Raw genomic sequence first — 56,435 nt, forward strand, 5'->3', positions numbered from 1 at the left:
CTCGGGTGCCTTGATGCTTTGGCTGTACTGGACCGTGGTTTTGAAGCCTACCGGGTCGGTGCGGCTGGTGATTTGGCCGTTGCCGTCGTATTCGTACTTCCAGAGGTTGCCCATGACGTCAGTGACCTGGGTCAGTTGGGTGCCCGTCCATTGGTAGCTGACGCTGCGCCCTGCCAGATCTTCGGATAGTCGGTCTGCCAGCCCAGCGATCCCATAATTTTCGTGCGACGCTATAGGTGTTTATATCGACGATGCTTTGGCATGGGCTGATCTTAACCGATCAGGTGTTGCACTTCAATTTTGAATTTTCTCTATTATGTTTTAGTTTTTAGACTGCCAATTCAAAATCAGCGGGATCACAAAATTCATAATAAACCCAATAACCATCGGAATTATGAATAATACGCGATTTTTTTTCAAAAATCTCATCAAAACAATAATTAATATTAAAAAGGATGAAATATAAAACCATCCTCCCACTTTTAAAAATTCAGAAAATAAAAAACTGCATAATGCAATTTGCATTGGCAACGTAATAACGTAAATAATATGATTCATTATTATGCAATTAATTCATGCAACAGGAGGCCTATACCTAGGGTCAGGATACTTCCTCATAAACTCAAAATATTTACAAGTAAAAATCCCAACAAAAGAAAATGGCCTTTCACTCCATGTATTGGTAGAAAAATCAACCATAGTCCATTCACCGCATCGCTCTTCATATTTCCAACAGCCTACTTCCCAAGTTACCGGAAGGCTAATACACATTACCTGGCAGCCATCGGGCTTTTCCTTATACTCGCACCTGGGACATACCCCATTATCAGACAACCCTGAAGAATCAAATCTAGTAATTGGATTTTTATTTGCATAGTTATATAAATTCAATCCACCGCTCAGTCCAACAGGGTCCTGCTGAAGGTATCTACCCACTAAAGATTTGTAGTCCCTATGGAAATTATAATGCCCGCCAGATTCATAGTCGTAATATTGACCAGAAAATCTTAAATTCACCTGTATTGCATTCTCTATAATTTCAGTTGCTCCAAATGCTTCAGCGACTCCTTTCCATACCACAGTACCTTGCTTATCTGTTGCGGTCATTGGTGTTCCCAAATGATCTGTATGTAAGTAATAGTAGCTTGTTGCGTTATTCGTCAGACTGCCCTCTACGACATCAGCCTGCCAGAGCGGATCAGTGCTCCATAGCCCTCGCTGGCCTGCCAAGGGATTGAACTCATAGGCTCTTTGCAGCTTACCACTCTTATCCAATTCCCCCATTAACGCCTTTTCGCTATAAATGAAGTAGGTAACTTGGGTCTCAGTGCCTTGGGTTACAACTTTCCCGATTCTGCGCCCAAAGGGGTCATAGCGATATAGGGCTTGCGTGCCATTGCTGCTTTCGTATTTGCTTAATCGCTCTGCTGCATTGTAACTGTACGTTTTTTCTTCTTGGCTGCTGGCTTCGTACTTGGTATGACCTTGCGAGGTATAATTCACCTGAGTGTCAATGACAGGGCTTTGACTAAATGGCGTCTTCTCTGGATATCGCAACATTCGATTGTCTGCATCATAGATCCAAGTACCAGGTTGATGTACGCTACTGGTACGGTTGCCGACAGCGTCATAGCCATAGCTTTCATTGGGTAAGCCAAGTATTTGCAGATTTTGATCTGGCTCCACCCCCGTGAGGCGATTCAGACTGTCATAACTATAATGAGTAGTACCCAAATCACTGCCAATCTTGGTAATATTGCCTGCCATATCGTATTGATAGGCGCTACTAGCAAGTGGCTGATTACTATTTTTATTAACCTGAATGCTTGTAGGCCGCTCAAGTGCATCCAGTGCAAGGATTTTAGTGGCCCCAGGCGTTTCAATGATCGTGGGCACGTTCCAGTGGTAGCTCTGGTAGCCAATTTCACTGCTATTGGGCAGTATTAATTTCACTAGCTGCCCGTTGGTGTAGGTATAGGTCTGCCTGTTGCCATCAGGATAGACGAGACTTGTCAGTTGTCCATCACTATTAAAGCTTTGGCCGGTGGTCAAACTAACGCTCCCCACTTCGTCCATCTTTCCATAGACGATCTGGTTTTTAATGGTACGTCCTCGTCGATCTTTCGTGTAATTAGCGCTGCTGATCAACTGCCCATTTCCGTCTTTTTGCTCATAGCTCACAAGCTGAGCGTCTTTGTCATGTAGGTGACTTCAAAGACGCGCTGCTCGCGCAGGTAGTGGTTGGCGCCGGTGGCCGAGCATCCGCCTGTTCCTCCCGATCCGCCGTCAAATCGGCCCACACGCCCGCCGCCCCAGATGTTGGCGAGTTTTTGCGTGGTGCCGCTGGTGCCTGCGGGGTCGATGGTGGTGCCTTTTTTGCCCAGGGCCAGCATAGGCTCAGGTGCCTTGATGCTTTGGCTGTACTGGACGGTGGTTTTGAAGCCTACCGGGTCGGTGCGGCTGGTGATTTGGCCGTTGCCGTCGTATTCGTACGTCCAGAGGTTGCCCATGACGTCAGTGACCTGGGTCAGTTGGGTACCCGTCCATTGGTAGCTGACGCTACGCCCTGCCAAGTCATCCACCTTGGTGATCAAGCCATTGGCCATGGTTACCGTGTAGATGGTTTTGCCAAAGTGGTCGAGGATGCGGGCGCTGGTAGCACTGTCGTAGGCAAAGCTGACTTTGACGCCGCTCGCGTTGGCGTAGTTCAGGATGCGGCCGTCTTTGTCATACGTAATGGTGTTGCCAAAGCGGTCGTACCACTGCCAGCCTGTGTGTTGCTGGGCAGGGGGCTGCGCTGGATCGATGAGTTTTTTGATATAGACCGGAGCGTTGCCTTTGCTTTTGGCCATGTACAGGTCGCTTTGGCCACTTTGACCAATACGCTCGTAGATGACGCCTACGCGCTCGATGACTTTGACGTCCGCCCGCAGGGGATCGAGTTCGAAGTTGAGGGGTGCCCAGGCGGGGTTGAGCCACCAGCGGCCCTGGCTCCAGGAGCGGGCTATTGTTAAGGTGCCGCCCAGCACTTTGACGCTGAGGTCTTTGTTGGTTTCTTGGTATTCCCCATTGATCCAGTTGATGCGCGGCTCGCCTGCCGCGGCGACGGGTGCAAAGCCGAGTTCGGTGTTGGGAGCAAAGGCGCCGATGCCAGATATGCCTTGGGCGGAGGCTAGGGCGACATAGGTGAAGGCGGAGATCAGTAGGCTGCAGCGGAGCAGTTTGTGGATGATGCCTCCAAGTATTTTTCTATGCATTTCCCAATTTCATTCAAAATTGCTATTGCAACGAATGTAGTTGGGCTGTGCATATTCACCGGGTTATTTTGCGGAAAGAAGGTGATTGTTTGATAGGGGGCAAAAAACAGGCCCTGGATTGTTAGATTTCTGCATCGCGTGTTGCGTTGAGTTGAAGTGCCAGGACGCGGAGGACGAGTCCATAAACAGTAGAGCGGTACTACAAGACGACACAATGACGTATCAGGGGTGTTGTTGGCTTGACCATAAAAAAACTGCTTGAGCCCTGATGCAGGGCGCAAGCAGCTATCAAACTAGGAGTAACAAAACACTATCGCAATCACATTCTGGTGCCCGAGGCGCATGCAGCACAGGACTGCACAGCGCCCCGCCTCATCAGAACGAATGGCGGATACCGACCTGGTAGCCGGTGCCCGAACCATTTCCGTCGGCCACCGCCAGGCCATCGCCCACCGTATAGGCCTTGCCGCCATCCTTGTTCTTGACGCGGGCCACATTGCCGTACAGCGCAGTGCGCTTGGACAGGTTGTGCACATAGCCCAGTGCGATGTGGTTGGCGTCATTGGCCACATTGGTTGCCTTGACAGCGCCGTAGCTCACACGGAACTGACCAGCCGAGCCCACCGGCACATGTGCGCCCAGCGCCCAGACGCGCGTCTTCTTGTCGTCGCCCGCCTTGTTTTCGCCCAGCAGCAGCATGGGCTTGACCACGCCGAAATCGTAGCTTGCGCCAATGTTGGACTGCTTGAGGTCACCCAGCACGCTGTGCGTTGTCTTGGTCGTCGCCACAGCCAGGCTGAGCGGCCCGCTCGCGTAACCTACGCGGGCACCGATCACGCGGCCATCATTGTTGGCCATGCTCTCGCTGAAGCCATACATGACGGTACCGAAGAAGCCGCCCATCTTGGGCATGTGGTAGGCGATGGAGTTGGACGCACGCACGTGGGTCACGCCCCGCGCACCCGCTGGCGGGTAGAACAGCGCCGCCGACGAGCCCACGCCGTTGGTGCCAAAGGCATGGTAGCCGCCACCCGACACCGCGAGGTTGCTGAAGCCTGGCACGAAATCGCGGCCCAGTCGCACTTCACCGAAATCGCCCGACAGGCTGACGGTGGAGCGGCGGCCAAAGGTCAAGCCCCCGCTCTGGTTCTTCATGTTGTCCACGCTGGTGGAGCCCCCTGCGCCCGTATCGGCCTCGTATGCAGCCTCCAGCCAGAAGCTGGCCTTGAGGCCACCACCCAGGTCTTCCGTGCCGCGAAATCCCAGGCGGCTGGAGGTATTGCCATCGGCGCCCAGTTGGTTGAGCGAGCCGCTGCCGCTGCTCGACAGGTGCGTGATGCCCGAGTCGATCACGCCAAACAGCTGCACCCGGGATTGCGCCTGCGCTGCGCCACCGGCGCACACCAGCGCCAGCCCGAGGGCTGCAGCTGCCGCTTTGTGCCGCACATGCGGGGGCTGAGGCAGGGTCGATGGTTCAAGTTTCATGGTGCTGTCTCCTTCTATGGTTGATGAAAGCCAAGGGCATCATCGAAGGAGAAGCTGTCATTCAGCTGTCATGCGGGCCTTGAATCTTCAGGGAAAACTCGGGATTGCCAGCCGTTGCGCTTTGAACGAGACGCGCCACCCAGCGCAGCCGGGGGCGCTCGCCATCAGAGCAAAATGATGTCGTACTGGTCCGAGCCGTCGCGCCCTTCTGCCTGCAGCGAGATGGGCTTGCCGATGAAATCGGACAGACCTGCAAGGTGCTGGCTCTCCTCGTCCAGCAGCATCTCGATGACAGGGGGCGCCGCCAGCACCCGGAATTCCTTGGGGTTGAACTGCCGCGCCTCGCGCAGGATCTCGCGCAGGATGTCGTAGCACACCGTGCGCACGGTCTTGACCTCGCCCACGCCATTGCACACCGGGCACGGCATGCACAGCATATGGGCCAGCGATTCGCGCGTGCGCTTGCGCGTCATCTCCACCAGGCCCAGCTGCGAGAACTCGCCGCACATGGTCTTGACGCGATCGCGCTGCAACTGCTTGCGCAGCTCCTGCAGCACCTGCTTCTGGTGGTCTTCATGCATCATGTCGATGAAATCGACAATGATGATGCCTCCCAGGTTGCGCAGGCGCAGCTGGCGGGCAATGGCGTGCGCCGCCTCCAGGTTGGTCTTGAAGATGGTGTCGTCGAAATTGCGCGCGCCGACGTAGCCGCCGGTGTTCACATCCACAGTGGTCAGCGCCTCGGTCTGGTCCACGATCAGGTAGCCACCCGATTTCAGATCGACCCGACGGCCCAGCGCACGGGCGATCTCCTCGTCCACCGCGTACAGGTCGAAAATCGGCCGCTCGCCCTTGTACAGCTGCAGCTTGGGCACTGCGGCGGGCATGAATTCCTGACCAAAGGTCTTGAGCAGCGCAAACTGCTCGCGCGAATCGATGCGGATCGACTGCGTGTTCTCCGTCACCATGTCGCGCAGCACGCGCTGCATCAGGTTCAAATCCTGGTGCAGCAAGGTCTTGGGCGGCAGTTTGGTCGATGATTCCTTGATCCGCTTCCACACCTTGCGCAGGTAGGCAATGTCTTCGGCCAGCTCTTCGTCGGTGGAGTCTTCGCCGTTGGTGCGCAGGATGAATCCGCCGCCACCACCCGTTTCGGGCGTGCCCACCAGCGCCTGCAGGCGCGCGCGCAAGGCATCGCGCTCGTTCTGTGGAATCTTCTGCGACACGCCGATGTGGTCGTCCTGCGGCAGAAACACCAGCAGGCGTCCCGCCACACTGATCTGCGTAGACAGGCGCGCACCCTTGGTGCCGATCGGGTCCTTGATGACCTGCACCATGATCGATTGGCCTTCGAACACCTGCTTTTCAATCGGCACCTGCGGCTCGCCCTTGCGGGCAAACATCGGCGCCTCTCCGCCTTCCTGGCGCTGCCACACATCGGCCACATGCAGGAAGGCCGCGCGCTCCAGGCCGATGTCGATGAACGCCGACTGCATGCCCGGCAGCACACGCGAGACCTTGCCCAGGTACACATTGCCGACCAGGCCGCGCTCCAGCGTGCGCTCGTGGTGCAGCTCCTGCACGGCGCCGCCTTCGATGACGGCCACGCGGGTTTCCTGTGGCGACCAGTTGATCAGAATATCGTTTTGCATGGGTAGTCTTCAGAGAACGAGGCCGGCTGCACGCAGCAGGTTGGCAGTTTCAAATACGGGCAGGCCCATGATTCCGGAGTAGCTGCCATTGATGTTGGCAATATACGCCGCCGCATGGCCTTGCACGCCATAGGCGCCAGCCTTGCCCATGGGCTCGCCGCTGGCGACATAGGCAGCAATCTGCGCATCGCTCATGTCTGCAAACCGCACCTGAGACACCGACAGCGTGGTCAGGCGCTTGCGGCCCGTGTGCAGCGCCACGGCGGTGAGGACCCGGTGGGTCTTGCCGCTGAGGGCCTGCAGCATCTCGGCGGCCTCCTCGGCCGATTCGGGCTTGCCCAGAATACGCCGCCCCAGTGACACGGTGGTGTCAGAGCACAGCACGGGCGCGCCTTCGAGCCCTCGACGTTCCAGTCGCGCCAGAGCCGCGTCGAGCTTCAGGCCGGTGACGCGCTGCACATAGTCGCTTGCCGATTCGCGGGGCAGCACGGCCTCCAGCGCCTCCGGGTCTGGCTCATGGTCTTCGCTGTTGGCCAGCAGCAAGGTATAGCGCACCCCGATCTGCTCAAGCAGTTGGCGGCGGCGCGGAGATTGCGACGCCAGGTAGACAAAGGGTTCCATGGTGCGGGGTCCGTATTTTCTAAAAAACAAGCGCCTGCGCCCAACCATCAAGCGCAAGCAGCTATTGTTTTTGCAGCATACCGCATCCCGAGGTGCGCTGGCAAGATCGGCTTGAAGAATACTGCGGATGCACCCCCCGCCTGCCCCCATCATCCGAGCCCGGCAGGCCCGCTACTCGCGGTGGTAGGGGTGGCCGGCATTCACCGACCAGGCACGGTACAGCTGCTCGATCAGCAGCACCCGCACCATGGCGTGCGGCAGGGTCAGGTCGGAGAGGCGAATGCGTTCATGCGCCGCAGCCTTGAAGGCAGGCTCCAGCCCGTCGGGGCCGCCAATGACCAGTGCCACGTCATCGCCTTCGAGCTGCCAGCTCTTGAGGCGCTCCGCCAGCGCCGTGGTGCGCAGGCTGGTGCCGCGCTCGTCCAGCACCACGATGCGGGTGCCACGAGGAATCGCCGCCTCGATGCGCTTGCGCTCGGCGGCGTACAGGGTCTCGACGGTCTTGGAGCCGCGTGGCTCGGTCTTGACGGCCTTGAGCTCCACCTTCAGCTCCGGCGGAAAACGCTTGGCATAGTCGTCGTATGCCGTCTGCGCCCAATCGGGCACATGCTGGCCGACCGCGACGATGAAAATTCTCATATCGAATGGCTCCAACGAAAAACGGCGCCTCCACGCAACCCCTTTGCCTGAGGCTGCAGCCTCTTCACAAGGCTTTTCATTCCGGGCGCTGCGGCAATGAAAAAAGAGCTGGCCTGCCCTGGCAGTACAGCTCTTTGGTCCAGCCCGTGTGGCTTACTTGGCCTTGGCAGGCGCGCGCTTGGCTGCGGGCTTCTTGGCGGCAGGCTTGGCAGTCGACTTGACTGCGGGCTTGGCGGAGGATTTCGCTGCAGGCTTGGGCTTGTTCACCACCACCTTCTTCACCGCTGCGGCAGGCTTTGCCGCCGTCTTGGTGGCGCGCTTGGCAGCAGGTTTGGCGGCAACCGTCCCGGTGATCTTCCGGACGGCAGGCTTTTTCACGGCCTTTTTGGCGGGCGCGGCGTCGTCGTCCACAGCAGCAGCGGATTTGCGTGCTGCTGGCTTTTTCTTGGCCGGCGCTGCTTCATCGGCATCCGCCTTGGGCTTGGCTGCCTTGGGCTTGGCGCCGCCCAGCTTCAGACGCACAGGCATTTCGCCCCACATCTCTTCGAGACGGTAGTACTGGCGAATCATGGGCTGCATGATGTGGGCCACCACGGAGCCGCAGTCCACAATGATCCATTCGCCATTGTCTTCGCCTTCGGTGCGTGGTTTGGGGAAACCCGCTTCCTTGACCGCATCCTTCACGCTGGAGGCCAGCGCCTTGGTCTGGCGGTTGGAGGTACCGGAGGCCACGATCACGCGTTCGAAGAGCGGTGACAGGTGCTCGGTGTTGAACACCTGGATATCCTGTGCTTTCACATCTTCCAGGCCATCAACGACGGCACGCTGGAGCAATTGCACGGATTTTTTCGCAGAGGATTCGGATTTTTTGGCGGTGGTCATCAGTCGTTGATGGATGAAGGTGGTTCTACTATAGCGCGTGTTGCAGTTATTGTTGATCGTGTCAACACGCAGTATCAAGGGATTTGGCGCAGCGCCAAATGTGCATGGTTCACGTTGCCAGGCGGTGCGTGCAGAGTGGACGCATATCGGCAAGCGAAGGGGTCGATTATACGAGAGTGGCTCGAGAGGCGCTGGAAACACATCCCGATGGCACTCCACGGCCGCTGCATGGCAGTTTGCAACAGGGTTCTACAGCCAGTCCCTGCGCACCAGAAACTCGCGCAGCAACGCCGCTTCACGCGTGCCCTCCGGATCCTGGCGCTGGTAGCTCCAGCTTGCCAGCGGCGGCATCGACAGCAATATGGATTCGGTGCGCCCGCCTGACTGCAGGCCAAAGTGGGTACCACGGTCCCACACCAGGTTGAACTCCACATAGCGGCCCCGGCGGTAGAGCTGAAAATCCCGCTCACGCTCGCCATAGGCCACATCCTTGCGCCGCTCCACGATGGGCAAATAGGCTTTCAGGAAGGCATCGCCTACCGATTGCAGCATGGCAAAGCCACCTTCAAAGCCGAGCTCCGAGAAATCGTCGAAGAATATGCCGCCGATGCCGCGCTGCTCGTCACGGTGTTTCAGATAGAAGTACTCGTCGCACCATTTCTTGAAGCGCGGGTACAGATCGGGGCCGTAAGGGGCAACGGCAGCGTGGCAGGTCTGGTGAAAATGCACCGCGTCTTCCTCGAACGGATAGAACGGCGTCAGGTCCATGCCACCGCCGAACCAGAACGCTGCCGGTTTGCCCGCGTGACCCGCCGAGATCATGCGCACATTCATGTGCACCGTGGGCACCCAGGGGTTGCGGGGGTGGAATACCAGCGACACACCCATGGCCGAGAACGGAGCGCCTGCCAGCTCGGGCCGATGCTGCGTGGCCGATGGGGGCAGTTGCGGACCCCGAACCTGCGAGAAGCCCACGCCGGCACGTTCGAACACCGCGCCGCCTTCCATGATCCTGGTGATGCCCTGCCCCTGCAGCTTTTCGCCGGGCGCCTTCTCCCAGGCGTCTGTCAGAAAGCGGGCACTGCCGCCAGCCTGGGCTTCCACGCGCTCCAGCGCCTGCGTGATCGAGGCCTGCAGGCCTTGCAGATAGCCCGAGACCGCCTGCTCGTGGTCGCCATCGAGATTGATTTCAGCCATTGTGATCTGTCCAATACCTTGCCCATGCGCGGAAGCGTTCTGTCGCCCCTTTCTCGCAGCAGCACCAGTAGCTGTTGCACCCCCTTCTCCTGCACGCGGCAGCGGCAGGGGATGCAGCCACGCTGCGCAGGAGCGCTCTACTTGACCGCTCGATAGCCGATGTCACGCCGATACTGCGCGCCGTCGAAATGCACCTGGCTGGCTACCGCATACACCCGCGTCTGCGCCTGCTTGACGTTGTCGGCCAATGCTGTGACGCACAGTACGCGGCCACCGCTGGTGACCGGCTCGCCATTCTGCATGGCGGTGCCTGCGTGGAACACCATGGAGTCCTCCGCATCTTCGGGCAGGCCGGTGATCAGATCGCCCTTGCGCGGGTCTTCCGGATAGCCGGCAGCAGCCATCACCACGCCCAGCGCGGTGCGGCGGTCCCACTGCAGGTCGATCTGGTCGAGCCTGCCTTCAGTGGCCGCCTGCATCACGTCCACAAGATCGCTCTTGAGGCGCATCATGATCGGCTGCGTCTCCGGGTCTCCCATGCGGCAGTTGAACTCCAGCGTCTTGGGATGCCCGGCCTTGTCGATCATCAGGCCCGCGTACAGAAAGCCGGTATAGGGAATACCGTCCTTTTCCATGCCACGGATGGTCGGCAGGATGATCTCGCGCATGGCGCGGGCGTGCACATCTGCCGTCACCACGGGCGCGGGCGAATACGCGCCCATGCCGCCGGTGTTCGGGCCCTGGTCGCCGTCCTTGAGGCGCTTGTGGTCCTGGCTGGTGGCCATGGCAGCCACGTTCTTGCCGTCGCACAGCACGATGAAGCTGGCCTCTTCGCCATCCAGAAACTCTTCGATCACCACGCGGGCGCCGCCGTCGTTGTGGGTGACACCGTACTTGTTGTCCACGAGCATGAAGTCCACGGCATCGTGTGCCTCCTGCGCCGTGGTAGCCACCACCACGCCCTTGCCCGCCGCCAGGCCGTCGGCCTTGACCACGATGGGCGCGCCGAGCTTGTCGATGTAGGCGTGCGCCTTGACGGGGTCGCTGAACGTCTCATATTGCGCCGTGGGGATGCCATGGCGCGCCATGAAATCCTTGGAAAACGCCTTGGAGCTTTCAAGCTGCGCAGCAGCCTTGGTCGGCCCGAAGATCTTGAGGCCATGGGCGCGGAACTCATCGACCACACCGGCGGCCAGGGGCGCCTCCGGCCCCACCACGGTCAGCAGCACATGGTTTTGCTGCGCCCATTCGCGCAGTTGCACCACATCGGTAATCGGCAGGTTTTCCAGGTGCTTGTCGCGCTCGGTACCTGCGTTGCCAGGGGCAACATAGACTTTGGTGACCTTGGGCGATTGCGCCAACTTCCAGGCCATTGCGTGTTCACGGCCGCCGCCACCAATCACAAGAACCTTCATAGCGCAGCGTTGTGGTAAACCTCTTGAACATCGTCCAGATCTTCCAGCACATCCAGGAGCTTTTGCATCCTGGCAGCACTTTCCTCATCCAGATCGATCGTGTTTTCGGGACGCATCGTCACCTCTGCAACCTCGGGCTTGAAGCCGGCTGCCTCCAGGGCGTTGCGCACCGTTTCGAAATTCGCAGGCGGCGTCAGTACCTCGACGGCGCCGTCCTCGTCGGTGATCACGTCGTCGGCGCCCGCTTCAAGCGCCACTTCCATGATCTTTTCCTCGTCAGCGCCAGGTGCAAAAATCAGCTGACCGACGTTTTTGAACTGAAAGGCCACCGAGCCTTCGGTGCCCATGTTGCCGCCGTGCTTGCTGAATGCATGGCGCACATCGGCCACGGTCCGAACGCGATTGTCGGTCATCGTGTCGACAATGACAGCGGCGCCTCCGATACCATAGCCTTCGTAACGGATTTCCTCGTAGGTCACCCCTTCGAGATTGCCAGTGGCCTTGTCGATGTTGCGCTTGATGTTGTCGGCCGGCATGTTGGCGGCCTTGGCCTTGTCCACGGCCAGTCGCAGGCGCGGGTTGGCGGTCAGATCGCCGCCGCCTTGCCGTGCGGCCACCATGATTTCACGGATGATGCGGGTCCAGATCTTGCCGCGTTTTTCGTCCTGCCGGCCCTTGCGGTGTTGAATATTGGCCCATTTGCTGTGTCCTGCCACAGAATTTCCTTTGCTATCGTTTAATCTAGCTAGACTGCGATTTTACTTTTGACTTTGACGCTTTTGAGGAAAACCTATGGCTGAACCCCTATTGGTTGCCAAACATGGATCGGTGGAATGCTTTTTGCTGCCGGGTTTTGCCAATCGGCACGGCCTGATCACCGGCGCAACCGGCACCGGCAAGACTGTAACCCTTCAGACATTAGCCGAGGGTTTCTCTCGCATTGGCGTGCCGGTCTTCATGGCCGACATCAAGGGCGATCTGACCGGCATCAGCCAGACCGGCAAGGTGGGCGAAAAAATGGCCGCCACGCTCAAGGACCGCGGCATCGATGCACCTGAGCCCATCGCATGCCCCACCACCTTGTGGGATGTCTTTGGCGAGCAAGGCCACCCCGTGCGCGCCACGGTCTCCGACATGGGCCCGCTGCTGCTGGGCCGGATGCTGGACCTGAACGACACGCAGATGGGCGTGCTCAACCTGGTGTTCAAGATTGCGGACGACAACGGCCTGCTGCTGCTCGACCTGAAGGACCTGCGCACCATGCTCACTTACGTGGGCGACAACGCCAAGCAGTTCACCACCGAGTACGGCAACGTCAGCTCGGCCAGCATTGGCGCCATCCAGCGCGGCCTGCTGCAAGTCGATCAGCAAGGCGGCGACAAGTTCTTTGGTGAGCCCATGCTCAATATCGACGACATGATGCAGACTGTGGGCAACAAGGGGGTGGTCAATATCCTCGCGGCCGACAAGCTGATGCAATCGCCGCGCCTGTACTCCACCTTCCTGCTGTGGATGCTGTCGGACCTGTACGAAAAGCTGCCCGAAATCGGCGATCCGGAAAAGCCCAAGCTGGTGTTCTTCTTCGACGAGGCCCACCTGCTCTTCAACGAAGCGCCCAAGGTGCTGCTCGAACGCATCGAGCTGGTGGTGCGCCTGGTGCGCTCCAAGGGCGTTGGTGTGTACTTTGCCACGCAGAACCCGCTGGACATTCCAGACAGCGTTCTTGCGCAGCTGGGCAACCGCGTGCAGCATGCGCTGCGGGCCTTCACGCCCCGCGATCAGAAGGCGGTGAAGGCCACGGCCACCACGATGCGCGCCAACCCGTCCATCGACATGGAAGCAGCCATCACCGAACTGGCCGTGGGCGAAGCGCTCGTGAGCTTTCTCGATGAAAGAGGCCGCCCCAGCGTGACCGAGCGCGCATTCATCGTGCCGCCCGGCAGCCAGTTGGGTCCCATCACGCCCGAGCAGCGCAAGGCCCTGCTGCAGGGTTCTTTGGTTGCAGGCGTGTATGACACGGCCGTGGACCGCGAATCCGCCTACGAGATCCTCAAGGCCCGCGCTGGTGAAACCACCACAGCCGAGGGCGGCAAGGCGACGGCCGGCTCGGGCGGTGCAGCAACCGCCAATGCAGGTGACAGCGGCCTGATGGGCAGCCTCAACGACATTCTGTTTGGCACCACCGGCCCGCGCGGCGGCAAAAAGGACGGCATTGTGCAGACCATGGCCAAATCCACCGCCCGCTCGCTGGGCACCAAGCTGGGCAACCAGATTCTGCGCGGCGTGTTGGGCAGCATCATGGGTGGCAAGAAGTAGCGCGCTCATCCCCAGGAAAACAAAATAGGCTGATTTCCTAATACCAGTCAGTTAAGGGTTGACAACCCGGCAAACCATTAATTAGAAAGGAGCGCGAAATGCGCTCCTTTTTGCGTCCACGGCTGTCAGAACTGCCATCACCGAAGGCTTAACTGACTGGTGTTGGCCTTTGGCCGGCTTTTTTGCGAGCATAGGCTCAGCCCTTTCCATTATGCGCAGGCTCTATCACCCATCAGCACATACAGCGCTAACACCCCAAAAATTGCGCTCTGAACAATCGTTGAATCCACTTGTAGCTTTCCACTCACCAAAGCATTAATAATTTATAACTACAACGCCTGTTTTATCGTACCCAGATAAAATTTATACGTTACGTCACCCTCAATAGAGTGCATGCACCAGATATGCACACATCACATAAATTATTATATATTTGGATTAATAATATATTTATTAATATAAATTATCATGAGACTCAAAAAAACCTCATATCTTGCGATTCCCACACTCGCTCTTCTTCTGAGTCTGAGCGGAATGAGTGCAGCGCAGACGGCCCCCCTCATCCCAACGATCAGTTGCAAATCCAACCCCTTGTCTTTCAATACCGGCTATGACCAAGACACGGGCCAACTCCTGGCGAATGGTAGCCAAGATCTCCAATGGTGGGTTTCAAGCACGCAATCGGATCCGTCCGGAAGTATTGGCCCTGGTAGTACCGCGACTTGGAAGCCCACCAGCGTTCCTTATGCGGCCAACATCTCTCCAGCCTGGGTTTCTGCAACTGCACTTGGAAATGAAACCAACTGGGTATCTCCAGACCCCACCGGCGTAACCTATACGCGGCCGCCTTATAGCTACCCCTACACCCCGGCGGTCACCAACTACTATCGAATGCAGTTCAATCTTTCGCCAGAGGTGCCGCCAAGCGCCTTGAAGCTCAACATGGACTACTACAACGATGATGGCATGCTGGGCGTCTTCATCAACAACAGTTTTCAGACATTACCAGCAGCTGGATTCGGAGCGGGCTCTGCCGCGACCGCCCAGCTTAATGGCCCCTGGGTCACCGGTTTGAACACCGTGATTTTCTCTATGACCGATTTCGGCTGGGCCTCCGGGTTGCTCGCCCACATTCGTTCAGCAGCATCGCCCTGTTCAGAATCCCCGCTGGAGATTACAAAATCTGTCAGCAAGCCCATTTTTGTGCCCGGAGAAGTCGCGACATACACCATCACCGTGAGCAACCTGGGAACTCTGGATGTTACGGGTGCGACCCTGGCAGATCCCAGTCCTTCAGGCTTGCTGAATGGGAGTTGGACTTGCTCCACCTCAGGCGGCGCAACATGCCCAGCAGCCCTAGGTAGCGCGCCCATTGGTTTCGACCTTGTCGCGGGAGGACAGTTAATATTCACGCTGTCTGGTACGGTTGCAGAATCAGGAAGTCTCACCAATACCGCAACCATCGCTCCTGGCATGGGAGGCGTTTGCGCGGCATCCACAGGTTGCTCGGCAACCGCAACGGCCTCGATCAATCCAGTCCCTAATCTGGCACCAACCTGGACGATTGCACCGACCAGCCTGGCTATTGGCCAGGCCGCGCAGTACCAGGTTACGGTAACCAACAATGGTGGCCTGGGCAGTACAGATGGGCAACTGACTATTACACTGCCTGCAGGTATGGATTTTACACCAGCACAAACCGCGCCTGCCAACTGCAGCATCAGTGTTGCCTCCATGGTATGCACGCTGAGTGCACTGACTGCCTTGGGCGGAACCACCTCCGTCTCATTCAATGCACAAGCAAATGCGGTATTCAGCGCACAAAACATGACCGCTCAGGTTAGCCAGGTGACGGGTGAATTGGTTCTATCGGACAACGTGGCGAGCACGCCAGTTGCAAGCTTCGCCGCACCTATCAAAACAGCAGAGCCAGTTCCCTCGCTGCAGGAGTGGGGCTTGGTGGCACTATCATTCATATTGGCAATGCTTGGTGTACACCGAAACCGCCGCCAGAGCTAATCCCGAAAGCCACCGCCAGGCTAATGCCGATAAGTTTAGGGTTGACAGCCCGGCAAGCCATTAGAAAGGAGCGCGAAATGCGCTCCTTTTTGCGTTCTTGGCTGCCAGAATGGCATCCACCGAAGGCTTAACTTTAACTGACTGGCATGAGGCCTGTTTCCGGTTTTGCGATTTGCAGAGAACGCGGGGTTTGCTGCACCTCAGATGGTGTGCGCACGTCAGGTTCTGTCGCTGCGTGCCAGGTGGTCTTCCAGCTTGCGCAGCCCCACGGTCAGCAGGAAGGTCATCAGCCAGTACGCCAGCGCCACGGCCAGGTACGGCTCCCAGTAGCGCCCATAGGCGCCTGCCACCGTGCGGGCCGCGTAGGCCATTTCCGCCAGGCCAATGGCCGAGACCAGCGATGTGTCTTTGAGCAGCGAAATCATGTTGTTGCCCAGAGGCGGCAGCATGCGCCGGAAAGCCTGTGGAATCACCACATAGCGCATCATCTGCCCGTGCGTCATGCCCAGCGACAGGCCCGCCATCTTCTGGCCCGCCGAGATCGACTGGATACCGGCGCGGAACACCTCCGAGATGTAAGCCGATGAGTTCAGCGTCAGCGCCACCACGCCCGAGATGAGCGCGCCATGGTCCTGCTTCAGGGTGCGCGCCAAATCACCGCTGATCAGCCAGCCGTTCACCGGGTGGATGAACAGCGGCATCACGGCAAAGTGCATCAAAAGAATCTGCACGAAAAGCGGCGTGCCGCGAAAGAAGCTCACATACACGGTGGACGGCCAGCGCAACAGGTACTTGCACACAGCCTTCCAGGGCTGGTGGCGGGCATCGGCCAGGCGCGCAAGCGCCAGCATCAGCCCAAACGCGCACCCCATCAGGATGCACGCAATCGTCATGCCGACCGTGACTGCGGCACCTTGCCAGAACAGCTGCTTGTATTCCACCAGGATATCGGGGCGGAACCAGCCGAACCATTCGACGGGCGTGTTGTTATCCATACATCATTCTTTCCAGCAAAAAGACGGCCTGGTGGCCGTCCTGCGTGCGGTAATAGCTATCAATATTGTAGTTTTGCATGGCAGGCCTCAAGGCCACTGGCTTGCGCCCCGTGCAGCCTGCCGATACACATCCTGTCTTATTGCGCCTTGTAGTCCTGGTTGAACCACTTCTTGTAGATCACGTTGTAGCTGCCATCGGCGCGGATGGCGGCCAGACCCGCGTTGATCTTGTCCTGCAGGGCCTTGTCGCCCTTGCGCACGACGATGCCGAAATGCTCCTTGGGGAAGCTTGCGTCATCGACGGTCTTGAGCGCCGGGTATTGCGACACGCGGTAGGCAATCACGCCGTTGTCGCCGATGGCGGCATCCACGCCGCCGCTGGCCAGCTCGGAGATGATCAGCGGCGTGCTCTCGAAACGGCGGATGTTGGTGCTGGTCTTGCCAACCTCGCGGCTCATCACGTCGTCACCTGTCGAGCCGCTGACCACGGACACCTTCTTGTCCTTCAGATCCTTGAGCGACGCGACCTTGCTGTCCTTGGGCACGGCGATCAACTGGCGTGCATCGAAGTATGGCTCCGAGAAATCAAAGCTCTGCTTGCGCTTTTCGTTGATCGTCACGCCCGAGATCACGAAATCCACGTCGCCATTGTTGAGCGACGCAAAGATGCTGGTGAACGGCGTATTGACGATACGCAGCTTCATGCCTTGCTGCTTGGCAATGGCGTTGACGATATCGATGTCAAAGCCAACGATCTGCTTGTCCTTGTTCTCAAACGCAAAAGGCGCATAGGTTGCGCTCGAGGCCACGACCAGTTCACGGCTCTGCGCCTGCACGCCCGATGCAGTCAACGCCGAGACAGCCAATGCGCCCGCTACTAGCGCAAACTTCTTGTTCCACATATGCAAACCCTTTGCAGCAAAAACCAGTACAAACGCTGGATTATACGTAAGCACATGTTCGCAATCGCCGCGCAGGCGCTCGCCAGCGGTACCAATTTTCAATACAGCAACACTTTGCGGACGCCCGCATTGGCGGCTTGCGGCATCAACCCGCTCCTGGTTTTCCTCTAATATGGCAAGACCTTTCCCATTCACCCGCCAGACCGATGAACGACTCCATCTCGCCGACCACCCTGCCCACCTTCGCCGATGTGCAAGCCGCCTCGGAGCGGCTCAAAGGTGTCGCCCACCGCACGCCAGTGCTGCATTCGACCACGCTCAACAAGCTGACGGGCGCTGAGTTCTTCTTCAAATGCGAGAACCTCCAGCGCATGGGCGCGTTCAAGTTCCGTGGTGGCTACAACGCGCTCGCACAGTTCAGCCCTGAGCAGGCCAGGCGCGGCGCGCTGGCGTTCTCGTCAGGCAACCACGCACAGGCGATTGCCTTGTCGGCCCGCATCCTGGGCATGCCTGCCGTGATCGTGATGCCGCAGGACGCGCCAGCGGCCAAGCTGGCGGCCACTCGCGGCTACGGGGCCGAGGTCGTCACCTTCGACCGGTTCACCGAAGACCGCGAAGCCATCAGCACCCGCATTGCGCAGGAGCGCGGCATGACGCTGGTGCCGCCCTACAACCACCGCGACGTGATTGCCGGCCAGGGCACCGCCGCGATGGAGCTGCTGCAGGATGTGCCCGATCTTGACTACCTCTTCACGCCACTGGGCGGCGGCGGCCTGCTGTCGGGAACGTTGCTGTCGGCCAAGGCCATGGCGCCTGCCTGCAAGGTTTACGGCGTGGAGCCCGAAGCCGGCAACGACGCGCAGCAGTCGCTGCGCAAGGGCGAAATCGTGAAGATCGCCACGCCCAAGACGCTGGCTGACGGCGCGCAGACGCAGGCGCTGGGCGATCTGACCTTCGCCATCATCCGCCGCGATGTGACCGACATTCTCACCGCCAGCGATGCGCAGCTGGTTGAGAGCATGCGTTTCTATGCGGAGCGCATGAAGATCGTGGTCGAACCCACCGGCGCACTCTCGCTCGCAGGCGCCCGCCATGGCGACCTGGACCTGAAGGGCAAGCGCGTAGGCGTTCTTATCAGCGGCGGCAACGTTGACCTGGCCAGCTACGGGCAGTTGCTCGCCAGTTGAAGGGCGCCACACTCGCTCAGCCCTGCGCCATGGCCGATGCGGGCGCAGGCGCCATCAGGCGCAGAAGCCGCCGCACTGCGGCCGAGATGGGCGCAATGACCGGAACCTGAAATCGCGGCGCCAGCTGTAGCGCAGCCTGCCCCAGCGGCCCGCCGCCAATGATCACGGCCTCGGCCTGGTCCTGCTCGATGCACTGGCGCACCGCCTGCGCCAGTGCAGCATCCAGCGCCTGGGGGTCCGCCGTCAGGGCGCGCGGGTCGCCCGAGGTCAGGCGAATGCCTGTGAACAGCTCCGCAAGCCCCAGCTCGCGGGCCTTGCCATTGATCGCGTCGGCCAGATCGGGCGTCACGGTGGCAATGCCGAACCGCCGACCGCCCTCTGCTGCCTCCAGCATCGACGACTCGCAGATGCCGACCACGGGCAGATCGGTCGTACGCCTGACCAGGTGCACGCCCGGGTCGCCAAATGCACTGATGATGACGCCCGACCAGCCCTCGGCCTGCGCCGAGCGCCATGTGGCCTCCACCTCCAGCGCCGCTGCATCCAACTCCTGCTGGTTCACGATCATCAAAGGCGCACGTTGCGCAGTCAGGCCGCTGACGGCTACACCGGCGGGTGCTTCGTCTGCCGCGATATTGACCATCATTGACGTGGTGGCCCTGGATGAGTTCGGGTTGATGACCAGAATGTTCCGCATTCAAATTCTTCCTGAAATCGTGATGCTCCGCTCAGCGCGTGCGTGCCTGGATCGGTGCTGCTGCCCCGGCTGGCTGTCCTTCGCTGCCGCCATCGATGGGCGTGGCGTCCGGCGAGGTTCCGTAGGTCTCGGGCACGCTCTGGATGCTGATGACGAAGATCGCATACATCGCAGCCACCATCGAGAACACGCCTGCAAGGCCCACTGAATCGAGCAGCTTGCCTGCCACCAGCGGCATGAAGGCGCCACCGGCCGTGCCGGTGGCCAGAATGAAGGCGGTGCCGAAGGCACGCACCCGGGTGGGATAGAGTTCGGGGGCAAAGATCCAGATGGTGGTGTTGAGCAGCAGCACAAAGAATTGAAACACCGCACCTGCCGCCAGCAGCACGACGATGTTCTTGGCCAGAAAGCCGATGGACAGCGCGGCAATGCAGGCACAGACGGCGCCGATGGTCAGGACGCGCTTGCGCGGGAAGTGAAAGCCCAGAGCCGATGCGGCAATGGCGCCCAGCAGGCTGCCGCACTGCATCACCATGGTGAACATGAGGCTCTTGGAGATGGAGTAGCCCAGCGTCACCAGAATCGTCGGCATCAGGGTCAGCACGGAGATCTGCGCGCCATAGGTCATCCATATCGTGATGCACAACGGGATGGTGCGGCGCGCCAGGGCACCTCGGAAGATTTCGGTGACACGGACCTTGATCTTCGATTCCGGCGGAGCTACACCGTCATCGGTGATGAATTCGCGTTGCGGAATGTCCTTGCCCGAGAGGCGGCCTGCTGCCAGCTTGGAGAGCACGGCATTGGTCTCCTTTACCTTGCCTTGCGAGAGCAGAAAGCGTGGCGTCTCGGGAATGTAGCGGCGGTAGAACGCGCCCAGGATGGCCGGCACCATCAGGCATACAAACAACCAGCGCCAGTTGTTGTCGCCCGGAAACAGCCAGAACACCAGAAGGCCGAAGCCCGGCGCCAGAAAGTTGCCCAGGCCGCCAGCTGCAACGTTGACCGTACCGATGGCCACGCCGCGTGCCTTGGTCGAGCAGAACTCGGCCAGCATCGTCACGGCAATGGCGATTTCGCCTCCCAGGCCAAAACCCACCACCGCACGGCCAATCGCCATCACAGTCAGGTTCGGTGCCATGGCGCAGATGCCTGCCCCCAATGTGAAAAGCAACAGGTCGATGCTGAGCATGACCCGGCGCCCATACCGGTCTGCCACGTAGCCGGATACGACACGGCCGATGGCCGCTGCCGCAAAGGTGACGGTATTGAGCATGCCGATGTGCGCAGCGTCCAGGCCCCACTGCTCGCGCAGCATGGGGCCGACGATGCCGACCGCGTTCTGCTCAAACGCATCGAACAGACAGCCGATCAGAATCAGAAAGATGATGGTGTGGTGCGACCGCGTGACCCCGATCTGGTCCAGCGCCTGGTCGAGTTGGGCCACCTTGGGAGAGTTGGGAAGCGATGAGAGTTGAGGTCCGCCTGCCATATGAGACTCCAGTTGCGTGCTACGGTATGGAAAAATTATTTCTAAAATGCATAAATATGAAAATCAATTTTCAATCACGAAAGAAGAATCCGTTCCAAGGACAAACCCTTGATGGAGCGTTTGGCAAACGTTTTTTGAAATCCCGCTGTCAGATGAGCAGCGTCGTCACAACTCGTCCAGGTCTTCGTGCAGGAGCTCGATGGCCGCGAGGCGCTTGCGGCCGGCCGCGCCCGCGCTCTCGACAACCATGGTGGAGATCAGGTCGCACAGCGCCATGACCGCTACATGGTTGTCCAGCGGCCCCGGGCCCATGCACTGGCACTGGATCGACCAGGTCGCCTCGCGGCGGTCGGGCGACATGGCATCGCTGATGAAAAGGATTTTGCAGCCCATCTTGCTGGCCGCCTCCAAAAGGCCCGACATCTGCCGCGTCTGGCGCCGCATACCGAACACCACCAGGCAATCCTGTGGCGCGAGCCCAGCCAGATGCTCGCCCAGTGACTCCCCCGCATCGGGAACCGCCACCACGCAAGGAATCACCTGCAGCAACTGCCAGCGCAGGTAGCGCGCAAAGCCATGGCTGCCCCGCGTGCCAAAAATCAGGAGCCGCGGCGCCTTGACGAGCGCGGTGACGATATCCTGCATCTGCATGTCGTTCAGCTGCGCAAAGGTGCGCGCCAGGTTCGACTGCGATTGTTCGAGGTTGGTGGCAATCCGGCTGGCAAGCGGTGTCTGGCCCGCCGCACTCTTAGCGGCCTGAAACAAGGGCGAGCCCGACTCCTTTTCGCGCCGCACATCGCGCTTTGCCTCTTCGTAGCTCGCGTAGCCCAGGCGCCGGATGAATCGGCTCACGGTTGCGTTGGACACGCCAGCAAGCGTCGCCAGCTCGCTGGCAGCATAGCTAGCGAGCTCGCCCGGAAACTCCAGCATGAAATCGGCCAGCCTGCGCTCTGCAGTGGAAAGCGCGTCAAGCTGGCTGCGAACGCGGCGAACAAAGGAATTGGCGTGAGGTTTGGAATGGTGCATTGACCGGATTTGTCTGATGTCTGCTGAGGGAGAACACCCTATCCTAAAGTAGATGCCTCTGCCCCGCGATTCTCAGCCCATGATGGTATTGCGATCATTGCCATTGCATTGGAGTGCGCAAGCAGGTCATTTCCACCCCGCAGGCAGGGCAGGCATCGGTTTCTGGCAAACTTGGTGCCCAGTTTTCACCCTGAAAAACAAAAACATCCATGACTACCAACATCGCCAAAGTCACCATCATCGACCACCCCCTGGTTCAGCACAAACTGACCTTGATGCGCCGCAAGGAAGCCAGCACCAACAGCTTTCGCCGCATGCTGGGCGAGTTGTCGACGCTGATGGCCTATGAGATCACGCGCGACTTTCCGCTGCAGGATCTGGAAATCGAGACGCCCATGGAGAAGATGGTCGGCAAAGTGATCGACGGCAAGAAGTTGGCCCTGGTGTCCATCCTGCGCGCAGGCAACGGTTTTCTGGACGGCATGCTGAACGTGGTGCCGGGCGCGCGCATCGGCCACATCGGCCTGTACCGCGACCCGCAGACGCTGCAACCGGTCGAGTACTACTTCAAGATGCCCGACAACATGGGCGAGCGCGATGTGATCGTGGTGGACCCGATGCTGGCAACGGGTAATTCGGCCGCTGCAGCCGTGCAGCAACTCAAGGACAAGTGCCAGCCCAAGTCCATCAAGTTCATGTGCCTGCTGGCCGCCCCCGAAGGCATTGCCACCCTGCAGAAGGCGCACCCCGATGTGCCCATCTTCACGGCCGCCGTGGACCGCGAGCTCAACGACCACGGCTACATCCTTCCTGGCCTGGGCGACGCTGGCGACCGCATTTTCGGCACCAAGTAACGAAAAGCTGCCTCGGCAGGCCGCGTCCGCGCTGGAAGCCCGGGCGCTTTTTTTGCATCCACCCGGCCCAAAACCGGCTTGCACGCCTTCGAATGCTACTCGGTTGCTATTTTGCGGCGATTTATTTGCTATTTAATAGATAGCAAATGGCACATACCAGAAAAGCGCTGCAATGCGTTTTTGCCAGTGCACCACTGATCAATCGGTTTCCCGCGCCCGCAGCACCATGGTGTTGCCTGCCATGCTGACATCGAAGTAGCGCAGAAAGTTCTGGCCCAGCAGCGCATCCTTGTCGCTCTCACCCGTGTAGCCGGTGCCAACCCGCAGGTTGTTGACGGCAAACGGGCCGACTTCAATGCGCTCGGCCCTGCGCATGGTGCCTTCGCGCACACCATTGGCCGTCTGGAACTGCATGGGTACGCCTTCGGGCAACTGGGCGCGTTCGGCCACCTTGTCGGTGATGCTGATGATGCTCGCCCCGGTATCGACCATGAACTGCACCGGCACGCCGTTGACGGCACCGCCCACACGGAAGTGCCCGTCCCGGTCACGTGGTATCTCCAGCACACCGTGGGCCAGCACTTTGCCTTCGGCGGGCTTGCGGTACGCATCGGTCGCCAGATAGATCACCAGCGTCACCGCCGCCCAGCCGCCCAGCAGCAGCCAGGTGGTGCGGCGCGTGGGCGCTGGCGGGCCGCCATTCGGTGAAGATTTGCGTGGCGCGCCCGGCGGGGCTGCAGGCGGGTATGCGGGCGGCCACGCTGGTGGTTGTGTTGGGGGCGCAGAAGATTGTGAGGCAGGCGAAGGCGCCTGCCATGGTGCTGGCGGCGGCGAAGCGGTTGCGGGCGGCTCGGCGGACAGGTTGGCATCCGGCGTGGCAGGAGCGGGGTGGGGGTTTTGGGTGCGAAGTCGGCTCATGGATCAGCTTCAGAACCTACCCAAACAGAAATGCAGCAGATGCACCTCCACGGGGCCAGCGCATTCGCCTGCGCCCGGTTTGCGTAAGTCGCGGTTTTTTGCCAACGCACACAGAGGATGCGCCAGCCGGTGACAGAGCTTGAATCATACCGATACCACAGGCATGCGCAGCGCCCTGGTGTGCGGCGGCCCAAACCGGGAGTGTTTGCCCCCTGGCAGACGCCACCACAGGTGACAGCCTCCTTGCACCGGCATGCAGCGCGCTGCGTTAGGATGGCCGCCTTTGCATTCGTCCGTCCATTGCGATCACACGGCCTTGCCGTCAACCGCCCTGCTGCCCCATGACCCCTACCCGCCGCCACCTGCTCCAAGGACTTGCCAGCCTGGCCAGCGCCTGTGCACTGCCCCTGTCCCTGACCCGCGCACATGCTGCCGATACCGTCTGGCCCAGCAGACCGCTGCGCTTTGTGGTGGGCTACCCGGCGGGCTCCTCACCCGACATGCAGGCGCGCATGATCGCCCAGCCGCTGGCGCAGATCCTGGGCCAACCGGTTGTGGTCGACAACAAGCCCGGCGCCAGCGGCAATATCGGAGCAGACCAGGTGGCCCGCGCCACCGATGACCATACCTTCGGCATCATCGGCAACGGCCCGCTGACATCATCACAAGCGCTGTACTCCAGGCTGCCCTACAACCCGGCCAAGGATTTTGCACCGCTGGCGCTGGTTGGCGTATCACCGCTGGCCTGGGTGGTGCCTGCTGCGGCAGGCACTTCTGCCGATAAGGCGCTGGCGAGCTTGCGCAAAAAAGGCAAGGCCGCCAGCTATGGCTCCACCGGCCTGGGGTCAGGCGGCCACCTGGGCATGGAACTGCTCAAGGATGCCCTGCACTTTGAAGCGCTGCATGTGCCCTTTACTGGCGCGCCGGGCGTGGTGTCCGCCCTGCTTGGCGGTCAGCTCGATTGCGCACTACTGCCCATCTCGTCCGTCCTGCCCCTGGTGCAGAACGGCAAGCTCACGGCGCTGGCCGTGACATCGACCCAGCGCACCAGCCTGATGCCGGACACGCCTTCCATGCGCGAGATCGGCGCCAAGGATGTGAACATCGAGGTGTGGAACGCGCTGATGGCCCCCGCAGGCATGCACGCGGCGGTGCAAGGCCCGTTGAGCGACGCGCTGGTCAAGGTGCTGAGCAGCGCGGAAATCAAGGAGCAGCTGTTGCGCCAGGCCTGGACCCTGGACGATCCCTCGCCCGTTCGGCTTTCGCAGCGCATTGCAGCCGACCGCAAGATGTACAACGAGCTGATTGCTCGCAAGAAACTGCAGCTCGAGTGAGTTGCTTGTCCTGGGTCAATACACCCTGTGGTCTGGCAGACATTGGCTGCCGCCTAAAGATTCAGACGCTGGGGTGGTCGATAGTGGCCGCAATGCGTGGCGGCAATACAGCGGCAGCAGTGTCTGTCAGCGCCGCACCTGCAGCGCGCCCGGGTTGACGATATTCGTCGGCCGGCCCTTGATGTAGTTGATCACGTTGTCAAACGCTGCGCCAAAGTACATCTCGTAGCTGTCCAGCTCCACATAGCCGATGTGGGGCGTGCAGATGCAGTTCTCCAGCCGCAGCAGTGCATGACCCTGCAAGGTGGGCTCGCTCTCGAATACGTCCACGGCTGCAATACCCGGGCGGCCCCGGTTGAGCCCCGCGATCAAGGCATCGGGTTGCACCAGTTCGGCCCGCGAGGTGTTCACAAAGGTGGCGGTCGGCTTCATCATCGACAGGTCGTCAAAGCTGATGCAGCCGCGTGTCTGGTCGTTGAGCCGCAGGTGGACCGAGAGCACATCGCTGGCAGCAAAAAAAGCCTGTTTGCTGGGGGCGACCTTGTGCCCGTCAGACAGGGCGCGCGCACGCGAATTGTCACTGCCCCAGACCAACACCTCCATGCCGAAGGCCTTGCCATAACCAGCCACCATCTGGCCGATCTTGCCGTAGCCCCAGATACCCAGGGTGCGGCCGCGCAACACCGTGCCCAGGCCAAAATTGGGCGGCATGTTGGCCGCCTTGAAACCCGACTGCTGCCAGGCACCATGCTTGAGGTTGGCTATGTACTGCGGCAACCTGCGCGCGGCCGACATGATGAGCGCCCAGGTCAATTCCGCAGGAGCAACGGGAGAGCCCACACCTTCAGCCACAGCCACACCGCGCTCGGTGCAGGCTGTCAGGTCAATGTGCGAACCGACCCGGCCAGTCTGCGCAATCATCTTGAGGCGAGGAAGCTTTTCCAGCAGCAGGCGGTTGATGTGGGTGCGCTCGCGGATCAACACGATGATGTCGGCATCACGCAGCCGTACCGACAGCTGGCCCAGGCCCTTGACGGTATTGGTGTAGACCTTGGCTGAATAGTCATCCAGGCGCGATGCGCACTGCAGCTTGCGCACTGCATCCTGATAATCGTCCAAGATCACAATATTCATACGAAGACCATTTTTCCTCGAACGCTACATCCAGTCAAAGCAGGCCCTTGGGCTGCGAACTGTGATGCACCCATCTGCCGACGCCATGACTGGGCACCCTGGCCATTTGGCTTCATGGCAAAAACAATTCTTTGCACAGCGCCTGCGACCTCATAAGCTATGAACATCATAGCATCTATCCATGCAAAAAAGCCACCGTGGCTTTGGGCGGCGGATAAATACCCATCGCGTATCAACCATGCGCTTGAGAAAGAATCGTCGATTGTTCGACAATTCCGTCATCGCGCCGTCATGCTGCCGCGTTGTAGCGAAACACGCACCTGTCCTGCGCAGCTGTTGCTTTCGCCACCAAAGCCTACCGCTTTACATGGTGCAACGCTAGCAACTGCATGTACTTGGCGCTATAACTATTGCTCCACATCTGCTTTGTTGGTTGATACCATCATGACGAAACCGGCTGTCCGCTCCCGCAACTGTTGCTCCAAACATATGTTCGAAAGAACCATGGAGGAATGGGGAGGCGAACAGGATCTATGGGTATTTGCCTATGGCTCACTGATCTGGCGTCCGGAATTCGAGTTTCTGGAATGTCGCCACGCGCGCGTGTACGGCTGGCATCGCGCGCTCAAGATGTGGAGCCACATCAATCGCGGCACGCCAGAGTGCCCTGGCCTCGTGTTCGGCATGTTCTCGGGAGGCAGCTGCCGGGGCATGGCCTTTCGCATCGCGCGCCACCATGTACCGGAAATGATGCCGCGCCTGTGGCAACGCGAAATGGCTGCCGATGCCTACGATCCCAAGTGGCTCGATTGCCAGACCGAGAACGGCAATGTGAAGGCGCTGGCTTTTACCCTGTCAAAAACCAGCCCACGTTGCACGGGTACCCTGTGCGAGGATGACTACCGCCGCATCTTTGCCCAATCGTGCGGCATCTACGGCACCACCCTCGACTATGCCCAGTCCACCTTCACTGCGCTGCTGCAGCAAGGCATCCATGACCGGGCCCTGGAGCGCTTGCTTCAACTCTCGGCGGAAGCTGCTGCACCCCACGCCTGAGCGCCCAACACATCCACTTTCCCCAGCCTGCCTCCCTGGCAGGCTTTTTTTACTCCCCAAAACAAACACCCTGCGCCTGACTGCAATGCTTGCAGTGCCAGGCCACAGGGTGGTCATGGGGTTTCCAGGTCAAAGGGTTGGAGCCCTGACGTAAGCAACGGCTCCCTGGAGGAGCCGTTTGCCGAGGTTACAGCCCTTGGGCCATAACAGGAATAATGGGTTTACAGCGATGCCGGTGCGCGCTTGCGATCACGTTCGTCTTCTGGCCAGATGCTGAAAACAGTGGTGGGGGTCATGTCAGAAATCTCCTAAAGATGAAACTACAACGGGCCGCGCACGAAGCAGGTTGACAGTGACTTGCACGTAAATTGATATTTACAAAATGTTTACACTTTATGTTTTTACCGGTATTTAATTTGGACAATTGATCAACAATCCGTTACTGGAACGGAGAGAAATTTCCAAAATTATTCTTCCATATCAGCGTCTTATTCAAAAAACTTAAAAAGTAACTTAATCTATCAAACCAGAGGCTATCAAGCCGCCAAAGTCTCCGAATTGATGAAAAATTACCAAATTTTCAGTCAATTAGACGAGAAATTTTAATATTAGTGGTCCAAATAACCAAATCAACGATCGTTTCGACAATCACATCTTCATACCCCACTTCGAACGACCACTTGTGCCTGGGGCTGCCAGCCATGGTTCAGTGGGCCGTGGCCCTGGCCGGTATGCACGTCGGCGCCGGCTGCAATGGCACCCAGGATGTACTGGCGGCCACGCTGTACGGCATCCGGCAGCGTATGGCCCAGAGCCAGCTGGCAGGCAATGGCGGATGACAGGGTGCAACCCGTGCCATGGCCATTGTGGGTGTGGATGCGGGGTGAAGCCAGGCGCAGGCGCGTGCCATCGGCCATGGCCAGCAAGTCCACCACTTCCTCGCCGGGAAGGTGCCCTCCTTTGACCAGCACCGCCTTGGCTCCCATGGCCAGCAGATCCTGGGCGGCGCGCTCCAGCTCGTCTGCCCCCTGGATGGTGCGACCCAGCAGCAAGCCTGCCTCATCCAGGTTGGGGGTGATCACCGCAGCGCGAGGAAAAAGCTGGTTCACCAGTTCGCCCACCGTCGCCTCGGCAATCAGGCGGTCGCCACTGGTGGCCACCATCACCGGGTCCAGCACCACATTGCGCAGCGCATACCGGTCAATGGCAGCAGCGACCACCTGAACCACCTCCGGCGCATGCAACATGCCGATCTTGACGGCGTCGGTGCCGATATCCTGCAGCACGGCGTCGAGCTGATCCTGCAAGAACTGGGGCGGCACTCCGTGAATGCCGCGCACGCCCTGGGTGTTCTGGGCCGTCAACGCCGTGATCGCCGTCATGCCGTAGCAGCCCAAGGCGCTCATGGTCTTCAGATCGGCCTGGATGCCTGCACCACCACCGCTGTCGGAGCCGGCAATCGACAGCACCCGGGCGTAGCGCGGCAAGGTGGCGGAAGCGTTGAGGTTCGAACGGGTCATGGCAGGTATCCAAAACAAAGGCCGGGCAACACAGGCCCGGCGCGCGGAAATTATCCACGATTGCAGGTGCGGCTTGATGCTGTGCGGGCCGCTGCCCCAGGCGCTGTGCTATTAGAACGTGTTTACGATCTCTACGCAGCCGCGTTGGAGTGCAATCGGGATGAGTTCGAAGCGATGGGTCGCAGCTTGCACCAGGGTGCAAGCAAGGGCCAGCGCGCAGAAATCGCCCGATTTCACTCCAACCCGGAGGGACAGCGATTTTGGGGGCGCCCGGCTAGGGGCGGTCTGCGTCGTTGCAGCACTTGCCAATAGCTGGCTATTGGCTGCGCACTGCGCCTAGCATCCCATCCCGCAAAATCACTGTCGCGGCGCGAGGAGATCGTAAACAGGTTCTAATACCCGCTTGAGACGAAACAGGGGTGTCCCTGTGCATGCATCCTCGCATGTGCAGTGCGGCTGAGATCAGACCCTTTCACCCGATCCAGACCATGCTGGCGTGGGGAGTTTTCGACACGGCTGCATCCGCTGTTTTGTCTGTTGCGTGCTGGGCGCTTTCTCCGGCCCGGGCGCCTATAGGCAAACATGACTTCTCACGCACTCATTCCCGCTCCTGCCCGCCTTGCCATCCTTGGCGGTGGCCTGCTCGGGCGTCTGTTGGCGCTTGTGCTCTCGGGCAAGGGCTATTCCATCGATCTGTATGACCGTGGCGGCCCGCAGGCCGAGCATGCAGCCGCACATGTGGCCGCTGCCATGCTCGCCCCGCTGGCCGAGTCGGCAGTTACCGAGCACGGTGTCGTGCGCATGGGCCAGTACGGCCTTGCGCGCTGGCCGCAGTTGATTGCCCAGTTGGCCGATCCTGTGTTCATTCAGCAAGCCGGAACCATGGTGGTCTGGCACCGGCAGGATGCGGCGGAGGCCCAGCGCTTTCGCGGCATTCTGGAGCGCACCCAGGCGGCCATTGCGGAGCTGCCCCCTTTGCAGGCGCTGGATCGCTCCGCCCTGCAGGCGCTCGAACCGGCACTGGCCTCGCATTTTCAACAAGGCTATTACCTGCCTGGCGAAGGCCAGCTGGACAATCGCCAGTTGCTGGCTGCCCTGGTGCCCGCGTTGCAGGCGGGCGGCGTGCGCCTGCATTGGCATACGCCCCGCGAGGTAAGCGACTTTGTCCCGGGCGAGGCCGGCCAGCCCGATTGGCTGATCGACACCCGGGGCCTTGGCGCCAAACCACAGTGGAGCACGCTGCGCGGCGTACGCGGCGAAGTGGTGCGCGTGCACGCCCCCGAGGTGAGCCTGAGCCGCCCTACGCGCCTGATGCACCCGCGCTACCCGATCTACATCGCCCCCAAGCAGAACCATCTGTTCGTGATCGGCGCGACTGAGATTGAATCGGACGATATGTCGCCCGCAAGCGTCCGCTCGGCGATGGAGTTGCTCTCTGCGGCCTACACCGTGCATAGCGGTTTTGCCGAGGCGCGCATTCTGGAGATCGGCGTGCAGTGCCGCCCCGCCCTGCCCGACAACCTGCCCGCCATACGGCAGACCCGGCCGCGTGTACTGGAAGTCAATGGCCTGTACCGCCACGGCTTCATGATCTCTCCTGCGGTGCTCGACTGTGCCGTGCAGGTGGTGGAAACCGGTGGCTCGCCGCTGGCGGCACAGTTCGGTCTGGCCGTCAGCCTGCTCTGAAAACCTGTTTTCACCCTCTATGATGGGCACTTCAACCGATATGACGATGCAAATCCTTTTGAACAACCAGGCCACCGAGCTGCCCGCCCATGCCACCGTAGCCCAGGCACTGGCCCAATTGCAGCCGCAACCACCTTTTGCCGTGGCGGTGAACACCGAGTTCGTGCCCAAGGCGCTTTACGAGAGCCGGGTACTCCAGGCCAATGACAAGGTCGAGGTGATCTCGCCGGTCACTGGCGGCTGACAACCACATGAACGGCGCCCGCTGTGCTGTGAAAACACGCCCAGGATTCCGCGTGTCAGTGCCTTCCTGCAGATTTGCTCTATTTTTGATAGCTATCTGCGCGCTCCAGTTGAGCGCTGATGGCCATTTTTTTACCAATTTCTAGCCATGACTGCCATTCCCTCCTCTGACGACGCCCTGGTTCTGTATGGCCAGCGCTTTCAAAGCCGGCTGCTGCTGGGCACCTCGCGCTACCCATCGCCTGCGGTGCTGGAGGCCGCAGTCGCCCGCGCCAGGCCAGCCATGGTGACTGCATCGCTGCGCCGCCAGGGCAGCAATGCGGCAGAGACCGGCAGCGACTTCTGGGCCCTCCTCAAGCGCCTTGAGGTGCCTGTGCTGCCAAACACCGCAGGCTGCATGCGCGTGCAGGAGGCGATCACCACCGCGCAGATGGCGCGCGAGGTGTTCGAGACGCCGTGGATCAAGCTGGAGCTGATCGGTGACGACTACACCTTGCAGCCCGATACGCTCAACCTCGTCGAAGCGGCCTCCATCCTGATCAAGGACGGCTTTCAGGTGTTGCCCTACTGCACCGAAGACTTGGTGCTATGCCAGCGCCTCGTCGACGTTGGCTGCCAGGCCGTCATGCCCTGGGCAGCGCCCATCGGCACGGGCCGTGGCCCCGTCAATCCATACGCAATGCAGGCCTTGCGCGAGCGCCTCAACGTACCGCTGATCTGCGATGCCGGCCTGGGCCTGCCCAGCCACGCCTGCCAGGTGATGGAATGGGGCTTTGACGGCGTGCTGCTCAACACCGCCGTGGCGCTGTCGCAAGACCCTGTCGCCATGGCTGGTGCCTTTGCCGACGCCACGGCAGCGGGCCACGCCGCCTTCCGGGCAGGAGCCATGCAAGCGCAGGACACGGCCCAACCCAGCACGCCGGTGCTGGGCACGCCTTTCTGGCACAACGCCTGAATGGATGGCTGATAGCGCCTGCCAGATCAGCGAGAAATACCCCAATCACCATGACCGCCAGCCCCATCGCCCAAGCCATTCTTGATGTTCATCAAGCAGATTTTGCGGACTTTCCACCGCAGCCCGCACCAGCACTGAAGCACGCGCAGCAGCAGGACACCGTATATGCAGGTGCAGTTGCGGCCTGCAGCCAGTTGGGCTTCATCGCCATCGATGCAGATTGCATTGCCAAGGCTTGGTCCGCGCAAAGCCAGCGGCTCGGTGTGTTCGACGCCCACGCCTGGCCCACAGCCGCTGCAGATTTTGGCCTGCAGCTGCGTACAGAGGCGGGTGCCTTTGTTGCCTGCCCCGAGCAACTGGGCCTGTACGCCGTGCTGCCCACTGCCCAATGGGTCGGCCGCATGGCGCATGCCGGCGTGCCCACCGTGCAACTGCGTTTCAAATCGGAAGATACCGCAGCAGTGGAGCGCGAAGTCAAGGCTGCGGTGGAGGCCGTCAAGGGCACGCCCGCCCTGCTCTTCATCAACGACCATTGGCGCCAGGCCATCGCAGCGGGTAGCTACGGTGTTCACCTGGGTCAGGAAGACCTCGATGCACTCAGCAGCGCCGATCTGACCGCCCTGCGCGCCAGCGGTGTGCGCCTTGGCGTCAGCACCCACGGCTACGCCGAGATGGTGCGCGCCAGCCAGGCGCAGCCCAGCTATATCGCCATGGGGGCGGTATTTCCCACCACGCTCAAGAAAATGGCCACCGTCCCGCAAGGCCTGGCGCGCCTGATGCGTTATGCCGCCCTGACGCGCGGCTACCCGCAGGTGGCGATTGGCGGCATTGGCGCTGCGCAGTTTGCACAGGTGCTGGAGAGCGGCGTTGGCTCCGTCGCGGTGGTGCGCGCCATCGTCAATGCGGACAATCCAGAGAAGGCTGCAGCCGAGTTGATGGCCTTGATGCCGCAGCGCTACACCACGTAAAGCAGCGCCGCATCGCGCCGCCCGGCAGCTGCCTGCAAAAACGCACGCAGCTCGGCCTGCAGGCGCACCAGCTGGCGCAGCGTTTCCAGCTGATTGCCTGCAGCACCGCGCGCCACAAGTGCCTGCACACGCTGCGAGAACACGCCCGCATCCAGCGCCCGCAGGCGCTGCACGCCATCTTCCACCCTGTCGGCCGGCCACACCCAGCAATGCAAGGCGGGCGTGCCTTCCACAGGCACGCCATCTGCCAGTTCGGGCAATACCTCCATCAGCTGCTGCCACAGCGGGCCCATCTGCATCAAGGCATTGGGGCCTGCCTGGATTGCGCTGCGCTGAAGGTAGGGATCGATGCTGGCGGGCTCGATCAGGAAGCCGCGCAGGTCATAGCGGCTCACGGCATACAGCAGGCCTTCATCCGTCATGCGGGCACCTCGCCAGCCACGGCCTGCACCGCCTGTTGGGCCGCAGCAATGGATTTTTTCATGGCGGCAATTTGGGAAACATTGTCAGGATCACACACCTGGTAGAGCAGCAAGGCTGTTTGCAGATGCGCAAGGCGCGCTGCCGGTTGACCCACCTCGGCCATGAAACCGGCAAAAACCTCATAGGCACGTGCGGCTGCCAGCGAATAGCCTCGGTAGCTGCGGTGCTGAATGCGCAGCGATTGCTCGATCAGTGCCTTGACCCTGGCAGGCTGGTGGCGCACCGAGAATGCGGCATAGCGAGTCAGTACATCGGAGACGGCCTCGCTGTCTTCCATCACATCTCCCATCGCGATGATGTGCTCGTGGGCACTGGCCCAGCATTCCGACGCGCCGGAGACATCGCCTGCGCGCTCGAAATTGAGCGCCAGCCGCTGCAGCAAACCACAGACCTGGGGGCCGCTGCCTGCGCTCCGCGTGACCAGCGCCAGCGCCTGGCGGTAGTAGCGCGTGGCCTCGGCCGTATCGCCCTGGGCAAAGGCCAGATCGCCCAGCTTTTCCATCGCCTGGCGTTGCAGCGGCTCCGGCACAGGGCCATGGCCAGAGGACTTGCCATCGACCTGACCGGCCAGTTGCAGCAGCAGCTGGCCGTGGGCCTGCACCTGCGCGGTCTGGCCCAGGTTGTGCGCAATTTCCATGGCATTGAGCAGGTGTGCAGCCAGATCGGGCGCATCCACTGCCTTGGCGGACTGGCGCAGCGCAATGATCTGCGCGCACAGCGTGGCGGCCTGCTGCCAGTCGCCTGAGCGCATCAGCGCTTCATACTGACCGGGCTGCACCTGCATGGCTGGGGCGCCCGGCTGGCTTTGCAGCGGCGGGTTGCGCAAGCGGTCGAGCCAGCCCTGGGCCTGCTGGGTTTGCACCGACAGGTGCGCAAACGGAGCTGCCAGGTGCACGCCCATCTGCAGTTTCTTGCGTGCTCCCTCCAGGTACTGGGTCTGGTAGAGCACCATGCCATGGAGCAGATAGGCTTCGGCGAGGTGCGGATCGTACTGCGGGCGGCGGCTGCGCTGCTGCAGGTACTGGACGAGGCGCTCTGCCGCTGTATGCGCCCCTTTGGGATGGTTGTCCTGCAGCGTCTGGGCAATCTGCTTCTTGGTCAGTTGGATGGCACGGGTTTTCTTGTGTGCATCGGCTTCATCACGGGAAGGTGCAGCCTCCTTCACGGCGGCTGCCAGCGGTGCGGCTCGCACAAGTGGCTCGCCGCCGGAATCCACAAACCCGGCCAGCTGGGTATCCATCTCCTCTTCTACCCTGAAGTAGTCATGCAGCCAGAAGCCATCATGGCCCAGCCACAGGAGAATGGGGCCCAGCAGATAGGGGGCGTAGGACGCCCAACTGCCGCCCCAGATCCACAGCCCCACCATCAGCACCGTCAACAGGAGCTGCACCGTGGCGCTTGCATAGCGCTGCAGATAAAAGCGGTGCGCGCCCGCCCAGCCTGCCCCGATCAGCAAGCCATAGGCCAGACGCGCTTGTTTTTCCCCCATCCCTGCATCCCCTCTCTTCACCCCGGCCGGAGCCAATGGGCGGATTTCTGGATTCTTATCGGCAGCATTCCTGGGTGAGGCGCACTGGTGCTGCGCACCGACAGGCGATTGCCACTATAGGAAGTATAGCAATTGCCCATCCATGGACCGCATCCGATCGCGCAACTGTGCACGCGCAGCGACAGCTATCAAGTTCGTAGCAATTTTGATCGTGTTCGGCACACAACAGCCATGCGCGATTCTGCGCAAACAGGCGATTTTCGGTTGCAAAGGCTCCAAGGAGCATGCAGCGGCCCTGAATGCGTGCGCTGATGCGTACCCATCTGCGCTCAACCGCCCTCATCTGCACGAGCCTTCACGGGTGCGCCCCATGGAGCCATCCCGTCTTCCGGGACGGCGGCCGGGTACAGCCCGGTTGCGGCCCGCTCGCAGTTCTATTTTTGAGAAAAAACAACTCCAGCACACCACTGGCAGGCGCTGATAGCTATAAAATATATAGCAATCAGTTACGCACCGGCCAGTTCGATTGCTTCCACCGAGCGGCCAGGCTTGGTGCGCGCCAGTTGCATCACTTCGTGCGGAGGCAAGGTTTTGAGGCGATGGTCGCTCCACACCTGGCGCCAGCGGCGTGCGCCCGGCATGCCCTGGCGCAGGCCCAGCATGTGGCGGGCGATGCTGTACCAGTGCGTGCCATGGGCAGCGGCTTCGCGCTCCATGTAGCGCACCATTTCTTCTTCCACCGATTCGCGCGTGGCGTCGCTGGCTGGGTCGCCGTAGTACAGCGCGTCCCAGCGGGCAAGCCACCAGGGGTTGTGGTAAGCCTCACGGCCCACCATCACGCCATCTACCTGCGCCAGCTGCGCGGCAGCGGTTTCGTCATCGGCAATGCCGCCGTTGATGGCAATCGTGAGCTCGGGGAAGTCACGCTTGAGCTGCGCCACCACGTCATAGCGCAGCGGGGGAATCTCGCGGTTTTCCTTGGGAGACAACCCCTTGAGCCAGGCGTTGCGCGCGTGAACGATGAACACCTCGCAGCCCGCGTCGGCCACGGTTCCGACAAAATCGCGCACAAAATCGTAACTCTCCACCTTGTCGATACCAATGCGGTGCTTGACGGTGACCGGCATATCCACCGCATCGCGCATCGCCTTCACGCAATCGGCGACCAGGTCCTTCTCGTTCATCAGGCAGGCGCCGAACGCACCGCGCTGCACCCGCTCGCTGGGGCAGCCGCAGTTGAGGTTGACCTCGTCGTAGCCCCATTCCTGCGCCAGCCTGGCGCACTGGGCCAGATCGGCAGGTTCGCTCCCCCCCAACTGCAAGGCAACAGGGTGCTCTTCATCATTGAAGCGCAGGTGCCGGGCCACATCGCCATGGATCAGGGCGCCGGTCGTCACCATCTCGGTATAGAGCAAGGTGTGGCGCGTGAGCAGGCGGTGCAGGTAGCGGCAATGGCGGTCAGTCCAGTCCATCATCGGCGCCACACTCATGCGCCAGGGGCTGTGTTTTGGGGATTCGGTCATGGTGTCAGGCAGCCCGGGCGCAGATCTTCTACCCGGGCGCAAAGCCTTTGCATGCCTGAAAGCCGGTCTCGGCAGCATGCATTGGCGAATGATTGGTAATGCGCCATTTTAATTTAGACGGGCTCTGAAGCCACAACAGCGCCGTAATGACCGCTTAGAACGTGTTTACGATCTCTACGCTGCCGCGTTGGAGTGCAATCGGGATGAGTTCGAAGCGATGGGACGCAGCTTGCACCGGGGTGCAAGCAAGGGCCAGCGCGCAGAAATCGCCCGATTTCACTCCAACCCGTAGGGACAGTGGGTTTGGGGACGCCCGGTTAGGGGCGGTTTGCGTCGTTGCAGCGCTTGCCAATAGCAGGCTATTGGCTGCGCACTGCGCCGCTAGGCGCGCCCCTCGCATCCCATCCCTAGCCGGGCGCCCCGCAAAGCCGCTGTCGCGGCGCGAGGAGATCGTAAACACGTTCTTACACGGCACCACCTGCCCCGGCATACACTGCAGCGAGCGCTATAGGAGGAAAACCATGGACACCTCACGCATGATGGTCATGTGCCAACCGTCTGACCCGGTGCTCAGCCGTATGAGCAACGCCATCGACCAGCGAGGCTTGCGCGAGTTTCTGGGAGCGCGCATGTTCCCCGAGTGCAACTGGCACCAGACGCTGTGCGGCCCCTACCCCGCCTGCCTTGCCACAGAGCGGGCACTGGAGCGCGCATGCGATGCAGCGCTGGCCGCGCGAATGCGGGCTTTCCGGTTGCGGCTGAACCGCATTCGCGGCGAGCACAGGCCTGCTGGAGAGCGCACGCACTGGTCCTTCCTGTGTCAGGGGCGGCCCAGCGAGTTTGATGATTTGCTCCGATGCTTGCAGACCAAGGTACAACCAGACCTGCCTCCGGACACAGGGCATACGCCCCATGTCACCATCAGCTACCGGGCGCCGGCCCCCTTGGATACGCTACGCATTCAGCCCATTGATTGGCTGATCCAGCAGATTTTGCTGGTGGTACGGCAAGGCACAGGCAATGGCTGGCGCTACGAGGTGCTGCAAAGCTGGGAATTGCCCGTCATGCCTGCCAACGAGTGCCAGCTCGAGCTGTTTGCACCGGTTTGCACCACAGTGGACCCACCCAGCCCATGAAAAAGCCGCCGCAGTGCCTGGCACTACAGCGGCTTTTGGCGTAACACCCTTCTGAGATCAACCGCCCAGGTAGGCCTTGCGGATATCCTGGTTGCGCAGCAGATTGACGCCGCTGTCCTCCAGCGTGACCCTTCCGGTCTCCAACACATAGCCCCGGTCGGCGATCTGCAATGCCTGGTTGGCGTTCTGCTCCACCAGAAACACTGTCACCCCTTGCTCGCGCACGGCCTTGATGATCTCGAAAATCTGCGCAATGATGAGCGGCGCCAGCCCGAGCGTGGGCTCATCCAGCAGCAGCAGGCGTGGCTTGCTCATCAGCGCACGACCAATGGCCAGCATCTGCTGCTCCCCGCCCGACATGGTGCCGGCGCGCTGCTCGGCCCGCTCCTTGAGGCGCGGGAACAGGCCATACACATAGTCGATTCCCTGTGCAATCTCGTCCTTGCTCAGAAAGAAGGCGCCCATCTGCAGGTTCTCCACCACCGTCAGGTCTTTGAAGACCCGGCGGCCTTCCGGCGAGACGGCAATGCCCTTGCGCATGATCAGGTGCGACGACTGGCCCACCAGTTCCTCGCCCTCGAACTTGATGGAGCCGCTCGTCGCGCGTGGATTGCCGCACACGGTCATCAGCAAGGTGGTCTTGCCCGCGCCGTTGCTGCCGATCAGCGAAACGATCTCGCCCTGGTTGACATGCAGACTCACATCGTTGACTGCACAGATCGCACCGTAATGCGTGCTGATATTCTTGATTTCCAACATCGGCTGCATCACGACTCTCCCAGGTACGCCTTGATCACGCGTTCGTCATTGCGGATCGCCTCCGGCACACCCAGTGCAATCGGCTTGCCATATTCCATCACCAGGATGCGCTCGGACACCCCCATCACCAGACTCATGTCATGCTCAATCAGCAACACGGTGACACCATACTCCTTGCGCAGCTGGTCGATCAGGTGCTGCAATTCCACCTTCTCCTGCGGGTTCAGGCCCGCGGCTGGCTCGTCCAGCATCAAGAGCTTGGGGTTGGTAATCATGCAGCGCGCAATCTCCAGCCGCCGCTGGTGGCCATAGGCCAGATTGCCCGCCTCCCGGTTGGCAAAGGCCCGCAGGCCCATCACGTCGAGCCAGTGCGCGGCATTGGCCTTGGCTCCCTCTTCCGCCGCGCGGTAGGCCTTGGTCTTGAACAGCCCCGAGAGCAGATTGCGCTTGACCTGCTGGTGCTGTGCCACCAGCAGGTTCTCCATCACCGTCATGCCCTTGAACAGGCGCACGTTCTGAAAGGTGCGCACCACGCCATGGTTGGCCACGGCGTGGCTGGGCAGGCCCGCGATGGACTGCCCGTTGAGCGTGATGGCCCCTTCGGTCGGTTTGTAGAAGCCACTGATGCAGTTGAACACCGTGGTCTTGCCCGCGCCGTTGGGGCCGATGATGGCGAATATCTCTTGCTGCTTGACGTCCAGCGCCACATGGTCGACAGCCAGCAGGCCGCCGAAGCGCATGCACAGACCGTCCACTTTCAACATGGTTTGACTCATAAACACTTCTCCCTGTTTGCGTTATCCGTGTTTACGGTCACTTCAACTCTTCGTGGTGGCGCTTCATCGGGAACAGGCCCTGCGGACGCCACACCATCATCAGAATCATCACCAGGCCGAAGATCAGCATGCGGTACTCGGAGAACTCGCGCGCAAACTCGGGCAATACCGTGATCAGAATCGCCGCAACAATCACGCCCAACTGCGAACCCATGCCACCCAGCACCACAATCGCCAGGATCAGCGCAGACTCGATGAAGCTGAACGATTCGGGGCTGACGATGCCCTGGCGTGCGGCAAAAAACGCACCACCGAAGCCCGCAAACATGGCGCCCAAGGTAAAGGCCGACAGCTTGATCTTCGTGGGGTTCATGCCCAGCGATTTGCAGGCCACCTCGTCCTCACGCAATGCCTCCCAGGCACGACCAATCGGCATGCGGATGAGACGGTTGCTGATCCACAAAGTGACCAGGGCCAGAATCAGCGCCAGCAGATACAGGAAGATCACCATGTGCATGGTGTTGAACTCGAAGCCCAGGAACTGCTGCAAGGTCTGCGTACCTTCCTTGGAGGCCGTGCGCGTCAGCTCAAAGCCCAGCAGCGTTGGCTTGGGGATGTTGGAGATGCCATCGGGCCCGCCGGTAAAACCCACCAGATTGACCAGCAGCAGCCGGATGATCTCGCCAAAGCCCAAGGTCACAATGGCGAGGTAATCGCCACGCAGCCGCAATACGGGAAAGCCGAGTACAAAGCCGAACAGCGCGGCAGCGGCGCCCGAGAACGGCAGCGCTTCCCAGAACGACCACCCCGCCCAGTGGAACAGCAAAGCATAGGTATAGGCGCCCACGGCGTAGAAGCCGACAAAGCCCAGATCCAGCAGGCCCGCAAAGCCCACCACGATGTTCAGGCCCAGGCCCAGCATCACGTAGATGAGCGCCAGGGTAGCAATATCGACCGCATTGCGGCCACTGAAGAAGGGCCAGACGATGGCTGCCACGATCACCAGCCACAACAAGGTGGTGCGGGTGCCGTGCTTCATCGCAGGCAGGCTTGGCGCCTTGATATGCGCCATCTGCTTGGCCAGAAACGGCTTGATGAGCTGCAGCACCAGCACGATCACAAAGCCCCAGATCACCAGGTTCCAGTGCGGCTCGATGTAATTGCGTGTGCCTTTGCGCTCCAGGTGCAGGCCGAAGATGGGCAGCACCACCAGCGCCGCCAGTACGGCGGAAATCAGTGCATTCTTGAAATTCGCTTTCATCAGACCTTCTCCACTTCGGGCTTGCCGAGAAGACCTGTGGGACGGAACAACAGGATCAGCACCAGAAGGCCAAAGGCCACGATGTCCTTGTATTCCGACGAAATGTAGGCTGCGGCAAAAGTCTCTGCCACGCCCAGCAGCACGCCGCCCAGCATCGCGCCGGGAATGCTGCCGATGCCGCCCAGCACGGCAGCCGTGAAGGCCTTGATACCTGCCACGAAACCAATGTAGGGGTTGAGCTTGCCGATGGCCAAGGCAATCAGCACACCGCCCACTGCCGCCAGCACGGCGCCCAGGATGAAGGTGAAGGACACCACCTTGTTGGTGTCGATGCCCAGCAGATTGGCCATCTGCATGTCCTGCGCGCAGGCGCGTGATGCACGTCCCATGCGCGAATGCCGGATATAGAGCGTGAGCGCAATCATCAGCACCACGGCCACGACGATGATCAGGATGCGCGTATACGGAACAAACACCTCGAAACCATCACCCATGTGGAAGTTGAATGCACCGGGCAGCAGCGAAGGCACGGCCATGTCGCGCGCGCCCTGACCCAGGGCCACCCAGTTCTGCAAAAAGATCGACATGCCAATGGCCGAGATCAGCGCCACCAGACGCGGGCTGCTGCGCAGCGGCTTGTATGCCACCTGCTCAACCACATAGCCGTACACACCCGTCAATACCACCGATACCAGGAGCATGGCCCCGATCACGACAAACACCGGAATGCCGCTTTGCGTACCAATTGCCGACAAGGTCACCAGACCTATGTAGGCGCCAATCATGTAGATTTCGCCATGGGCGAAATTGATCATTCCGATAATTCCATACACCATCGTGTATCCAATGGCCACCAGCGCGTAGATCGCACCCAGTGACAGGCCATTGAACAACTGTTGTATGAATTGGGGCAAAAAATCACTCATACCTTACCGCCTCAATTCCCTGGCCGCTGTGACGGCCAAAACAAGAAGGCATGGTTCTATGTTTTAGAACCATGCCCTTCATCTCACCAACCCGGATTACTTCGTAGCAGGGGTCTTGCTGCCGTCCTTATGCCAGTTGAACACCTGGAAGTCATATGCCTTCAGGTCGCCCTTGGCATCCCATGCCAGGTTGCCCAGCGGGGTTTCAAAGGTTGCAGTGTGCAAGTGCTTGGCCACCTTGCCAGCGTCGTTGCCCACGGCCTTGATCGAATCGGCGATCACCTTGACTGCAGTGTACGAGCCCATCTGGAATGAGCCGGAAGGATCGCGCTTCTTGTCCTTGAATGCCTTGACCAAGGCCGCATTCTTTGGGTTGGAAGCAAAGTCTGCAGGCAGCGTCACCAGCATGCCTTCGACGGCAGGGCCTGCAATGGCGTTGATCTCAGGGTTGCCCACGCCTTCTGGGCCCATGATGCGGACCTTCAGGCCTTGCTCGGCGGCCTGGCGCAGCAGCAGGCCCATTTCTGGGTGGTAGCCACCGTAGTAGACGAAATCCACACCGGCGCTCTTGAGCTTGGTGATGACAGCAGAGTAGTCGCTGTCGCCGGCGTTGATGCCTTCGAACAGCGCGACATTCACGCCATCGGCCTTGAGGGTGTCACGCACAGCGGTTGCAATGCCCTGGCCGTACGACTGCTTGTCGTGCAGCACAGCGACCTTCTTGGGCTTGATGGTTTGCGCAATGAACTTGGCAGCGAAAGGACCTTGCTGATCATCGCGGCCAATGGTGCGGAAGACCGAGGTGAAGTTCTTGCCTTCGGTCAGCGCTGGCGACGTGGCAGATGGGGTCACCACCACCACGCCTTCGTTGTTGTAGATCGGTGCAGCTGCAATGGCAGCACCCGAGCACACAGGGCCCACCACATAATGAATCTTGGCGTTGACTACGCGGTTGGCGGCCACGGGGCCTTGCTTGGGCTCGCAGGCATCGTCCACCACCACGGCTTCGAGCTTGTTGCCATTGACGCCGCCAGCGGCATTGATCTGCTCAAGAGCGGTGTCCACCCCTTCCTTGACCATGTCGCCGTACTGGGTCAGAGGACCGGTGGCAGGAATCACCACACCAATCTTGATGTTCTCTGCCTGGGCAGCGCCAGCCAACAGGGAACCAGCCAGACCAAACGCAACCGCCAAGGTGTTCAGGCGAAACGGTACCTTCATATCTCAGATCCTTTGTAGTCAAAATATTGGTCGCCTCACATTGTTTCGACAACAACGATCACGGGCGATCCGGGGAGCATATCGTTACAGGCGAATCCTGCAACAGGGATGCCAAGGATTGGCAAAGCTGTCACTTTTGTGCTAGCGTAATTGAAATATTCGATTTGACGGTTTTTTCAGGGTCGGCGCCACTTTTTCTACATCTTTTTCTTTCACCCTGACTACCTCCAGCGCTCCCGGCAATCCACCGCTGTGGCCCACATCTAGCGCGTATTTCCATGAGAGTTATGCCACATAGCTAATGCTTTTTAACATTACTCAGACGCGCCCTACAGAAGACAGCCGTGCTTTCGGAGAGCATAAAGGACACCATGAAAGGAGTCCGATATGCAGCAAGCACCGACCTTCCCCATGCTCACCATGCCATCGCGCCCTCTCGTCGCCCAACGAGGAGAGAAACAAAGTCGATATGTCCCCGCTGTGGCGACTGACATCCGCAAGACCTTCGACAAATACAGGCGCTTGATGGCGCAGCAGGAAAAGAAATGAGGTTTTCAGCCGATACCTCTGACCCAAAACCGCCTCCCAGGGCGGTTTTCTCGTTTTCTAGACAAGGCATCGCATCCGGCCACCAGGAAAACCACGGTAGACAGCGCGATCAGGCACGCACCGCCTTTTGCGAAATGACCTGCCCCCAGCATCCTTGAACCGCCTGCCAAGGTGACATGACAACCTGTCAAATTAACTTTTCATAATTTGTCAATTCGACATACGTCGTCCACAGGTACAAAAAAATATATTCTGATTCAATGAGTTAGTAATTCATGAGTGCATGGCAAGCATTTTGCTTTAAGCCTTGCGAGCACAAGCAATGGCATGAAATGAACACCATGATGAATCGACAGTCTTTCGCGCTATGCATCCTGGCATTGTCCAGTGGCGCATGGGCGCAAGCGACAGGCCCTGTGGCCGGGCTGCAGCCAGATCGCAGGCCGGACGGCGCACCCCAATTGGCACAAGCCACCTTGACTCCAGAGAAACGAGATCAAGTTCTGCGAGGCATAGAACGTCCAATACCCGGAAATGTGGAATCCATTGCCACCACAGGCAGTTGGTGGGTTCCTCTTCGGGGCCCGGGCATGACGGGGCCGTATGACCTACGCGGGTGGCACAGCATCACAGCCGCAGGCGTTCCTGGCTCAGGATCTGCGCGCTGAGCGCTCTCTCGAATTCAATACCACGTTTTTACCGCCCTCCAGAAACAAGAAATGGAGGCGTTATATCGGAATCGTCAACACCCCATCAGGGTGGCTGCGATCCTGCCTGCAGGCAGGGGGCGGTGTGCCCCAAAAGTTGTTAGGTCCTCTCTAAGTACGTAAGGAAAAGCTATGAAAGTTGCTCGCAAAATCCTCGGTCTTTCGGTTACGGCCGTTGCATTGGTCACTGCCTTGCCGGTGACAGCCCAGCAGTCCGGCATGAGTGGTATGTCAGGAATGTCAGGCCAGCAAGGCATGAGTGGCATGTCGGGTATGAGTGGCATGTCCGGCCAGCAAGGTATGTCCGGAATGTCGGGCATGAGTGGCATGTCCGGCCAGCAAGGTATGTCCGGAATGTCGGGCATGAGCGGCATGTCCGGCCAGCAAGGTATGTCCGGAATGTCGGGCATGAGTGGCATGTCCGGCCAGAAAGGCATGTCAGGTATGAGCGGTATGTCTGGCATGAGTGGCATGTCCGGCCAACAAGGTATGTCCGGAATGAGCGGCATGTCCGGTCGACAGGGCATGAGTGGTATGTCTGGTATGTCCGGCAACAAAGCCAAGGCAAAAAAAGCCAAAAAGCACAAGGCTAACGGGCAACAAGGCATGAGTGGAATGTCTGGCAACAGTAAATAATTTCCCGTTAATCCTTGAGATTGGTCGCGCGCCAAGGCGCGATCAATCTCAAAAGCAGGCGTCATCTCCATATTGGCGCAAAGGTTCGTGATATGTTTCCCAAGAGTGCGTCCATGACTGCCTTATGGCCAAGGCTGTTGCACATTGTTATGGTCAGCGCAACATTAACGCTCGCAATAACAGGCTGCAAAGAACATACATCTACTGCTCCGCCCAGCAGCAATAGCAGTGTTGCGAGTTCTTCAAGTCCGTCATCGTCAACCGCCCCTGCCAGCTACCATGCAGCAAAGTATGACCCCATTCACTTCAAGCCTGGCATAGACAAGGCAACAGATAAGCAGTGTTTGGCCTGCCATTCTGAAGTACTGAAACCCTCTGTCAAAAAAAGCTCTTCGGCAGGCATTGAATCCACTGCAGCAACAGCTTGGTACCAGCAGACCTCAACCTATGAAGGTGAACAAGATACCTTTCATCGCCGACATTTGGAAACAGCCCTGGCGAAAAAACTGATGAATCTGCGTTGCACAACCTGTCACCAAGGCAACGATCCGCGAGATGAGGCCCCCGGAAGTTCAGCAACCGCACAGAGCGATTTAACACTGCGGAAAATGGTGAACCCAGAAACCACCTGCCTTAAATGCCACGGCAAGCTGAATTGGTCCGTCATGGGACTCCCCGGCCCGTGGGAACAATCGAAACAGACTTTTCAAAATAACTGCCTGTTATGCCATGCCAATATTCGAACCAATCGGCATCAAGTCAGTTATCTGAATGCAAAGGCCATAGAAGAAATGGCCGCCAAACCCGATGGTGGCAATGTTTGCTTTGGCTGCCATGGTGGGCGCTCATGGTATCGCACGCACTATCCATACCCAAGACATGCCTGGCCCGGAATGGGGACCGATGTACCTGATTGGGCCAAGGACCGCCCTACGGAATCAGAGGTGCGATTTATCACCAATGCCATGGGTCAAGGAGAGAAAAAATGAAAAATGAATGGTCTGAAGCGCAATCTCAGGCTCCGGCGCCTGCAGTACGGTTTCCCAGCGTGAGCGACAGCATTGACCCAGCAGGCGGATATAAACGCCGTGATTTTCTGAAAATTGTTGGTGCAACCACAGGTGCAGCCACTTTAATAAGTGTCGGTATCACGATCAAGCCCGAGGAGGCAAGCGCATTTGCCTACGAGCCCTATCTAGGCGACGACCAACTCACAACTGTCGTTACTTCGTGCGCGCACAACTGCGGATCGCGTCATTGTTGATTTCCACGCAAACCTGACCCACCGGGGATGCGGACGAAAACTTGGACTACCAGGAGGTAGTTCATGTATTCCTACGAAGATCGAATCCGAGCCGTTGAGCTCTACATCAAGCTGGGCAAGCGCGTCAGGCCCACCATCCGGCAGCTGGGCTATCCGACGAAGAATTCTTTGAAGGGTTGGTACAACGAGTACCAACTCAAGCTCGACTTGTCCGCTGGCTACGCAGGCCGTGAACCGAAGTTCTCGCAGGCGCAGAAGGCCGCAGCCATCGAGCACTACCTCACCCATGACCGATGCATCGCGGCCACCATGAGGGCGCTGGGCTACCCCGGTCGTGGAACGCTTACCAAATGGGTGCGTGAGGCATTCCCTGAGGCCAGAAGGGCTCTGGTTAGCAGTGTGGGTCAACGAAGGTATCCCGAGAGCTTGAAGCAAGCGGGAGTCATGGAGCTTTGCACTCGGCAGCAAAGTGCGCAAACAGTGGCTGATAAGTTCGGCGTATGCCGGCCAACGTTGTACAACTGGAAGAACCAGCTGCTGGGACGTGAGGCACCCGCATCAATGAAACACACCGATCAATCACCGCAGGAGCGAGAGCGCGAAGAACTCGAGCGCCAGGTTGAGATACTGCGCCGCGAAGTCAGGCAACTGCGCCTTGAGCAGGACCTCTTGAACAAGGCCAATGAACTGTTAAAAAAAGGTCTGGGCGTCGATCTGCAGCTCCTGTCCAACCGGGAGAAGACACTGCTGATTGACGCCCTCAAGGAGCACTACCGCCTGCCAGAGCTCCTCGCACAGTTGGGTCTTGCACGCAGCTCGTACTTCTACCATCGGTCCCGCACAGTGGTCGGCGACAAGTACCTTGTGGTGCGCCAGTCCCTTACCGAGATCTTTGAGTCCAACCACCGCTGCTACGGCTACCGCAGGCTGCAAGCCTCTCTGGCCAGAGAGCAAGGCCCGATCTCCGAGAAAGTGGTGCAGCGGCTGATGAAGCAAGAGAATCTGGTCGTCGCAAAGCCCAAGCGGCGCAGGTTCGCGTCCTACCTCGGCGAGATCAGCCCGGCACCAGATAACATCATCAACCGTGACTTCCAGGCGGCCACCCCAAATGAAAAGTGGCTCACGGACATTACAGAATTCCAGATCCCAGCAGGCAAGGTGTACCTGTCACCCATCATCGATTGCTTCGACGGCATGGTGGTGAGCTGGACCATTGGAACGAGCCCGGACGCAGAGCTGGTCAACTCAATGCTGGATGCAGCTATTGAGACAGTGGCAGACACAAGCGATCGTCCAGTGGTCCACTCTGATCGTGGTGGCCACTACCGTTGGCCAGGCTGGCTCTCTAGGATGAGCGAGGCGAACCTCACCCGCTCGATGTCTCGCAAGGCCTGCTCTCCTGACAACGCGGCTTGCGAAGGCTTCTTCGGCCGCCTCAAGAACGAGTTGTTCTATCCTCGGGACTGGAAGGGCACGACCATCGAGCAGTTCATTGAGGTGGTCGACTCGTACATCCGCTGGTACAACGAGAAGCGGATCAAGATATCCCTTGGCTCTCTCAGCCCTGTTGAATACCGGGCGAGCCTTGGACTTGCGGCGTAAACCAGTCCAAGTTTTTATCCGCATCCCCTTTCTTCATGTAGAGACTCCGATGGGGGGATTCTCTACTTCTGAGTGGTTCAGGTTTTCAAGGGGACTTCACCAAGTCATACGCACTGATACGCTTGAATTCGCTCATTTTGGGCCAGATTTAAGGATGGGGGCAGCAGTGGGCAGCGCAGCACGTAGCTCTGGAGCGGCGCCAGCCTCAGTGCAAAGCTACTCACACGCGGCTGCAGAGCGAGGTGACTGCCGAGCCAACCTTGCGCGCCTCTGCATCCTTCTTAGCCATGGCTTCAAAAAGAAGCTTCTACCCACAAGACTTATATAGGTAGGCGGGTCGTCTGCTTGACTCGCCTCAACGGGATCTCTGTAACAACGTTCTGTATCCCTTTGACCTTTGTGAGCGTCTCCATCTGGAAGCGTTGATAGTCATCCAGATCTGTAGCGATGACACGCAGAAGATAGTCATAGCTCCCAGCCATCAAGTGACACTCAAGAACTTCTGGAGCTTTTTCCATCTCGCTTGCAAAGTGCTCAATGGTTTCCTTGTCTTGGCTCTCCAACGTGATGCGTACGAAGGCTGTGAACTTGAGATCCACAGCAGCAGGATTCAGGATAGCTACATAGTCCGTAATCACGCCGCGCTCTTCAAGTAGATGAACGCGCCGCAGACATGGCGTAGCAGAGAGTCCTACCTCATGCGCAAGTTCCGCATTGGTCCGGCTCGAATCTCGCTGGAGAGCACGAAGAATTCGTTTGTCTAAGGAATCAAGCATGGATAGTGAAATTTACCACGAATTATGCAAATAATAGCAGAAAAAACCAATCCGAAATATTAATTTAGACAAATACGCTAGCAAAACCTAAAAGATTTTCGCCATAATCCTTTTATTGCTTAAGCCCATTGTGCAACATGCGCGAAAACTTGGCAACTACTTGAGGAGAAACCGCATGCTAGAAGTATCGTGGCTGCCATTTATCGCCACATCTCTTTTAATCATTATTACACCAGGTCAAGACTTGATCTTGGTGATGACACGCACATTATCTGGAGGAGTTCGGCTCGGTGTATTGACAGCAGCAGGAGTTAGCTCAGGCCTCCTTGTTCACACCATTCTGGTATGCCTTGGATTAGGAGCATTTCTCCAAGGGTCTGCCTGGCTATTTTCGGTACTAAAGCTTCTTGGCGCCTTGTATTTGCTATTTCTAGGATTTATGCTAATTCGCTCAGCAAACAGCCATTCTATAATTGAATCAAAAAATACACCTATCTCTTACAAGAACGCATTTATTCAGGGTGCGCTATCAAATATCACAAACCCCAAAATTGCTCTATTCTATTTAGCATTTTTGCCACAATTCATCCCCGTAAGCTCTACGCATTCAATCCTATCCCTTTTTATCTTAGGCATAGCATTTTCGCTATTGACATTTCTTGTAAAAGGCCCGGTAGCATTACTTGCAAATCTACTATCAACTGCTATCCAACGCAATCCAAAAATATTGACAAGAATCAATCAAACAAGTGGACTGGTATTAATAACTCTAGGTATCAAGCTAGCAATAGACACACCTTCACGCTAACTACACTTCAGATTAAATACCCCATGATAACACCATATATCAATCTCGCAATCAAGATAAAATCACATCTTTCGCACCCCATTCGCATATTCAGCACCATTGCAGGATGCCTTATCACCTCAAGTGCAATGTCAACCACCTATGTTTATATAGGCACACCTTATACGAGCACAACTTACTATACAGAAATGCCTGACTCTTCTAGCCAAGGCACTCCGCCTTCACCTTACAGCCCAGAAATGAAGGTACTTGGTCGATTTACAACTACAAATCGTCTCCCGGCCAATCTATCGACTCCCACTAGTATCGCACCTGCCCCTGAAGGCGCCAATTTAATGAATGACTGGCAATTCAATGATGGAGTTATTGAGTATACGAAAAACAACAGCAATTTTACCCCCCTAGGCACACAGGGAAGCCCGACAATAAGCGGAGCAACCGTAACTACAGACAATTTGGGAAATATTGTCAATTACTTTTTCATGATGCAATCGCCTCAGGCCCCTATAACAGTTGGTCAAATATTTAGTAGTTTGCAACTCAGTAAAATCATATGGGGCAATGGGGAAGCTATCCAGTACAGAGCAACTTGCATTTTTCCTTTCCCCAATGGCACCTGCAATGCAAGCTATGTCACCGCCGCAAGCCCAGATGACATATTAATCTCACATAATAGCACTGAAGCTATTTGGTCAAGTTTCGATACACTGCCGGATACTGGAGAAGCAGTAAGTGGAACTGCATCTACTGCTATTGCGAACATCGCGGCCAACGATGGCATTAACGGTGTTCCCGCAACTCTCGGCTCAGGGGCTAACGCGATAGTTGCAATGCAAGGCACATGGCCGAGCGGAATTTCACTGAATGCAGATACGGGTGCGGTTGAAGTTTCTCAATTGGTAGCACCAGGTTCCTATGTGGTTGAATATCAAATCTGTGACTTCAAATCTCCCAGCGCATGCGTAACTAGCTCCGCATCTTTGACTATTGCCCCTCCAACAGTGACACCACCCACTGTTACTTCAGCACCTACACCAGTTCCAACACTTAGCGAGTGCATGTTGATTTCTTTATCTGCTCTTGTGGCTGGAATTGGCCTAACGGGCTTCCTTAAGCGCCGAAGCAGATACTGAAACATTAAATCTAATTTTTATGCCGGGTCAAGGAGTTCCTCCCTCCCTATTCATTCCCTTGACTGCTTAATTGCACCGGCCTTTCTCTTCATATATTCACCTAGAAATTGTATGCAAGTCAAATTAATACTTTTCATTCTCACCTGCCTTGGTGGAGCACAACAAGCCATTGCAGCCAAACAATGTCTAGGACTTCCTGGCACTTATGGCGCCGTAACTGTTTCAGGCTGTGCCAATGATTACGCTATTGGAGTTATTAATCCAGCAAGTTCGTTGCCGGGATTTACCTCCACCTACCCTGCCTACCCATATGATGGCCTTGCATTAGGTGGATTGCCTGGAAATTTAACATGCACATATAATTTTAGTCACTCTATTGCCACCAACTCCATCACCATCGACCTAGACTTCATACATAAAAATGATCTAAATGCAAATCCGCCAACGCAAGACTCATTTACCGTTGAAATTAATGGATCAGCTTATGCTTTCAGTTCAAGTGATATTATAAAAACACCTCTTATAGATGGTGCATCACCTCAAGTGATTGCGGCAAATTTGGGAAGAATTCAGAATGCCCCGGAAACCTATAACTCGTCCGGAACAGTTCAAATTGGAGCAACAGCTCCTATTAGAACAACGACTTTAAAATTAAGCATGGATTCAGGAATTGGTGGTGGTGTTACCCGAGTATGCCTTGATGATACTGCCCATTTACCGAAACTCGTTGATGACTCAAAAATTATATCACCCACATCATCATCTAGTGTCAGTGTACTGGAAAACGACGAGGCAGGGGTAACACTCGATTCTGCCTACCCACTATCACTTTCGAGCCCTGCGACTGGGACACTTACTTATTCTGGAAATCAAATTCAATTTACTCCAACCAGTAGTTTTAGCGATACTGTGACATATCAATATCAAGCGTGCAATACTTATGGCGATTGCTCCTTGGCAAAGGTAACACTCATACCTCAAGCAGTTGCTCCAGCCCTATCTACGGCAAGTCCAGTGCCTTTATTAAGAAGCTGGTCTCTAGCAGCAATATCTTTTCTATTAGCCTCTTTTGGCATAATTTTTTATCGCAGAAATCAGAATAAAATGATTAGTTGACCGAAATGATGCTGCATTTTATATGCATACATTTTTCCATATTTTAAATACTGATTTCTCGCCTCTTCATCCTCTATTTTTTGCACAATAGCTAGATTAACCTAGATCGGCTTTTTTGTTGCTCCAAGCCACCTCAGGGTGGCATTTTTTATCAAGCTGAATTAGAACGGGTTGAACGGTGCTTGCCGGGTGTAGGCCGAATCTAATGGCTGGCCAAACAGGCACTTGATGGTCAGACAAAACGGGTTGGCCGCATCTGAAAACTTCTGGCAACGACTACGCTCGCCCGTGGGCGGGGCGATTCAGTCAGACCAGCAGCAGGCAAGCTCGATTGTTGCACTGTGAGTCGCAAGACATCACGGGATTTGAAAGGAGCCATGCTGCGCGGTTTGTTTCTTGGGGCGCACACCAGGTGCACAACCCCGTCTGTAGATGTGCAGTCTGTTCCTAGTTTTACGCCTCTTGAACACCACGGCATTCAGGTCTATCAAAAAGAAAACCATCAGCGCTTGCTTTTATGGGAGTCTCTGTAGTGCAACAACGCCCATTTGATCCTAAAAATTCTCAGTCACATATCCTCGGGGTGATGAAAGAACAGATCGATTGGATCTGGACCTGCATCACTCTGATTTCTCCATCTTCATTTCTTCCACCCTCAGCGCCCTTGGCTTCGTGCCAGGGGCGCTTTTTTATGCCGGGAATATTCATGACGATTCAATGCACACGCTGCAAGTCCTTCTCCGTCTACACCAAAGCCACAGCCAAGAAAGTCGGCCAGAACGTCGGAGCCATCGCAGGCACGGCAGCCGGTATCGCCAATGCCGTCCAAGGCGCATCACTGGGCGCCCGTGTGGGGTTTGTCGCTGGCCCCGCAGGCTCGGTGTTTGGCTCCATGGTAGGCGGTGTCATCGGTGTTGTGGCCGGAGGCGCTGTCGGGCGCGAGATCGGTGGCGCCATCGGTGAGCAGATCGACGGATCCTACCTCGACAACTACCAGTGCCAAGACTGCGGCCATTCCTTCAAAGCCTGATACCTACAGAACCCATTTAACCAATTTCATTCAGGAGGACCTCACCATGTCTCATCTCATCGACACCATGGCCTACACCGGTCAAACTCCCTGGCACCAATTGGGCCATGCTTTACCCAAGAAGCAATCCATCGATACCTGGGCGCAAGCCGCTGGCATGCAGTGGCAGATCCTCGAAACGCCGGTCCGCTATCTGGCGTCTGATGCCTCAGGATCTGCATCCGCGCTGTATGGCGAGCCCATGGAGTTTCCCGACCAGAAGGTGCTCTACCGCAGCGACACCAAAGCGCCCTTGTCGGTGGTCAGCAACCGCTATCAGGTTGTTCAGCCCCGCGATGTTCTGGAGTTCTACCGCGACCTCACTGAGGTTGCAGGTTATGAGCTGGAAACCGCAGGCGTGCTCAAGGCTGGCCGCAAGTTCTGGGCATTGGCGCGTACTGGCAAATCGTCCGCTCTCAAAGGCGATGACCTGGTCAATGGCTATTTGCTGCTCGCCACCTCCTGCGACGGGACACTTGCCACTGTTGCCATGCCCACCACCGTGCGGGTCGTCTGTAACAACACCTTGGCTATTGCGCTGCAAGGCGGTGTGAATGCGGTCAAGGTGCCGCACTCCACCAGCTTCGATGCCCAGGCCGTCAAACGCCAGTTGGGCATTGCCGTAGGCCAATGGGACAGCTTCATGTACCAGATGCGCACCTTGGCCGAGCGCAAGGTCAAGAGCCACGAGGCCATGAACTTCTTCCTCAAGGTGCTATGTGATACCGACAAGCCCAGTATTTCTGGAGCGAGCAAGGGAGGTCTCACGAACGAGCGCGCATTGCAAAAAGCCCAGATGCTCTACGACGGCCATGGGCGCGGCGCCACCAAGCAAGCCGCACAGGGCACTGCCTGGGGATTGCTGTGTTCGATCACTGAGTATGTGGACCATGAGCGCCGGGCTCGCAGCCAAGACAACCGGCTTGACAGCGCCTGGTTCGGCCAGGGCGCGGCGGTCAAGCAGCGGGCGCTCGAATATGCCATGCAGTTGGTGGCTTGAACCAGCAGGCATCTATTACCGGATCACGGTGAATTTTTACCATTCCCGGCCATATTCGACCAGTCCCAGCCAGAAGCCTTCGCTATTTCCGTGGCGAGGGCTTCTGTGCTTTGGGCGTGCTCTTCTTTCCTTTGGAGGTTTGATGCCTATTACCGTTGTTCCCTCGCAGCAGGCCTTGCAGCCTGTTCCCGCCAATCCCTCTGCGCCAAATCGTTCTGTGCCTCATGCCAGGTCGGCGGGTCCCACCCCGCGCCCAGCGCTGCGCCTGGTCTCCACCCGGGATCTGCCCCGCGAGAGCTGGCTCGATGTGCGCAGACGCGGCATCGGCAGCTCCGATGCCGCTGCCGCCGTGGGTCTGAGCCCCTACCAGTCCCAGCTGGAGCTCTGGATGCACAAGTCCGGCAAGGCCGATATGCTGCCGTCCATCGATCCTAACGATGAGACTTCTCCGCTGTACTGGGGCACTTTGCTCGAACCCATCGTGGCAGCCCACTACACCAAACGTACCGGACGCCGGGTGCGCCGCGTCAATGCCGTCCTGGGCCATCCCCGCATTCCCTGGATGCTGGCCAACATCGACCGGGAGGTCGTGGGTGCCCCAGATGTCCAGATCCTGGAATGCAAGACCGCAGGCATCCATGGTGCCAAGCTCTGGAAGGACGGTGTGCCCGAGTATGTGCAACTGCAGGTCATGCACCAGTTGGCCGTGACCGGCAAGCAGGCTGCGGATGTTGCCGTGCTGATCGGTGGTCAGGAGTTGCAGATCCATCGCATAGAGCGCGATGAGGCCATGATCGCGCAGCTCATTGCGCTGGAAGAACAATTCTGGGGTTGGGTTCAGCGGGGAGAGCAACCACCGGCTGATGCCTCTGACAGTGCCGATCTGGCGCTGCGCTGTATCTATCCGCAAGATTCGGGCGAAACCATTGATCTGTCGGAAGACGTTACTGCTTCACAAGCCTTTGCCCAACTCCTACAGGTGCGGCAGCAGATCAATGATTGGGAGTCACAGGAGGCTTTGCTCAAGCACCAGATCCAACAGCGGATGGGGTCAGCCTCCCGTGCCAGCTTTGACAGCGGAAGCATCAGCTGGAAGCGCAGCAAGGAGGGGCAGACCTTCGATGCAGCGCGGTTTCAGCAAGAGCACCCGGAAATCGCTTCCCGCTACATGCAGCCCAAGGCGGGCAGAAGGCGGTTCCTGGTACAGGCCGAGGACATGCCGGGTCATTGACCGCTGTTCACCTATTCACTTCTTCATCGCCCCAGCGCTCGCGCCGGGGCTATTCTTTTATGAGGAGCGCCCTTTTTATGATCCAAGGACTGATGATGACGCCGCCTGTCGTTGGCCGAATTGCCATCGGCAAGATGGTCGAGCGCAATGGCAAGCGTTTGCCCGAGAAGGATGATGAGTTCACCATCACCACCCAGGTACAAAACCGTGCAGGCTGGGTATTGCATCCCATGGATGCCGCTCTGCGTTCGCAGGTTGCGCACTCAGCAAATCCGGCAACTGCGCCAATGCCTGCCAATCCGGCGGGCCTGCAGGTGCAAGAATCGGAGCAGCTATTCTCCCGCTCGATCCCTGATGCCTCGCCACCTCCCAAAGCCAACCTGCAGGGCAAACTCGCAGAGCGGGCCAAGGTGCAAGGTGCATCTTCGGAGCCACTGAATCAGCAGACGCCTAATACAGATGCAGGAACTGCTGCAAATGCTGCCCCCGCCTCTGGTATGACTACCACCAGGCCAATTCAGGCACCACCCAAGCTGCGCAGCATCCCGGTACGTCTCTTGTTCAATGATCCTGGGCTGAACTTGCGTGCCGCCTACACCCTGTTTGACCGGGCTACGGCCAGGCCCGTCTGTGTGGGCGACGGCGAAAGTTGCAAACGGGTGCGCCAAGGCATTGTGGAGTCTCACCCCTGTCCCGGGCCAGATCACTGTGCGCTCGGGATGGAGGGGAGCTGCAAGCTCTTTGGGCGCTTTCATGTGCGCATCGACCATCCAGCCAACCAAGTTGATGCCTGCAGTACCTTTGTGCTGCGCACTACTGGCGTCAACACGGTTCGCACATTGATGGCGCGCATGCAGTACTTCCAGGCGATCTCGGGAGGACTGCTGGCCTACCTGCCGCTGGAGCTGCGCTTGCGGGGTAAATCTACCGCGCAGTCGCATCGCTCGCCTATCTACTACGTGGATCTGTGCGTTCGCCAGAGTTTGAGTCTGGAAGCAGCCGTGCACAAGGCCCGGGAAGCGGCGGAGCATGCCCGGCAGATGGGATTGGACCAAGCGGCCTTGGACGCAGCAGCCCGCGCAGGCTATGCCCTGGGGGTGTTTGAGGAGAGCGCAGAGGAAGCCGCTGGCGTGCTCCAGGAGTTCTATCCTGCGGCAGACCCCGGCCAGGATAGCGCTTACCAACAGGAGGCCTGTCATGGTCAAGAAATCCAAGCATGAACCTGTGCTATCACGCTCCTTCCATTTGGAGCAGCGCTACATGGATGGACTCAGGTTCGATGGCGTCTGGTCGCATGTGGCGAGAAACAGTGCAGGTGCATGGCGCTGGAAGGCGCTGCCTCTACCAATCATGCCAGCCCTGCCAGAAGCACCATCGGCCAGGGCCCGATCTGGTGATCCGCAAGGCGCTTGGTGGTGCGCACGACAGTGCGCTGCCGTGATGAGCCCGAGTGCAGTACCGCCGCAGTCCCTGGTGATCACGCCAATGCCGCACCCTGAGCCTGCTGCTCTGGCGCAGGCGCTGCAAGCGTTTTTACCGGATTGTTCTGTCCAAATGCGCGAGTGCGGCGATACGACATACCAACCCATCGATATTGCGGCGAATATCGATGCGAATGTGGCTGCGGATATTGCAGCGGATATGACTCAGGTGCTGCATGCCGGGGGATGCGCTTTGCTGCGGCTGGAAAGCCTGGATCGCAAAGTGAAACGCAATGACAGCGCCCCCAATGTGCGCTGGGCCTGGATGGTTGGTATGGAGGCATGGCACCAAGCCCGTGCTGACAGGCCCATGCAAAGATCTATCGACAGCACTGCTACGGATAGCACCGTACATGCACTGCTGGTGGTTGGCCCCCACTGGCCTGCGCCTTGGGGTAGCGGGTTTGGCGCAAAGCTGCGTCCTCAGGTGGATGGCAGTTGGCGACTTGCCAGTACAGACGGTGAAGCCATGCATTGCAGGGTGACAGCCTGCATTGTCGTCAAACCCGCAGTGCCCGCGGTAAGGGATTAATGCACCTTGATCGATGAACTTGGACGGCATAAAGGCAGGCCTTGCGGGGTCTGCCTTTGTGTTACTGGTGCAAATTCAAATCCAACTGTACCTGCCCCTCCAAATCTCACTACGTGCCGGTAACACTCGTAGGGTGACTTGCCGGAGGTTTTAAAAGCGTCCAAGGCTCCACTCCCAAGGCCTGAGCCAGCCGCTCGATATTGGAGAGCGACACATTCCAGCGTGATCGCTCCACGGCTGACACATAGGTGCGGTCCAGTTCGCACTCCATCGCCAACCGCTCCTGCGACCAGCCCTTGTCCACCCGCTTGAGCCGGATCCAATAGGCCAGCACTTCAAGCAGGTTGTTCGGATCAGGCAGTCGGGACGGTGGGGTCGGTTTGGCAGACATCCCTCCAGCATGTCTTTCTGATACATTTACATCTACGGAGTTTGCATCACATATCAATCAATAAGCACCACACGCACCAATTGCTATCACCGTTTGCTTCCAGTAGGAAAGCTGGC

52 protein-coding genes and 1 pseudogene are annotated in these 56,435 nt (G+C 58.6%); 24 read left to right on the forward strand and 29 right to left on the reverse strand.

Annotated features, from left to right (window positions below; translation table 11 throughout):
• Positions 1–573 precede the first annotated feature (573 nt).
• The 10 genes from LAD35_RS10485 to LAD35_RS10530 form a co-directional block, all read right to left on the reverse strand.
• On the reverse strand, positions 574–2,181 hold the full coding sequence (locus LAD35_RS10485; protein WP_224149030.1) for an RHS repeat domain-containing protein: 1,608 nt from the start codon (positions 2,179–2,181) through the stop codon (positions 574–576).
• Entirely contained in the window at positions 2,178–3,257 is a 1,080-nt protein-coding gene (locus tag LAD35_RS10490) for an RHS repeat domain-containing protein (protein ID WP_224149031.1), read from the reverse strand. Before LAD35_RS10490 ends, LAD35_RS10485 begins: the two co-directional genes overlap by 4 nt.
• 375 nt (positions 3,258–3,632) lie before the next feature.
• Positions 3,633–4,742 carry a porin gene (locus LAD35_RS10495; RefSeq protein ID WP_224149032.1) on the reverse strand — a complete coding sequence of 370 codons (1,110 nt, stop codon included), beginning with the start codon at positions 4,740–4,742 and terminating at the stop codon, positions 3,633–3,635.
• Positions 4,743–4,906: 164 nt separating this feature from the next.
• Positions 4,907–6,394: a ribonuclease G gene (rng, locus tag LAD35_RS10500; RefSeq protein ID WP_224149033.1), complete on the reverse strand. Its 1,488-nt coding sequence runs from the start codon at positions 6,392–6,394 to the stop codon at positions 4,907–4,909.
• Positions 6,395–6,403: 9 nt separating this feature from the next.
• Positions 6,404–7,015, reverse strand: a complete 612-nt coding sequence (locus LAD35_RS10505) for a Maf family protein (protein WP_224149034.1) — start codon at positions 7,013–7,015, stop codon at positions 6,404–6,406.
• A gap of 171 nt (positions 7,016–7,186) precedes the next feature.
• Positions 7,187–7,654, reverse strand: coding sequence for a 23S rRNA (pseudouridine(1915)-N(3))-methyltransferase RlmH (rlmH, locus tag LAD35_RS10510; RefSeq protein WP_224149035.1), 468 nt, complete (start codon positions 7,652–7,654; stop codon positions 7,187–7,189).
• Positions 7,655–7,807: 153 nt separating this feature from the next.
• Positions 7,808–8,536, reverse strand: coding sequence for a ribosome silencing factor (gene rsfS, locus LAD35_RS10515; protein ID WP_224149036.1), 729 nt, complete (start codon positions 8,534–8,536; stop codon positions 7,808–7,810).
• Between the two features lie 249 nt (positions 8,537–8,785).
• Positions 8,786–9,733 carry an oxygen-dependent coproporphyrinogen oxidase gene (hemF, locus tag LAD35_RS10520; protein ID WP_224149037.1) on the reverse strand — a complete coding sequence of 316 codons (948 nt, stop codon included), beginning with the start codon at positions 9,731–9,733 and terminating at the stop codon, positions 8,786–8,788.
• Between the two features lie 137 nt (positions 9,734–9,870).
• A complete protein-coding gene (gene purD, locus LAD35_RS10525) occupies positions 9,871–11,148 on the reverse strand; it encodes a phosphoribosylamine--glycine ligase (protein WP_224149038.1) in 1,278 nt (425 codons plus the stop codon).
• The gene (locus LAD35_RS10530; RefSeq protein WP_224149039.1) at positions 11,145–11,864 is read right to left on the reverse strand and encodes a YebC/PmpR family DNA-binding transcriptional regulator; all 720 of its coding nucleotides are present in this window, start codon (positions 11,862–11,864) and stop codon (positions 11,145–11,147) included. The genes purD and LAD35_RS10530 overlap by 4 nt, the downstream gene beginning before the upstream one ends.
• Before the next feature lie 76 nt (positions 11,865–11,940).
• Here LAD35_RS10530 and LAD35_RS10535 point away from each other — a divergent pair, with 76 nt between their 5' ends.
• Both LAD35_RS10535 and LAD35_RS10540 read left to right on the forward strand, forming a co-directional pair.
• Positions 11,941–13,464, forward strand: a complete 1,524-nt coding sequence (locus LAD35_RS10535; RefSeq protein ID WP_224149040.1) for a helicase HerA-like C-terminal domain-containing protein — start codon at positions 11,941–11,943, stop codon at positions 13,462–13,464.
• Between the two features lie 591 nt (positions 13,465–14,055).
• A complete protein-coding gene (locus tag LAD35_RS10540; RefSeq protein ID WP_224149041.1) occupies positions 14,056–15,483 on the forward strand; it encodes an IPTL-CTERM sorting domain-containing protein in 1,428 nt (475 codons plus the stop codon).
• A 218-nt stretch (positions 15,484–15,701) separates the two neighbouring features.
• Here LAD35_RS10540 and LAD35_RS10545 read toward each other — a convergent pair whose 3' ends face one another.
• Entirely contained in the window at positions 15,702–16,478 is a 777-nt protein-coding gene (locus tag LAD35_RS10545) for an amino acid ABC transporter permease (protein ID WP_224149042.1), read from the reverse strand.
• A gap of 137 nt (positions 16,479–16,615) precedes the next feature.
• Positions 16,616–17,380, reverse strand: coding sequence for a basic amino acid ABC transporter substrate-binding protein (locus LAD35_RS10550; RefSeq protein WP_224149043.1), 765 nt, complete (start codon positions 17,378–17,380; stop codon positions 16,616–16,618).
• Between the two features lie 206 nt (positions 17,381–17,586).
• Between LAD35_RS10550 and LAD35_RS10555 the strand changes: the two genes are divergently transcribed.
• Complete coding sequence (locus tag LAD35_RS10555; protein WP_224149044.1) at positions 17,587–18,567, forward strand: threo-3-hydroxy-L-aspartate ammonia-lyase; 981 nt, start codon at positions 17,587–17,589, stop codon at positions 18,565–18,567.
• A 16-nt stretch (positions 18,568–18,583) separates the two neighbouring features.
• On the opposite strand, the gene LAD35_RS10560 is transcribed toward LAD35_RS10555, so the two are convergent.
• The 3 genes from LAD35_RS10560 to LAD35_RS10570 form a co-directional block, all read right to left on the reverse strand.
• On the reverse strand, positions 18,584–19,264 hold the full coding sequence (locus tag LAD35_RS10560) for an aspartate/glutamate racemase family protein (protein WP_224149045.1): 681 nt from the start codon (positions 19,262–19,264) through the stop codon (positions 18,584–18,586).
• Positions 19,265–19,295: 31 nt separating this feature from the next.
• On the reverse strand, positions 19,296–20,756 hold the full coding sequence (locus tag LAD35_RS10565) for an MFS transporter (RefSeq protein WP_224149046.1): 1,461 nt from the start codon (positions 20,754–20,756) through the stop codon (positions 19,296–19,298).
• Positions 20,757–20,921: 165 nt separating this feature from the next.
• A complete protein-coding gene (locus LAD35_RS10570) occupies positions 20,922–21,782 on the reverse strand; it encodes a MurR/RpiR family transcriptional regulator (protein WP_224149047.1) in 861 nt (286 codons plus the stop codon).
• A gap of 209 nt (positions 21,783–21,991) precedes the next feature.
• Between LAD35_RS10570 and upp the strand changes: the two genes are divergently transcribed.
• Complete coding sequence (upp, locus tag LAD35_RS10575; protein ID WP_377779892.1) at positions 21,992–22,636, forward strand: uracil phosphoribosyltransferase; 645 nt, start codon at positions 21,992–21,994, stop codon at positions 22,634–22,636.
• A 198-nt stretch (positions 22,637–22,834) separates the two neighbouring features.
• On the opposite strand, the gene LAD35_RS22290 is transcribed toward upp, so the two are convergent.
• Positions 22,835–23,554: a retropepsin-like aspartic protease family protein gene (locus LAD35_RS22290; RefSeq protein ID WP_263434650.1), complete on the reverse strand. Its 720-nt coding sequence runs from the start codon at positions 23,552–23,554 to the stop codon at positions 22,835–22,837.
• A 341-nt stretch (positions 23,555–23,895) separates the two neighbouring features.
• Between LAD35_RS22290 and LAD35_RS10590 the strand changes: the two genes are divergently transcribed.
• Positions 23,896–24,888 carry a Bug family tripartite tricarboxylate transporter substrate binding protein gene (locus LAD35_RS10590; protein WP_224149048.1) on the forward strand — a complete coding sequence of 331 codons (993 nt, stop codon included), beginning with the start codon at positions 23,896–23,898 and terminating at the stop codon, positions 24,886–24,888.
• Positions 24,889–25,014: 126 nt separating this feature from the next.
• On the opposite strand, the gene LAD35_RS10595 is transcribed toward LAD35_RS10590, so the two are convergent.
• Complete coding sequence (locus LAD35_RS10595; RefSeq protein WP_184710877.1) at positions 25,015–26,022, reverse strand: D-2-hydroxyacid dehydrogenase family protein; 1,008 nt, start codon at positions 26,020–26,022, stop codon at positions 25,015–25,017.
• A gap of 489 nt (positions 26,023–26,511) precedes the next feature.
• Here LAD35_RS10595 and LAD35_RS10600 point away from each other — a divergent pair, with 489 nt between their 5' ends.
• Entirely contained in the window at positions 26,512–27,078 is a 567-nt protein-coding gene (locus tag LAD35_RS10600) for a gamma-glutamylcyclotransferase (RefSeq protein WP_224149049.1), read from the forward strand.
• Positions 27,079–27,734: 656 nt separating this feature from the next.
• On the opposite strand, the gene thiD is transcribed toward LAD35_RS10600, so the two are convergent.
• The gene (gene thiD, locus LAD35_RS10605) at positions 27,735–28,598 is read right to left on the reverse strand and encodes a bifunctional hydroxymethylpyrimidine kinase/phosphomethylpyrimidine kinase (RefSeq protein ID WP_224149050.1); all 864 of its coding nucleotides are present in this window, start codon (positions 28,596–28,598) and stop codon (positions 27,735–27,737) included.
• A 582-nt stretch (positions 28,599–29,180) separates the two neighbouring features.
• Here thiD and LAD35_RS10610 point away from each other — a divergent pair.
• The 4 genes from LAD35_RS10610 (at position 29,181) to LAD35_RS10625 (ending at position 32,450) form a co-directional block, all read left to right on the forward strand.
• Positions 29,181–30,284 carry an FAD-dependent oxidoreductase gene (locus LAD35_RS10610; protein ID WP_224149051.1) on the forward strand — a complete coding sequence of 368 codons (1,104 nt, stop codon included), beginning with the start codon at positions 29,181–29,183 and terminating at the stop codon, positions 30,282–30,284.
• A gap of 46 nt (positions 30,285–30,330) precedes the next feature.
• Positions 30,331–30,528, forward strand: coding sequence for a sulfur carrier protein ThiS (gene thiS, locus LAD35_RS10615; RefSeq protein WP_224149052.1), 198 nt, complete (start codon positions 30,331–30,333; stop codon positions 30,526–30,528).
• A gap of 147 nt (positions 30,529–30,675) precedes the next feature.
• On the forward strand, positions 30,676–31,482 hold the full coding sequence (locus LAD35_RS10620; protein ID WP_377779893.1) for a thiazole synthase: 807 nt from the start codon (positions 30,676–30,678) through the stop codon (positions 31,480–31,482).
• A gap of 50 nt (positions 31,483–31,532) precedes the next feature.
• The gene (locus LAD35_RS10625; protein WP_224149053.1) at positions 31,533–32,450 is read left to right on the forward strand and encodes a thiamine phosphate synthase; all 918 of its coding nucleotides are present in this window, start codon (positions 31,533–31,535) and stop codon (positions 32,448–32,450) included.
• On the opposite strand, the gene LAD35_RS10630 is transcribed toward LAD35_RS10625, so the two are convergent.
• The 3 genes from LAD35_RS10630 to dusA all read right to left on the reverse strand — a co-directional run bounded on the left by LAD35_RS10630 (position 32,438) and on the right by dusA (position 35,945).
• Positions 32,438–32,872: a hypothetical protein gene (locus tag LAD35_RS10630; RefSeq protein WP_224149054.1), complete on the reverse strand. Its 435-nt coding sequence runs from the start codon at positions 32,870–32,872 to the stop codon at positions 32,438–32,440. The genes LAD35_RS10625 and LAD35_RS10630 overlap by 13 nt on opposite strands.
• Positions 32,869–34,422 carry a TM2 domain-containing protein gene (locus tag LAD35_RS10635; protein WP_224149055.1) on the reverse strand — a complete coding sequence of 518 codons (1,554 nt, stop codon included), beginning with the start codon at positions 34,420–34,422 and terminating at the stop codon, positions 32,869–32,871. The genes LAD35_RS10630 and LAD35_RS10635 overlap by 4 nt, the downstream gene beginning before the upstream one ends.
• A gap of 506 nt (positions 34,423–34,928) precedes the next feature.
• On the reverse strand, positions 34,929–35,945 hold the full coding sequence (gene dusA, locus LAD35_RS10640) for a tRNA dihydrouridine(20/20a) synthase DusA (protein ID WP_224149056.1): 1,017 nt from the start codon (positions 35,943–35,945) through the stop codon (positions 34,929–34,931).
• Between the two features lie 521 nt (positions 35,946–36,466).
• Here dusA and LAD35_RS10645 point away from each other — a divergent pair.
• Positions 36,467–37,081: a 2'-5' RNA ligase family protein gene (locus tag LAD35_RS10645; protein ID WP_224149057.1), complete on the forward strand. Its 615-nt coding sequence runs from the start codon at positions 36,467–36,469 to the stop codon at positions 37,079–37,081.
• A 57-nt stretch (positions 37,082–37,138) separates the two neighbouring features.
• On the opposite strand, the gene LAD35_RS10650 is transcribed toward LAD35_RS10645, so the two are convergent.
• The 5 genes from LAD35_RS10650 to LAD35_RS10670 form a co-directional block, all read right to left on the reverse strand.
• The gene (locus tag LAD35_RS10650; protein WP_224152656.1) at positions 37,139–37,840 is read right to left on the reverse strand and encodes an ABC transporter ATP-binding protein; all 702 of its coding nucleotides are present in this window, start codon (positions 37,838–37,840) and stop codon (positions 37,139–37,141) included.
• A gap of 8 nt (positions 37,841–37,848) precedes the next feature.
• A complete protein-coding gene (livG, locus tag LAD35_RS10655; RefSeq protein WP_224149058.1) occupies positions 37,849–38,616 on the reverse strand; it encodes a high-affinity branched-chain amino acid ABC transporter ATP-binding protein LivG in 768 nt (255 codons plus the stop codon).
• A 37-nt stretch (positions 38,617–38,653) separates the two neighbouring features.
• Positions 38,654–39,877 carry a high-affinity branched-chain amino acid ABC transporter permease LivM gene (locus LAD35_RS10660; RefSeq protein WP_224149059.1) on the reverse strand — a complete coding sequence of 408 codons (1,224 nt, stop codon included), beginning with the start codon at positions 39,875–39,877 and terminating at the stop codon, positions 38,654–38,656.
• The gene (livH, locus tag LAD35_RS10665) at positions 39,877–40,803 is read right to left on the reverse strand and encodes a high-affinity branched-chain amino acid ABC transporter permease LivH (RefSeq protein ID WP_224149060.1); all 927 of its coding nucleotides are present in this window, start codon (positions 40,801–40,803) and stop codon (positions 39,877–39,879) included. The genes LAD35_RS10660 and livH overlap by 1 nt, the downstream gene beginning before the upstream one ends.
• Positions 40,804–40,899: 96 nt before the next feature.
• Positions 40,900–42,024 (reverse strand): branched-chain amino acid ABC transporter substrate-binding protein, encoded by a 1,125-nt coding sequence (locus LAD35_RS10670; protein ID WP_184710904.1) that lies wholly within the window; start codon positions 42,022–42,024, stop codon positions 40,900–40,902.
• Positions 42,025–42,411: 387 nt separating this feature from the next.
• On the opposite strand from LAD35_RS10670, the gene LAD35_RS10675 reads away from it, so the two are divergent.
• From LAD35_RS10675 to LAD35_RS10695, 5 genes are all read left to right on the forward strand, one after another.
• Positions 42,412–42,573 carry a hypothetical protein gene (locus tag LAD35_RS10675; protein WP_224149061.1) on the forward strand — a complete coding sequence of 54 codons (162 nt, stop codon included), beginning with the start codon at positions 42,412–42,414 and terminating at the stop codon, positions 42,571–42,573.
• A gap of 839 nt (positions 42,574–43,412) precedes the next feature.
• The gene (locus LAD35_RS10680; RefSeq protein ID WP_224149062.1) at positions 43,413–43,916 is read left to right on the forward strand and encodes a hypothetical protein; all 504 of its coding nucleotides are present in this window, start codon (positions 43,413–43,415) and stop codon (positions 43,914–43,916) included.
• 113 nt (positions 43,917–44,029) lie between these two features.
• Positions 44,030–44,905, forward strand: coding sequence for a hypothetical protein (locus LAD35_RS10685; RefSeq protein WP_224149063.1), 876 nt, complete (start codon positions 44,030–44,032; stop codon positions 44,903–44,905).
• Positions 44,902–45,180 carry a twin-arginine translocation signal domain-containing protein gene (locus tag LAD35_RS10690; RefSeq protein ID WP_224149064.1) on the forward strand — a complete coding sequence of 93 codons (279 nt, stop codon included), beginning with the start codon at positions 44,902–44,904 and terminating at the stop codon, positions 45,178–45,180. Before LAD35_RS10685 ends, LAD35_RS10690 begins: the two co-directional genes overlap by 4 nt.
• A 63-nt stretch (positions 45,181–45,243) precedes the next feature.
• Complete coding sequence (locus tag LAD35_RS10695; protein ID WP_224148987.1) at positions 45,244–46,782, forward strand: IS3 family transposase; 1,539 nt, start codon at positions 45,244–45,246, stop codon at positions 46,780–46,782.
• Positions 46,783–47,102: 320 nt separating this feature from the next.
• Here the strand turns inward: LAD35_RS10695 and LAD35_RS10700 are convergent, their stop codons facing one another.
• Positions 47,103–47,558: an Lrp/AsnC family transcriptional regulator gene (locus LAD35_RS10700; protein ID WP_224149065.1), complete on the reverse strand. Its 456-nt coding sequence runs from the start codon at positions 47,556–47,558 to the stop codon at positions 47,103–47,105.
• Positions 47,559–47,733: 175 nt separating this feature from the next.
• On the opposite strand from LAD35_RS10700, the gene LAD35_RS10705 reads away from it, so the two are divergent.
• The 3 genes from LAD35_RS10705 to LAD35_RS10715 all read left to right on the forward strand — a co-directional run bounded on the left by LAD35_RS10705 (position 47,734) and on the right by LAD35_RS10715 (position 50,615).
• Positions 47,734–48,366, forward strand: a complete 633-nt coding sequence (locus LAD35_RS10705) for a LysE family translocator (RefSeq protein ID WP_224149066.1) — start codon at positions 47,734–47,736, stop codon at positions 48,364–48,366.
• Between the two features lie 128 nt (positions 48,367–48,494).
• A complete protein-coding gene (locus tag LAD35_RS10710) occupies positions 48,495–49,499 on the forward strand; it encodes a hypothetical protein (RefSeq protein WP_224149067.1) in 1,005 nt (334 codons plus the stop codon).
• 111 nt (positions 49,500–49,610) lie between these two features.
• The gene (locus LAD35_RS10715; RefSeq protein WP_224149068.1) at positions 49,611–50,615 is read left to right on the forward strand and encodes an Ig-like domain-containing protein; all 1,005 of its coding nucleotides are present in this window, start codon (positions 49,611–49,613) and stop codon (positions 50,613–50,615) included.
• A 203-nt stretch (positions 50,616–50,818) separates the two neighbouring features.
• Here the strand turns inward: LAD35_RS10715 and LAD35_RS10720 are convergent.
• Positions 50,819–50,914: pseudogene (locus tag LAD35_RS10720) on the reverse strand (IS5/IS1182 family transposase); the annotation flags it as partial.
• A 407-nt stretch (positions 50,915–51,321) separates the two neighbouring features.
• On the opposite strand from LAD35_RS10720, the gene LAD35_RS10725 reads away from it, so the two are divergent.
• The 5 genes from LAD35_RS10725 to LAD35_RS10745 all read left to right on the forward strand — a co-directional run bounded on the left by LAD35_RS10725 (position 51,322) and on the right by LAD35_RS10745 (position 55,928).
• Positions 51,322–51,645, forward strand: coding sequence for a hypothetical protein (locus LAD35_RS10725; RefSeq protein ID WP_224149069.1), 324 nt, complete (start codon positions 51,322–51,324; stop codon positions 51,643–51,645).
• Positions 51,646–51,691: 46 nt separating this feature from the next.
• Positions 51,692–52,684, forward strand: a complete 993-nt coding sequence (locus LAD35_RS10730) for a DUF932 domain-containing protein (RefSeq protein WP_224149070.1) — start codon at positions 51,692–51,694, stop codon at positions 52,682–52,684.
• Between the two features lie 142 nt (positions 52,685–52,826).
• On the forward strand, positions 52,827–53,915 hold the full coding sequence (locus tag LAD35_RS10735; protein WP_224149071.1) for a YqaJ viral recombinase family nuclease: 1,089 nt from the start codon (positions 52,827–52,829) through the stop codon (positions 53,913–53,915).
• 77 nt (positions 53,916–53,992) lie between these two features.
• The gene (locus LAD35_RS10740) at positions 53,993–55,135 is read left to right on the forward strand and encodes a recombination directionality factor (protein ID WP_224149072.1); all 1,143 of its coding nucleotides are present in this window, start codon (positions 53,993–53,995) and stop codon (positions 55,133–55,135) included.
• Complete coding sequence (locus tag LAD35_RS10745; RefSeq protein ID WP_224149073.1) at positions 55,113–55,928, forward strand: hypothetical protein; 816 nt, start codon at positions 55,113–55,115, stop codon at positions 55,926–55,928. The genes LAD35_RS10740 and LAD35_RS10745 overlap by 23 nt, the downstream gene beginning before the upstream one ends.
• Positions 55,929–56,037: 109 nt before the next feature.
• Here LAD35_RS10745 and LAD35_RS10750 read toward each other — a convergent pair whose 3' ends face one another.
• A complete protein-coding gene (locus tag LAD35_RS10750) occupies positions 56,038–56,319 on the reverse strand; it encodes a helix-turn-helix domain-containing protein (protein ID WP_224149074.1) in 282 nt (93 codons plus the stop codon).
• Positions 56,320–56,435: the final 116 nt, after the last annotated feature.

The sequence above is a fragment of the Comamonas odontotermitis genome, assembly GCF_020080045.1.
Classification (GTDB): domain Bacteria; phylum Pseudomonadota; class Gammaproteobacteria; order Burkholderiales; family Burkholderiaceae_C; genus Comamonas; species Comamonas odontotermitis.

Excerpts from the sequence above, each read along its gene's own strand:
- LAD35_RS10560 (WP_224149045.1), bottom strand. The coding sequence starts at position 19,264 with ATGCGGAACATTCTGGTCATCAACCCGAACTCATCCAGGGCCACCACG.
- purD (WP_224149038.1), bottom strand. The coding sequence starts at position 11,148 with ATGAAGGTTCTTGTGATTGGTGGCGGCGGCCGTGAACACGCAATGGCC.
- LAD35_RS22290 (WP_263434650.1), bottom strand. The coding sequence starts at position 23,554 with ATGAGCCGACTTCGCACCCAAAACCCCCACCCCGCTCCTGCCACGCCG.
- LAD35_RS10595 (WP_184710877.1), bottom strand. The coding sequence starts at position 26,022 with ATGAATATTGTGATCTTGGACGATTATCAGGATGCAGTGCGCAAGCTG.
- LAD35_RS10735 (WP_224149071.1), top strand. The coding sequence starts at position 52,827 with ATGCCTATTACCGTTGTTCCCTCGCAGCAGGCCTTGCAGCCTGTTCCC.
- LAD35_RS10715 (WP_224149068.1), top strand. The coding sequence starts at position 49,611 with ATGCAAGTCAAATTAATACTTTTCATTCTCACCTGCCTTGGTGGAGCA.
- rlmH (WP_224149035.1), bottom strand. The coding sequence starts at position 7,654 with ATGAGAATTTTCATCGTCGCGGTCGGCCAGCATGTGCCCGATTGGGCG.
- LAD35_RS10490 (WP_224149031.1), bottom strand. The coding sequence starts at position 3,257 with ATGCATAGAAAAATACTTGGAGGCATCATCCACAAACTGCTCCGCTGC.
- LAD35_RS10600 (WP_224149049.1), top strand. The coding sequence starts at position 26,512 with ATGTTCGAAAGAACCATGGAGGAATGGGGAGGCGAACAGGATCTATGG.
- livH (WP_224149060.1), bottom strand. The coding sequence starts at position 40,803 with ATGAGTGATTTTTTGCCCCAATTCATACAACAGTTGTTCAATGGCCTG.
- thiD (WP_224149050.1), bottom strand. The coding sequence starts at position 28,598 with ATGACCCGTTCGAACCTCAACGCTTCCGCCACCTTGCCGCGCTACGCC.
- LAD35_RS10630 (WP_224149054.1), bottom strand. The coding sequence starts at position 32,872 with ATGACGGATGAAGGCCTGCTGTATGCCGTGAGCCGCTATGACCTGCGC.
- LAD35_RS10695 (WP_224148987.1), top strand. The coding sequence starts at position 45,244 with ATGTATTCCTACGAAGATCGAATCCGAGCCGTTGAGCTCTACATCAAG.
- LAD35_RS10685 (WP_224149063.1), top strand. The coding sequence starts at position 44,030 with ATGACTGCCTTATGGCCAAGGCTGTTGCACATTGTTATGGTCAGCGCA.
- LAD35_RS10545 (WP_224149042.1), bottom strand. The coding sequence starts at position 16,478 with ATGGATAACAACACGCCCGTCGAATGGTTCGGCTGGTTCCGCCCCGAT.
- LAD35_RS10700 (WP_224149065.1), bottom strand. The coding sequence starts at position 47,558 with ATGCTTGATTCCTTAGACAAACGAATTCTTCGTGCTCTCCAGCGAGAT.
- LAD35_RS10590 (WP_224149048.1), top strand. The coding sequence starts at position 23,896 with ATGACCCCTACCCGCCGCCACCTGCTCCAAGGACTTGCCAGCCTGGCC.
- LAD35_RS10680 (WP_224149062.1), top strand. The coding sequence starts at position 43,413 with ATGAAAGTTGCTCGCAAAATCCTCGGTCTTTCGGTTACGGCCGTTGCA.
- LAD35_RS10725 (WP_224149069.1), top strand. The coding sequence starts at position 51,322 with ATGACGATTCAATGCACACGCTGCAAGTCCTTCTCCGTCTACACCAAA.
- LAD35_RS10625 (WP_224149053.1), top strand. The coding sequence starts at position 31,533 with ATGACCGCCAGCCCCATCGCCCAAGCCATTCTTGATGTTCATCAAGCA.
- LAD35_RS10745 (WP_224149073.1), top strand. The coding sequence starts at position 55,113 with ATGGTCAAGAAATCCAAGCATGAACCTGTGCTATCACGCTCCTTCCAT.
- LAD35_RS10620 (WP_377779893.1), top strand. The coding sequence starts at position 30,676 with ATGACTGCCATTCCCTCCTCTGACGACGCCCTGGTTCTGTATGGCCAG.
- LAD35_RS10550 (WP_224149043.1), bottom strand. The coding sequence starts at position 17,380 with ATGTGGAACAAGAAGTTTGCGCTAGTAGCGGGCGCATTGGCTGTCTCG.
- LAD35_RS10565 (WP_224149046.1), bottom strand. The coding sequence starts at position 20,756 with ATGGCAGGCGGACCTCAACTCTCATCGCTTCCCAACTCTCCCAAGGTG.
- LAD35_RS10705 (WP_224149066.1), top strand. The coding sequence starts at position 47,734 with ATGCTAGAAGTATCGTGGCTGCCATTTATCGCCACATCTCTTTTAATC.
- upp (WP_377779892.1), top strand. The coding sequence starts at position 21,992 with ATGACTACCAACATCGCCAAAGTCACCATCATCGACCACCCCCTGGTT.
- LAD35_RS10740 (WP_224149072.1), top strand. The coding sequence starts at position 53,993 with ATGATCCAAGGACTGATGATGACGCCGCCTGTCGTTGGCCGAATTGCC.
- livG (WP_224149058.1), bottom strand. The coding sequence starts at position 38,616 with ATGAGTCAAACCATGTTGAAAGTGGACGGTCTGTGCATGCGCTTCGGC.
- thiS (WP_224149052.1), top strand. The coding sequence starts at position 30,331 with ATGCAAATCCTTTTGAACAACCAGGCCACCGAGCTGCCCGCCCATGCC.
- LAD35_RS10610 (WP_224149051.1), top strand. The coding sequence starts at position 29,181 with ATGACTTCTCACGCACTCATTCCCGCTCCTGCCCGCCTTGCCATCCTT.
- LAD35_RS10730 (WP_224149070.1), top strand. The coding sequence starts at position 51,692 with ATGTCTCATCTCATCGACACCATGGCCTACACCGGTCAAACTCCCTGG.
- hemF (WP_224149037.1), bottom strand. The coding sequence starts at position 9,733 with ATGGCTGAAATCAATCTCGATGGCGACCACGAGCAGGCGGTCTCGGGC.
- LAD35_RS10635 (WP_224149055.1), bottom strand. The coding sequence starts at position 34,422 with ATGGGGGAAAAACAAGCGCGTCTGGCCTATGGCTTGCTGATCGGGGCA.
- LAD35_RS10660 (WP_224149059.1), bottom strand. The coding sequence starts at position 39,877 with ATGAAAGCGAATTTCAAGAATGCACTGATTTCCGCCGTACTGGCGGCG.
- LAD35_RS10690 (WP_224149064.1), top strand. The coding sequence starts at position 44,902 with ATGAAAAATGAATGGTCTGAAGCGCAATCTCAGGCTCCGGCGCCTGCA.
- dusA (WP_224149056.1), bottom strand. The coding sequence starts at position 35,945 with ATGACCGAATCCCCAAAACACAGCCCCTGGCGCATGAGTGTGGCGCCG.
- LAD35_RS10645 (WP_224149057.1), top strand. The coding sequence starts at position 36,467 with ATGGACACCTCACGCATGATGGTCATGTGCCAACCGTCTGACCCGGTG.
- LAD35_RS10505 (WP_224149034.1), bottom strand. The coding sequence starts at position 7,015 with ATGGAACCCTTTGTCTACCTGGCGTCGCAATCTCCGCGCCGCCGCCAA.
- LAD35_RS10495 (WP_224149032.1), bottom strand. The coding sequence starts at position 4,742 with ATGAAACTTGAACCATCGACCCTGCCTCAGCCCCCGCATGTGCGGCAC.
- rng (WP_224149033.1), bottom strand. The coding sequence starts at position 6,394 with ATGCAAAACGATATTCTGATCAACTGGTCGCCACAGGAAACCCGCGTG.
- LAD35_RS10555 (WP_224149044.1), top strand. The coding sequence starts at position 17,587 with ATGAACGACTCCATCTCGCCGACCACCCTGCCCACCTTCGCCGATGTG.
- LAD35_RS10710 (WP_224149067.1), top strand. The coding sequence starts at position 48,495 with ATGTCAACCACCTATGTTTATATAGGCACACCTTATACGAGCACAACT.
- LAD35_RS10570 (WP_224149047.1), bottom strand. The coding sequence starts at position 21,782 with ATGCACCATTCCAAACCTCACGCCAATTCCTTTGTTCGCCGCGTTCGC.
- LAD35_RS10535 (WP_224149040.1), top strand. The coding sequence starts at position 11,941 with ATGGCTGAACCCCTATTGGTTGCCAAACATGGATCGGTGGAATGCTTT.
- rsfS (WP_224149036.1), bottom strand. The coding sequence starts at position 8,536 with ATGACCACCGCCAAAAAATCCGAATCCTCTGCGAAAAAATCCGTGCAA.
- LAD35_RS10675 (WP_224149061.1), top strand. The coding sequence starts at position 42,412 with ATGCAGCAAGCACCGACCTTCCCCATGCTCACCATGCCATCGCGCCCT.
- LAD35_RS10670 (WP_184710904.1), bottom strand. The coding sequence starts at position 42,024 with ATGAAGGTACCGTTTCGCCTGAACACCTTGGCGGTTGCGTTTGGTCTG.
- LAD35_RS10750 (WP_224149074.1), bottom strand. The coding sequence starts at position 56,319 with ATGTCTGCCAAACCGACCCCACCGTCCCGACTGCCTGATCCGAACAAC.
- LAD35_RS10650 (WP_224152656.1), bottom strand. The coding sequence starts at position 37,840 with ATGTTGGAAATCAAGAATATCAGCACGCATTACGGTGCGATCTGTGCA.